The organism is Mesorhizobium sp. M0217, from assembly GCF_040321955.1.
In the GTDB taxonomy this organism is placed as follows: Bacteria; Pseudomonadota; Alphaproteobacteria; order Rhizobiales; family Rhizobiaceae; genus Mesorhizobium.
In genome coordinates this window covers 1-57,671 of sequence record NZ_JAMYSN010000021.1, presented here as the reverse complement: position 1 = coordinate 57,671, position 57,671 = coordinate 1, and the positions used below count along the sequence as shown (strand labels likewise).

The 57,671-nt window shown below is 60.2% G+C and carries 40 protein-coding genes and 5 pseudogenes (1 of these 45 running past the window's edge); 28 read left to right on the top strand and 17 right to left on the bottom strand.

Going from position 1 to position 57,671, the window contains the following annotated elements:
- The 4 genes and pseudogenes from NKJ18_RS25515 to NKJ18_RS25500 all read right to left on the bottom strand — a co-directional run.
- Positions 1 to 1,344, bottom strand: partial view of a 3-hydroxyacyl-CoA dehydrogenase NAD-binding domain-containing protein gene (locus NKJ18_RS25515; protein WP_352760241.1) — the 5' portion only. Its footprint begins 705 nt before the window's first position; only the first 1,344 of its 2,049 coding nucleotides appear in the window; its start codon is at positions 1,342 to 1,344; its stop codon lies beyond the left edge, outside the window.
- 76 nt (positions 1,345 to 1,420) lie between these two features.
- A pseudogene (locus NKJ18_RS25510) lies at positions 1,421 to 1,742 on the bottom strand (3-oxoadipyl-CoA thiolase); the annotation flags it as partial.
- 60 nt (positions 1,743 to 1,802) lie between these two features.
- Positions 1,803 to 2,918: an acyl-CoA dehydrogenase family protein gene (locus NKJ18_RS25505; RefSeq protein WP_352760239.1), complete on the bottom strand. Its 1,116-nt coding sequence runs from the start codon at positions 2,916 to 2,918 to the stop codon at positions 1,803 to 1,805.
- Between the two features lie 3 nt (positions 2,919 to 2,921).
- Positions 2,922 to 4,100 carry an acyl-CoA dehydrogenase family protein gene (locus NKJ18_RS25500; protein WP_352760236.1) on the bottom strand — a complete coding sequence of 393 codons (1,179 nt, stop codon included), beginning with the start codon at positions 4,098 to 4,100 and terminating at the stop codon, positions 2,922 to 2,924.
- Between the two features lie 355 nt (positions 4,101 to 4,455).
- Here NKJ18_RS25500 and NKJ18_RS25495 point away from each other — a divergent pair, with 355 nt between their 5' ends.
- Positions 4,456 to 5,064, top strand: a complete 609-nt coding sequence (locus NKJ18_RS25495) for a TetR/AcrR family transcriptional regulator (RefSeq protein ID WP_352760234.1) — start codon at positions 4,456 to 4,458, stop codon at positions 5,062 to 5,064.
- Positions 5,065 to 5,129: 65 nt separating this feature from the next.
- On the opposite strand, the pseudogene NKJ18_RS25490 reads toward NKJ18_RS25495, so the two are convergent.
- A pseudogene (locus NKJ18_RS25490) lies at positions 5,130 to 5,546 on the bottom strand (LacI family DNA-binding transcriptional regulator); the annotation flags it as partial.
- A gap of 235 nt (positions 5,547 to 5,781) precedes the next feature.
- Between NKJ18_RS25490 and NKJ18_RS25485 the strand changes: the two are divergent.
- From NKJ18_RS25485 to repC, 4 genes and pseudogenes are all read left to right on the top strand, one after another.
- Positions 5,782 to 6,378: pseudogene (locus NKJ18_RS25485) on the top strand (site-specific integrase); the annotation flags it as partial.
- Between the two features lie 914 nt (positions 6,379 to 7,292).
- Positions 7,293 to 8,486: a plasmid partitioning protein RepA gene (gene repA, locus NKJ18_RS25480; protein WP_352760232.1), complete on the top strand. Its 1,194-nt coding sequence runs from the start codon at positions 7,293 to 7,295 to the stop codon at positions 8,484 to 8,486.
- The gene (gene repB / locus NKJ18_RS25475) at positions 8,486 to 9,484 is read left to right on the top strand and encodes a plasmid partitioning protein RepB (RefSeq protein ID WP_352760230.1); all 999 of its coding nucleotides are present in this window, start codon (positions 8,486 to 8,488) and stop codon (positions 9,482 to 9,484) included. The genes repA and repB overlap by 1 nt, the downstream gene beginning before the upstream one ends.
- 167 nt (positions 9,485 to 9,651) lie before the next feature.
- Entirely contained in the window at positions 9,652 to 10,989 is a 1,338-nt protein-coding gene (repC, locus tag NKJ18_RS25470) for a plasmid replication protein RepC (protein ID WP_352760227.1), read from the top strand.
- 309 nt (positions 10,990 to 11,298) lie between these two features.
- On the opposite strand, the gene NKJ18_RS25465 is transcribed toward repC, so the two are convergent.
- Positions 11,299 to 12,231: a recombinase family protein gene (locus tag NKJ18_RS25465; RefSeq protein WP_352760225.1), complete on the bottom strand. Its 933-nt coding sequence runs from the start codon at positions 12,229 to 12,231 to the stop codon at positions 11,299 to 11,301.
- Between the two features lie 276 nt (positions 12,232 to 12,507).
- On the opposite strand from NKJ18_RS25465, the gene NKJ18_RS25460 reads away from it, so the two are divergent.
- The 4 genes from NKJ18_RS25460 (at position 12,508) to NKJ18_RS25445 (ending at position 20,009) form a co-directional block, all read left to right on the top strand.
- Complete coding sequence (locus tag NKJ18_RS25460) at positions 12,508 to 13,635, top strand: RHE_PE00001 family protein (protein WP_352760222.1); 1,128 nt, start codon at positions 12,508 to 12,510, stop codon at positions 13,633 to 13,635.
- Positions 13,636 to 13,796: 161 nt separating this feature from the next.
- Positions 13,797 to 14,414 (top strand): XRE family transcriptional regulator, encoded by a 618-nt coding sequence (locus NKJ18_RS25455; RefSeq protein WP_352760219.1) that lies wholly within the window; start codon positions 13,797 to 13,799, stop codon positions 14,412 to 14,414.
- Positions 14,415 to 15,023: an RES family NAD+ phosphorylase gene (locus tag NKJ18_RS25450; protein ID WP_352760217.1), complete on the top strand. Its 609-nt coding sequence runs from the start codon at positions 14,415 to 14,417 to the stop codon at positions 15,021 to 15,023.
- A 510-nt stretch (positions 15,024 to 15,533) separates the two neighbouring features.
- Positions 15,534 to 20,009 (top strand): NACHT domain-containing protein, encoded by a 4,476-nt coding sequence (locus NKJ18_RS25445; RefSeq protein WP_352760215.1) that lies wholly within the window; start codon positions 15,534 to 15,536, stop codon positions 20,007 to 20,009.
- 83 nt (positions 20,010 to 20,092) lie between these two features.
- Here NKJ18_RS25445 and NKJ18_RS25440 read toward each other — a convergent pair whose 3' ends face one another.
- Positions 20,093 to 20,818 carry a hypothetical protein gene (locus NKJ18_RS25440; protein WP_352760212.1) on the bottom strand — a complete coding sequence of 242 codons (726 nt, stop codon included), beginning with the start codon at positions 20,816 to 20,818 and terminating at the stop codon, positions 20,093 to 20,095.
- Positions 20,819 to 21,287: 469 nt separating this feature from the next.
- Here NKJ18_RS25440 and NKJ18_RS25435 point away from each other — a divergent pair, with 469 nt between their 5' ends.
- A complete protein-coding gene (locus NKJ18_RS25435) occupies positions 21,288 to 21,926 on the top strand; it encodes a hypothetical protein (protein WP_352760210.1) in 639 nt (212 codons plus the stop codon).
- Positions 21,927 to 22,100: 174 nt separating this feature from the next.
- Here the strand turns inward: NKJ18_RS25435 and NKJ18_RS25430 are convergent, their stop codons facing one another.
- From NKJ18_RS25430 to NKJ18_RS25410, 5 genes and pseudogenes are all read right to left on the bottom strand, one after another.
- Entirely contained in the window at positions 22,101 to 22,964 is an 864-nt protein-coding gene (locus NKJ18_RS25430; protein WP_352760207.1) for a hypothetical protein, read from the bottom strand.
- A 303-nt stretch (positions 22,965 to 23,267) separates the two neighbouring features.
- Positions 23,268 to 28,112 (bottom strand): NACHT domain-containing protein, encoded by a 4,845-nt coding sequence (locus NKJ18_RS25425; protein WP_352760205.1) that lies wholly within the window; start codon positions 28,110 to 28,112, stop codon positions 23,268 to 23,270.
- A gap of 211 nt (positions 28,113 to 28,323) precedes the next feature.
- A complete protein-coding gene (locus NKJ18_RS25420; protein WP_352760202.1) occupies positions 28,324 to 33,465 on the bottom strand; it encodes an NACHT domain-containing protein in 5,142 nt (1,713 codons plus the stop codon).
- A 569-nt stretch (positions 33,466 to 34,034) separates the two neighbouring features.
- Entirely contained in the window at positions 34,035 to 34,310 is a 276-nt protein-coding gene (locus NKJ18_RS25415) for a hypothetical protein (RefSeq protein WP_352760200.1), read from the bottom strand.
- 133 nt (positions 34,311 to 34,443) lie between these two features.
- Positions 34,444 to 34,860, bottom strand: a pseudogene (locus NKJ18_RS25410) (organic hydroperoxide resistance protein); the annotation flags it as partial.
- Between the two features lie 350 nt (positions 34,861 to 35,210).
- Between NKJ18_RS25410 and NKJ18_RS25405 the strand changes: the two are divergent.
- From NKJ18_RS25405 to NKJ18_RS25360, 10 genes are all read left to right on the top strand, one after another.
- Complete coding sequence (locus NKJ18_RS25405; protein ID WP_352760197.1) at positions 35,211 to 38,168, top strand: PAS domain-containing protein; 2,958 nt, start codon at positions 35,211 to 35,213, stop codon at positions 38,166 to 38,168.
- Between the two features lie 5 nt (positions 38,169 to 38,173).
- The gene (locus NKJ18_RS25400) at positions 38,174 to 38,539 is read left to right on the top strand and encodes a response regulator (protein ID WP_352760195.1); all 366 of its coding nucleotides are present in this window, start codon (positions 38,174 to 38,176) and stop codon (positions 38,537 to 38,539) included.
- 61 nt (positions 38,540 to 38,600) lie between these two features.
- Positions 38,601 to 39,230 (top strand): response regulator transcription factor, encoded by a 630-nt coding sequence (locus NKJ18_RS25395; protein ID WP_352760192.1) that lies wholly within the window; start codon positions 38,601 to 38,603, stop codon positions 39,228 to 39,230.
- 602 nt (positions 39,231 to 39,832) lie between these two features.
- On the top strand, positions 39,833 to 41,230 hold the full coding sequence (locus tag NKJ18_RS25390; protein ID WP_352760190.1) for an epoxide hydrolase family protein: 1,398 nt from the start codon (positions 39,833 to 39,835) through the stop codon (positions 41,228 to 41,230).
- Positions 41,231 to 41,367: 137 nt separating this feature from the next.
- Positions 41,368 to 42,186: an alpha/beta fold hydrolase gene (locus NKJ18_RS25385; RefSeq protein WP_352760187.1), complete on the top strand. Its 819-nt coding sequence runs from the start codon at positions 41,368 to 41,370 to the stop codon at positions 42,184 to 42,186.
- A 48-nt stretch (positions 42,187 to 42,234) separates the two neighbouring features.
- A complete protein-coding gene (locus NKJ18_RS25380; protein WP_352760184.1) occupies positions 42,235 to 42,975 on the top strand; it encodes a hypothetical protein in 741 nt (246 codons plus the stop codon).
- 25 nt (positions 42,976 to 43,000) lie between these two features.
- Positions 43,001 to 44,056 (top strand): alpha/beta fold hydrolase, encoded by a 1,056-nt coding sequence (locus tag NKJ18_RS25375; protein ID WP_352760182.1) that lies wholly within the window; start codon positions 43,001 to 43,003, stop codon positions 44,054 to 44,056.
- Between the two features lie 104 nt (positions 44,057 to 44,160).
- Positions 44,161 to 44,982: an SDR family NAD(P)-dependent oxidoreductase gene (locus NKJ18_RS25370; RefSeq protein WP_352760180.1), complete on the top strand. Its 822-nt coding sequence runs from the start codon at positions 44,161 to 44,163 to the stop codon at positions 44,980 to 44,982.
- 453 nt (positions 44,983 to 45,435) lie between these two features.
- Positions 45,436 to 46,476, top strand: a complete 1,041-nt coding sequence (locus NKJ18_RS25365; protein ID WP_023763031.1) for a LacI family DNA-binding transcriptional regulator — start codon at positions 45,436 to 45,438, stop codon at positions 46,474 to 46,476.
- A 38-nt stretch (positions 46,477 to 46,514) separates the two neighbouring features.
- On the top strand, positions 46,515 to 46,934 hold the full coding sequence (locus NKJ18_RS25360; protein WP_352760322.1) for a GlcG/HbpS family heme-binding protein: 420 nt from the start codon (positions 46,515 to 46,517) through the stop codon (positions 46,932 to 46,934).
- Positions 46,935 to 46,974: 40 nt separating this feature from the next.
- Here NKJ18_RS25360 and NKJ18_RS25355 read toward each other — a convergent pair whose 3' ends face one another.
- Positions 46,975 to 48,006, bottom strand: coding sequence for an L-idonate 5-dehydrogenase (locus NKJ18_RS25355; protein ID WP_352760178.1), 1,032 nt, complete (start codon positions 48,004 to 48,006; stop codon positions 46,975 to 46,977).
- 14 nt (positions 48,007 to 48,020) lie between these two features.
- Positions 48,021 to 48,941, bottom strand: coding sequence for a 2-hydroxyacid dehydrogenase (locus NKJ18_RS25350; RefSeq protein ID WP_352760320.1), 921 nt, complete (start codon positions 48,939 to 48,941; stop codon positions 48,021 to 48,023).
- A gap of 168 nt (positions 48,942 to 49,109) precedes the next feature.
- Here NKJ18_RS25350 and NKJ18_RS25345 point away from each other — a divergent pair, with 168 nt between their 5' ends.
- The 8 genes from NKJ18_RS25345 to NKJ18_RS25310 all read left to right on the top strand — a co-directional run bounded on the left by NKJ18_RS25345 (position 49,110) and on the right by NKJ18_RS25310 (position 56,490).
- Positions 49,110 to 49,847, top strand: coding sequence for an SDR family oxidoreductase (locus tag NKJ18_RS25345; RefSeq protein ID WP_352760317.1), 738 nt, complete (start codon positions 49,110 to 49,112; stop codon positions 49,845 to 49,847).
- A complete protein-coding gene (locus NKJ18_RS25340) occupies positions 49,816 to 50,394 on the top strand; it encodes a gluconokinase (protein WP_352760176.1) in 579 nt (192 codons plus the stop codon). The genes NKJ18_RS25345 and NKJ18_RS25340 overlap by 32 nt, the downstream gene beginning before the upstream one ends.
- A complete protein-coding gene (locus NKJ18_RS25335; protein ID WP_352760173.1) occupies positions 50,391 to 51,275 on the top strand; it encodes an NAD(P)-dependent oxidoreductase in 885 nt (294 codons plus the stop codon). The genes NKJ18_RS25340 and NKJ18_RS25335 overlap by 4 nt, the downstream gene beginning before the upstream one ends.
- 78 nt (positions 51,276 to 51,353) lie before the next feature.
- Positions 51,354 to 52,850 (top strand): sugar ABC transporter ATP-binding protein, encoded by a 1,497-nt coding sequence (locus NKJ18_RS25330; RefSeq protein ID WP_352760171.1) that lies wholly within the window; start codon positions 51,354 to 51,356, stop codon positions 52,848 to 52,850.
- A gap of 19 nt (positions 52,851 to 52,869) precedes the next feature.
- The gene (locus NKJ18_RS25325; RefSeq protein ID WP_352760168.1) at positions 52,870 to 53,925 is read left to right on the top strand and encodes an ABC transporter permease; all 1,056 of its coding nucleotides are present in this window, start codon (positions 52,870 to 52,872) and stop codon (positions 53,923 to 53,925) included.
- A 28-nt stretch (positions 53,926 to 53,953) separates the two neighbouring features.
- The gene (locus tag NKJ18_RS25320) at positions 53,954 to 54,889 is read left to right on the top strand and encodes an SMP-30/gluconolactonase/LRE family protein (protein WP_352760165.1); all 936 of its coding nucleotides are present in this window, start codon (positions 53,954 to 53,956) and stop codon (positions 54,887 to 54,889) included.
- Between the two features lie 73 nt (positions 54,890 to 54,962).
- Positions 54,963 to 56,078 carry an ABC transporter substrate-binding protein gene (locus NKJ18_RS25315; protein ID WP_352760162.1) on the top strand — a complete coding sequence of 372 codons (1,116 nt, stop codon included), beginning with the start codon at positions 54,963 to 54,965 and terminating at the stop codon, positions 56,076 to 56,078.
- 79 nt (positions 56,079 to 56,157) lie between these two features.
- A complete protein-coding gene (locus tag NKJ18_RS25310) occupies positions 56,158 to 56,490 on the top strand; it encodes a hypothetical protein (RefSeq protein WP_352760161.1) in 333 nt (110 codons plus the stop codon).
- Between the two features lie 242 nt (positions 56,491 to 56,732).
- Here NKJ18_RS25310 and NKJ18_RS25305 read toward each other — a convergent pair whose 3' ends face one another.
- The 3 genes and pseudogenes from NKJ18_RS25305 to NKJ18_RS25295 form a co-directional block, all read right to left on the bottom strand.
- The gene (locus tag NKJ18_RS25305; protein WP_352760314.1) at positions 56,733 to 57,074 is read right to left on the bottom strand and encodes a diguanylate cyclase; all 342 of its coding nucleotides are present in this window, start codon (positions 57,072 to 57,074) and stop codon (positions 56,733 to 56,735) included.
- Entirely contained in the window at positions 56,956 to 57,309 is a 354-nt protein-coding gene (locus NKJ18_RS25300) for a GGDEF domain-containing protein (RefSeq protein WP_352760158.1), read from the bottom strand. The genes NKJ18_RS25305 and NKJ18_RS25300 overlap by 119 nt, the downstream gene beginning before the upstream one ends.
- A gap of 74 nt (positions 57,310 to 57,383) precedes the next feature.
- Positions 57,384 to 57,527 (bottom strand): annotated as a pseudogene (locus NKJ18_RS25295) (oxidoreductase); the annotation flags it as partial.
- Positions 57,528 to 57,671: the final 144 nt, after the last annotated feature.

The window sequence follows — 57,671 nt, the reverse complement described above, 5'->3', positions numbered from 1 at the left end:
GTTTCCGCGGACAACCTCCAGGAGCTTCATGATGTTGGCCGGAGAGAAGAAATGCAGCCCAACGACGTCTTGGGGACGCCCAGACGCCTCCGCAATTTCATTGACGTCCAAATAGGAGGTGTTGGTAGCCAGGATCGTACCAGGCTTTGTGGACGCGCCAAGCCGCGAAAATATCTGCCGCTTCACATCCATTGCCTCGAACGCAGCCTCGATGATCAGGTCGCACTCAGCAAGCGCGCCATAGTCCGTGGTTGGTGACAGGCGCGCCAGGCGCTCGGCATGAGCCTCCGCACTGAGGGATCCCCGCGAGACCGAAGTCGCGTAGTTGCGATCGATGATGCCGAGACCGCGTGACAACGCCTCGTCGCTCATTTCGAGAATGGTCACCGGGAAGCCGGCGTTGGCAAGGGACATAGCGATGCCGCCACCCATTGTGCCCGCTCCGATGACGCCAATCCGCTTAACCGTGCGAGTCTGAATATCCTTGTGAGTCCGGTTTGCCTGACGCTCAGCGAAGAAGAGATGCCGCAACGAGTGAGACTCCGGACCGGACACCAATTGAAGAAATATCTTGCGCTCCTCACGCAATGCCTCGTCGAAGGACAGCACAAAAGTATTGCGGACCGCTTCGACGCAGGCGATTGGCGCGCTCAGGCCGCGCACCTTGGCGATGAGACCTTTTGCCAGCGCCTCAAAACGGGATGGATCTGCCCGGGTGGCGGCAAGCCTGTCGTCCCGTTCGCGAGGGGGCACAAGGTCACCGCCCTTGCTGTCGAGAAATGTCCGCAGGAAGGCCACACTGTCGGCCAAGAGGTTCGTTTCCGAGACGAGTTCGGCCAACCCGCTGGCCAAGGCGTCTTCGGCACTGATCGGGCTGCCCGATAGTATCATTTCGAGGGCTTTCTCCGGGCCGACGAGCCGTGGAAGCCTGACCGTGCCGCCGGACCCCGGGATGAGACCGAGCTTCACCTCTGGCAGTCCGAGCTTGGCGTCCGTGTCGACAATACGGAAGGAGGCAGCCAGTGCGAGTTCCAATCCGCCGCCAAGTGCCGTCCCATGAATTGCCGCTACAATCGGCTTACGAATTGCCTCGACCAGCGTGCAGAGATCCGGGAGGAGCGGGGGCTCCAGCTGTTTGGGTGTCCCAAATTCACCAATATCCGCGCCGGCTACAAAGGTGCGGCCAGAGCAGGCGATGACAATTCCCAAGACATCTTCGTCATCAGCCAAGGTTGTCAGCGCCTGGAAGAGTTCGGCGCGGAGCTGCGCGCTGAGCACGTTCACTGGCGGATTGTCGATCATGACGATCGCGATACAATCTTGATTGCTTATTTCCACGAGCATCGCGGTCTCGGATGAGTTTCAGATTGCATGCTTTCGTTGCTCATGGACTTCCTATCGGTGTGGCGTTTCCGGTGACTCAAGCTCGTTCGAGCGCGATCGAGATCCCTACCCTACGCCGATCCACATTGTGGCGAGTGCGTAGCGACCGCTGCTCTGCGGACGCGAGACATACCGAGCGGGTGGCCAAGCGCGATGGCTCCGCCATTCGGGATGACGTGCTCCGCCTCCACGGCAATGCCGAGTTGGCGGAGCACGGCAATGCCTTGGGAGGCAAAGGCTTCGTCGAGCTCGATGAGATCGAACCGTCGGATCGTCGTGCCCAGGCGGGCACGGAGCTTCTTGGTGGCCGTAGCCGGGCTGATGCCCATGATGTGCGGCGTCACGCCGGCAGCACCACCGACCGAGAAAAGCCAGGCGAACGGCAGAGACGTCATGAGGCCGCGTTTGATGCTCATCAATCAAGCCAAGATGTCTGGAGTGCTTTTCAGCAGCGACGCCAGGCAAGCATCATTGTCGCCGAAGGTGATCTGGAAGGCGGTCAGCCGACGGAACAACTTTCCGATCTTGCTTTCCAGGGTCAAGCCAATCGCGCCATGCAATTGAACCGAAGCTTCGCCAACGGCACGGGCCGCCCTATTGAGGAAGAGTTTTGCCGAAGTCAGCGAATCGTGCCGCTCTGATGCAGGACGGCCAAGTTGCATGGTCGCATAAAGCGCCATCGACTTGGCCTGTTCCACCTCCATAAATATATCAACGGCCTTGTGCTGCAGGGCCTGGAACGACCCGATCGGCACGCCGAATTGCCTGCGGGTTTTCAGATATTCGACGGTGATCGAAAGAAGCTCTTCCATGACACCAACGGCTTCGTTGATCGCGGCGACCAAGGCGTGGTCCGTTGCGTCTTCAAGCGCGTTTTCAAACTCTTCGGCTGCCTGCATCAGTCCGCCTGACGACACGCGTACGGCGTCAAAGGCGACGTCTGCGGTTTCACGCCCATCAATCGTTGGGTATTGCTCAATCGTCACGCCTGGACAATCGCGTGCAACGAGGAACAGGCCGATCGTGCCTTTGCCTAATTTTTCGTCTGCTATACGCGCGCTAACGATGAAGTGACTTGCGGTTGCGCCCCCCAGAACGCGCACCTTCTTTCCGGCAAGGACGAAGCCTCCGCCATCGTGGATTGCCATCGTTGCGACATCGCCGCCGCAATAGCCCGATCCCGGCTCGGAATGTGCAACGGCAAGCTGAATGAAACCGTCTATGAGACCTGGGATCAGGGCCGCCTGTTGTTCCTGCGAGCCCGCCGTCTGCAGGAGCCTTGTCCCATAGACGGCGCTGCCAAGGTAGGGGCTGGTGCACAAATGTTTGCCGATCGCCCGCATGACGATCATGGTTTCGACCGGGCCGGTTCCGAATCCGCCAAAGGCGTCATTGAAGGACATACCGAGCAGTCCGACGCTTGCATAATCCTGCCAAACTGACGACGCGTCTGGTCTCCTGTCGGCATGAGCTCCAAGCAGCTTGGAGACAGTTTCTTCAAAGATCTGCTGCTCTTGGGAGAGATCGAAGTTCATCTGTCACAGTCCAAGAATGGTTTTGGCTATAATGTTGCGTTGAATTTCGTTCGATCCACCGTATATTGAGACCTTGCGAAAATTGAAGTAAGCCGCCATCGCGCCCGCGCTTTCCTGACCGACACCCCTTCCCGTCTGGGCACGGATCGCGTCCGGTCCCGCCAGGTCCATGAGCAGTTCGGTGGCCGCCTGCTGCAGCTGCGATCCTCTAATCTTCAGGATAGACGAGGCCGGATCCGGAGCGCCGCTTGCGTCGCCGCGAGATTGGCGGGCCAGGACCTGCATTTGCGTTATTTCCAAGGCTTTCAGGTCGGCTTCGAGCAGGAGCACCCGCGTGCGAAATGCTTCGCTTTCCCACACTGAACCTGTTCCGGTCGGCGCTTGGTTTGCGAGGCGCCGCACGCGGGCAATTCGTTCTTTCGTAAGCCCTATGCGAGCAATGCCCGAGCGCTCGTTGGCGAGCAGGAATTTGGCATATTGCCAACCCTTGTTTTCCTTGCCGACCAAATTGTTCGCGGGAACCTCGACATTGTCGAAAAAGACTTCGTTCACCTCGTGCCGACCGTCAATTGTTATGATCGGCCGCACCGTCACGCCCGGGGAACGCATGTCGACAAGGATGAATGAAATACCGGCCTGTTTCTTGGCCTGTGGGTCTGTTCGCGCCAAGCAGAATATCCAGTCAGCATATTGGGCATATGTCGTCCAGGTTTTCTGACCGTTCAGGACATAGGTCCCGCCTGAGCGCTCAGCCCTGAGCTTGAGCGACGCAAGATCGGATCCTGCATCGGGCTCCGAAAAGCCTTGGCACCACCAATCGTCAAGGTTTGCCGCGCGGGCAAGAAACCGCTTTTTTTGAGGCTCGGAACCAAAAGTGGCAATGACCGGGCCAAGCATATAGCAATTGAACTGAAGCGGCAGTGGAACGGCAGCCCGCTGCAACTCGTCAACGAAGATGTAGCGCTGCACCGGAGACCAAGATCGCCCTCCCCACGCTACAGGCCAATGCGGCACAGCCAAGCCATGCGCATTCAAGATGCGATGCGACTCCTGGATCTCCTCTTTGGCAAGCAGTTGTCCCGCGCTCACCTTCTCGCGGATTGGCGCGGGTATCTCGCGCATGAAAAAACGTCGCAAATGATCGCGAAAATCAATTTGTTCGTGCGAGAGAGTAAGGTCCATCTTGGGGTCCTAGATGCTAGCGGGCGGATTCCGGCGTCGGCTGGGCAACACGCCATTCCTCCGCAATTGACAAAGCCGGCCCATGTGACGCCTTTTGGCCCAGGAAGCTCAACAAGGGAGAGGTATCTCGGCGCCCCGACCGGCACGTGGGCATCGCGCGTCATGGACGTTGCTGTGGCGCTTCCAGCCTGAGAACTCGCCTCCGGAGGGCCGCCCGTTGAAGGTTGACACCAAGAAGACAGACGTCTCTGTAATCAGTGCGAAAATCAATCCTTCCGAGATCAGCCTTAATTATCGACCGGCTGGCCGGTAAGTACCGATGGCAGGGTCGAATGTCAATCATGAGGAAGATGCGATGGAGTCAAAAAAGGCCGCGCCTGGCAGGCCCGCGACGATGCAGATGCCGCGCGAAACCATTCTGGCCCATGCGTCACGGCTATTTGCCGAAAATGGGTACGAGCGCACCGCGCTGCGGGACGTGGCCGCCTCGGTAGGACTCTCCAAGGCGGCGGTGTACCACTACTTTCCCACAAAGCAGGTAATCTACGATGCTATCGTCGCGGACCTGCTGGAGAACCTTCACAATCACGTCGTCGAGCAAGTGGGGCGCCATACCGACGATCCTTCGCGGCTGAAAGCCTTCATGGTTGCCCACGCGGAGTTTTTCGAACAGCACCACAGCGAGTTCATTACGCTTTTGCATGGCGTCAGCGGCATCGGTACGGCGCAGTCGTCGCGGCAAGTCGAAGTACGGGATCGCTATGAGCGGTTCCTGCGCGGGCTTTTGTCAGGGGGAACAATTTCTGGCGCGTTCATTGACTGTGACGTGACGATTCCAGCCAGAGCGATCCTGTCTATGCTGAACTGGATGTCCCGTTGGTTCGACCCCAATGGCGCGCGACGGGCAACCGCATTCGCGTCGGAGTATTTCGATTTTTTTTATCGCGGCCTCATGCCAAGATAGACTGGGTTGGTCTGAGCCAGACAATGCAGCGCACTGGCCGATACCACATGGGTGCTTCACACATCGAGGGGGATGCTCGACCCGAGTTCGGCCAGGATCCGGTGGTGGGACTGCACGCCGAGCGGTGCGATGATGGCACCGGCAATGTTCATCGACTTGAACGTCTGAATCGCCTGGTCTTCCATTTCGGCATGTCCGTCGGAAGACAGCACAAACGCCAGGAAACCGGCTTCGTTGGCGATCGTTTCAATGCGACGCGTCAGCGCCATGTAAAACGGATCCGTCGAATTCGGAATGATGACGCCGAGAATGTTGCTGCGGCGGCGATTGAGATTGACGGCGAACATGCTCGGCCGGAAGCCGGACTTCCTTTGCGCGGCCTCGATCACGTTTCGAGTGTTTTTCCTCACCGAATTGGGGTCATTGAAATATTTGGAAACCGTCGTGCGAGACAAGCCGACAAAGGCCGAGAAATCCTCCATCGTCCTGATCGCGCCAGGAGGGTCATCATTGGATCGGACATGGCACGTCGCCCGGCGATGCGATAACTGCACCCAGCCGGGTTGTCGTACGCGACCGGACGCAAATCTCGGAGCTACTGCTCAAGCACCTCGCGATGGACAAATCGGCGATCTGGTCGCACGTCGGGCTCTCAGAATCGCACCACCGCGACATTCCAAGAACAGAGAGTTCCGATGGGTAGCCCCCCGCAATTACATGACGGCCCTCGGCGCGGTCGACACCGACGACCTGCCTTGCATCGTCGACGCGTCATGGAGATGGGGCGCCCGGATGAAACTCCCTCCCCTCCCTCGCCAGTCTTCGACTTGCGACAAGCATCACTGCCTTCGCATCTCGAAAAGCTGGCCGACCGCGGTGCAATTATGTCGAGGCGGCGAGTTCGGCAAACACCCGTCGCGCTTATGCCGCGGACTGGACGCATTTTTGCGCCTGGTGCGGTGCCAGGCGTTTGATCAGCTGCCGTCAGACCACAAGTTGGGTCGGTCGCGACGTCTGTCTTCGTCGACCTGGACCTATACCCAATGCTGTCAACTGCTCTGCCGCAATGACCGCCATATCGCTACCGTGCTCGCCGGTATCCGCAACAAACACGCCTCCCCTCCCCGACAAAAGGCAGTCGTCCTGCGCGAGGATCTTGTCGCCATGCTGGAAACGCTCGATCGTGGTACGCTGCGGGGTCTGCGAGAGCGCGCCATGTTGCTTTCCGGCTTCGCTGGCGGCTTGCGCCGCTCGGAAGTCGTGAGCCTCGATGTTGCGTGTGATCAAAGCGAGGACGGCCGCGGCTGGATTGAATCTTTCCCGGACAGGGCGTGCTGCTCCGTGCGCAGAAGTTCGCCAATTTGCCTCACTCTCGAGCAGCCGGTCGGCGGATCGGCGCCTTTGTCCCAGTGTTGTTGCACGACTCCGGGGAGAGCTCCGTCGAGATCACCGACGCTGCTTTTGGGCATTGGTAGATAGTTACGATGGGCCGGATCATTCAGAGCTTCCTTGCGAGAACGGCTACTGCCTGACCGCTTGACCTGCTTCGCGTTATGTAAACGCCCCCCTGCCCGTTCCTACACGTCTCTCCCGCACGAGCGTGTCGCACCCTATCTCGTATCCTTCGACCATGGGCAGTCTCACCCGGTTGCGGTCGCGGTCGGCGACGATGGCGACAGAGGCTACTCCGGCTGCGCCGACAGCAAGATAATTTCGGCTATATCGGCAGAAGGGACTCGCCGGCGTCAGCCCACGATGTGCTGTCCGGTTGAGCGCTGCCGCCGCAGTGCGGCAATGCACTCGACGATGGCTGGGTCGGTTGGACGATACAGCCTTTTGGGAACGACCGTTGTCCGCGGACAACGTCCGTTGAGGAATGGCGCGCTTGTCGTTCGCGCCAGCGCTCGGGGGAGGGGCGCCACATCCGGCGGCACTTCCGTTCAGGTCTTGCTCACCGCCGCGCGCATAAGACGGGCAAGGTGCCGCGTGAACTGCCACGCCCTGGCGCCGAACCCGATCTAAATCCATCCCAGCCCAATCTCTCCTTTAAGACTAAGACGGCCGACACCCCTGTAAGCTTCAGGCTGCAGTTGTCCGCGGACAACTGCAGCCTGAGAGGGTCAGCTCTCCTCTTGGTTAAGCGTTTGTAAAATGTTTACGAATCGGACCATACTGTAACTGCGCAGTTTGAATGAAATCTGCATCAAATGCGTAGTTCGAGGCGAGCAATGCTACAAACGTATATGCAAACTGGCGGGCAGGAACATCTGCCGTCGATGTTGTCCGCGGATTCTCTCGAATTGTCACGGCAGCTTCAGTTGCACCAGCAGAAGATTTTCCCCCCAACCTCCCAAAAAACGATCCGGCAATTCACGCCTGCGGAGGCCGCATACTATATCGGCATCGGCGAGGGATACTTAAGACAGGTGGCCTCGGATGGGCATGGGCCTGAACCTTTGGCCAACGGTCGCCGGGTTTATTCTCCTGCCGACATAGAAAACGTCCGTCGGTCGCTCGACGAAAAAAACGGAGCACCGAAATACGTTCCGACGCGTCGGTCTGGCGAGAAACTGCAGGTCGTGGCCGTCATGAATTTCAAAGGCGGTTCGGCGAAAACAACGACTTCGGCACACCTGGCCCAGTACCTTGCTTTGCGCGGCCACCGGGTTCTGGCAATCGATCTTGACCCGCAGGCCTCATTGTCCGCGCTCTTTGGCCATCAACCCGAACTCGATGTGGGCGAAGGCGAAACTCTTTACGGAGCGATCCGCTACGACTCGCCGCGATCGATCGCCGAAATTGTCCGAGCCACCTACACCCAAAATCTGCATATCGTACCGGGAAATCTCGAACTCATGGAGTTTGAACATGAGACACCGAGAGCGATCACGTCGGGTTCGGCGGAATCCATGTTCTTCGCCCGTATCGGCGAGGTTTTGACAGACATCGAGAGCCTATACGATGTCGTGATTATCGATTGCCCCCCACAACTCGGCTTCCTAACGATGTCGGCGTTGTGTGCGGCGACGTCGGTATTGATAACGGTACATCCGCAGATGCTGGATGTGATGTCCATGAGCCAGTTCCTTGCGATGACAAGCGAGATGATGGCGGTCGTCGAAAGGGCCGGTGGTCGTACCAGCTACGATTGGATGCGCTATCTGGTTACTCGCTACGAACCGAACGATGGTCCGCAAAGCCAGATGACCGGCTTCATGCGGGCAATTTTTGGCAATCGGATGCTCCACAATCACATGCTGAAGTCGACGGCAATCTCGGATGCCGGAGTCACCAAGCAGACACTCTATGAGGTCGAGCGACAACAATTCACGCGCGGCACCTATGACAGGGCCATGGAATCCTTGAATGCGGTGAATTCCGAGATCGAAGGCCTACTAAGGACTACTTGGGGGAGAAGGTAATGGCCCGCAAGAATCTCATTGAGGTTTCAACTGCAGAAGAAGCGCCGACTCCTTTGGCGGATGTTAGACCGATCGCCGGCTTTGTGGCGCCGGCGGTTCGCAGTGCGCCCATAGGCGGCATCACAAGAACCCTTGGTAACATCACCCAGAAGTTCGAACGGGCGCAAGACATCGAGAAGCAGCTGGCAGAGGGCAAGATTATCGTCGAACTGGATCCAGCCCTGGTCGACGGGTCGTTCATCAGTGATCGTCTAGGTATCGATTCCGTAGGTCTGAGCGAACTTGTTGGCCAGATCAGAGCGCATGGGCAACAAGTGCCGATCCTAGTCCGGCCTCATCCGAAGACTAGTGGCCGGTATCAAGTCGCTTACGGGCACCGCAGGCTCGCAGCGGTGAGAGAACTTGGCATCAAGGTTCGTGCCGTTATCCGTGAGTTGTCCGATGACCAACTTGTTGTCAGTCAAGGTCAGGAAAACAATGCGCGGACCAACCTGTCATATATCGAGAGAGCGTTGTTCGCTACCCGCCTTGAAGACCGGTCTTTCTCCCGCGAAATCATCATGGCCGCGCTGAACGTCGACAAGGCTGCTTTATCTAAAATGATTACGGTTGTCCGCGCGATCCCTATCGAACTGATAGAAGCAATCGGAGCAGCTCCGGAGGTCGGACGTCGACGATGGATGGAATTCGCAGAAAAGATAGCTAAGGCGGAAATCGATCTACGGGCCCTCCTGGCAACGTTGTCCGCGGACAACTCAAGTGACCAACGATTTCAACGAGCCGCCGATGCCCTCAACACCCTTCCTAAGGCGACCAAGCAACAGCCAAAGGCCAATCTTTGGGCTGCCAAAGACAAATCAGTTAGCGTGAACGTGAAGTCGACCGCGACGAAGTCCGTTGTGACATACGAGGCAAAGGACGGTCCAACCTTCGCGGCATATGTCACGGGGCGACTGGATGACCTCTACGAGGCCTTCCGGCAGTCACAGAAAACATAAACAGGAGACTGAAACCGCAAAAGAAAAAGGCCCCCAAACGACTTTCGTCGTGGAAGCCCTTCTCCGTAGTAGCTGACTGAGAATCGCATCTCCACGAATCACTGTCAAGAGTCATTGGCGTCGTTTTGGCGAGCAGGTTTCTTTTGCCTAATCGAGGGTAAAAGAAAATGGAGACGAATATTGCTACGACGCCCTTTGGGCGGCGTCCGATGACGCTTGGCATGATTTCAAGTCAAGTCACCGCTAGGGCCGTGCCGAAGGACGCGATCGTCCACAAATGGCATGTCTTCCAAGATATCAAGGACGCCAGGATCGCCCTGGGCGCCACTGATCGCGCTTTGGCTATTCTCGACGCACTGTTGTCGTTCCATCCGGACACGGCATTTTGTGGCGACAGCGAACTGGTTGTATGGCCATCCAACGAGCAGCTGATCCGCCGCGCCAATGGCATGCCCCCAACGACGTTACGCCGACACCTGGCCGTTCTGGTCGAGTGTGGATTGATCATCCGTCGGGACAGCCCAAACGGCAAGCGCTTCGCCCGGAAAGGGCAGGGGGGCGAGATCGAGCAAGCCTATGGCTTTGACATCTCGCCGCTCGTGGCGCGCGCTGAGGAGTTCAAGGATCTTGCGGATGCGGTCAGATCTGAGAAGAAGGCATTTCGTCTCGTTAAGGAGCGGCTTACCATATGCCGACGTGACATTGTCAAAATGATCGACGCCGGGATTGAGGAAGGCGTGCCGGCGAACTGGGGCAGGATTCAGCAGGCCTACCAGGCGATTGTTGGTCAGATACCACGCACTGCACCCAGGCAGACCCTCGAGGCGATTGCCGAAGAGCTTGAAGGCCTTTGGGTTGAAGTGCGTGAAGCATTGGAATCGTTTGTAAAAACACGAAAAATGGACGCCAATGAGTCCCAAAATGGGCGCCACATACAGAATTCAAAACCAGACTCTAAATTTGAATCTGAAAGCGGCCTAGGAAATAAAGACGAAGCGGGCGCCAACCTTGCGGACACCGATAACGTACGGAGCCTGCCAAAGCGCGAGCTGCCGTTGGGGATCGTGCTGGATGCCTGCCCCAACATGCTTTGGCTGGTGAAAGGCGGTGGCGGAATCCGCAACTGGCGTGAATTTCTGGCCGCGGCCGAGATTGCCCGGCCGAGCATGGGCATCAGCCCGAGCGCCTGGGAGGGGGCGCGGACGGCAATGGGCGAGCAGCAGGCGGCGATTGCCATTGCCGCGATCTACCAGCGGCAGGACCAGATCAATAGCGCCGGCGGCTATTTGCGCAGCCTGACAGACCGGGCAAAGGCCGGAAAGTTCTCGGTCTGGTCGATGGTGATGGCCTTGTTGCGGGCCAAGCTTGACGCGTCGACGGCGACCGGAGCTGAAGCCGCGGCCGTCGATTTGGAGACGGCCGGCAAGGTCGTGCGCACCGAGTCCCGCCTGGGAATCAGCGATGCGTTGCGCCGCAGCCTCGACAAGCCGGGGCGCGGATCATGATGAGGCGGGCAGGTTTGATACGCACTATAGGGCTTGGACGGTCCTTGCAGCGCTTATCGGGACGAGCGTCTGAGAGCATCGAGGGCACGAAAAACGAACACGACCGGGAGCCGACGCCCGACGAAGCCGCCGGAATCGTGTGGTGGAACTCACTTGCCGAATCCGATCGTGCGGCTTGGTTGGCGCGGGCTGACAGCGCGGTTCCAGCTGATGCCTGGGTGGCGTACAAGCGGCTCGGCGATGTTGCGTGTCAGCGCGGACCATAAACTGAGGGCTGTCTGCAGCGAGGAAGACGTCCCTGTATTTCGGTCAGCTCGCGGGCAGTTCGGCGACGAGACCAAGCCGGCGGGCTCGATCGAGCAGGTTCTTGACTGATGAGACGGACCATTTTGCGCTCCCTCGTGGGGTTCGCTCATGCAGGCGTTCAAGCTGGCCGGCGATGTCGCGCAGCGATAGGTCTCGGTTGGATTGCGAGATCCCTGCCACGAGGGTCATCAGGCGATCTTCGGGGAGCTGCGGAGACGCCCGCTCTAGCAAGGTGGGATCGGCCAAGCGCTCGGTGACGAGCCACTTCACTGCCCGCCGCAGTCGTTCAGGCGTCCAGTCGAGGCCGCGTTGCTTCAGTACCCGAGCGACATCGTCCCAGTTGTGATCGGGGCGCATGCGGCGAACCGTCGGAAGCCACTGGTTCATTGTTGATTGTAGCCGCCGGCCATAGGCTGCCTTTTGCACCGCGGTCATCTTCGCCAGGGCTTCGGGCCTGCGCTCCCGGATACCAGGATTGCCCGGCAGCCGCCCCTTCGATCGTGCAGCGATGATGCCGGCCTTGGTCCGTTCTGAAATCAGTGCACGCTCGAGCTGAGCAACGGCGCCGAGCACCTGTAGCGAAAACATGCCCTGTGGCGTCGACGTGTCGATTGGATCACGGAGAGATCGGAAATGCGCCCCCTTCTCAGTCAAATCCTCGATCACCTGAAGAAGATGGCTGACCGAGCGCGCAAGGCGATCGAGACGCACGACGACCAGGACATCGCCTGCGCTGATGTCGCTCATCAATCGCAGTAGGGCGGGGCGAGCTCTCGACGCACCGGATCCATGTTCCTGAACGACGACGTCGCAGCCGGCCGACCGCAGCTCAATCTCCTGCGCTTCCGTCGCTTGTTCGTCCGTCGACACGCGCGCGTAGCCGATTTGCCGGCCCTGTGGTCGTCCGGAGCGTCGATCTTGCGCTTCGCGGGCCATTCGCTTCGTCTCTCGGCATAGGAAAGGGGCGTTTGTACAAACGCCGAAGATACCAACAAACGATCGTTTGTAAACGTCTCTAGTGGCCCTTTTGCGTAGCTCCTACGGGTTCGATGAGCCTGAAAATCAACGTTTTCTAGCCTCCTACCGCCCCAAGGGCGTGGTGCTGTACAGTCCCGATATGAGGTCATTATCGATAGTGTTTTTTGTCCCTGAAGAAACACGACGTAAGTCCAGTGATACCCTCACTAGCTTGACTAACGCGAATCAGCCAACATGAAAACAATGGCTTACGCGATTCGAGACTTGCCCCTAGAGACCCTGTTCGGACCAGTCGCGCGTACGACCGAAGCGCTGGCCCGGCTCGACGAGCGGCTGGCCCGCTCGCCGGTCCGCGACGGGTTTGTCGAGCGCCAGCATTTTGCCGACACTGCCGCTGCCCTCTGGCTGGAGGGCGAACTCGTCCACCTCGAGGACCTCGTGCTGCACGACGCCCACATGGACATCCGCACACCGACCCACGAGCTCACCCGGGCGCACGCGGTGCTTCGGTGCCGCCGGCGGATTTTTGCGCAGAGGCCGGACTGGGCGCTCAGCCGCGACGGTTTTTTGGCGCTGGCCGGCCGCGGCGGCGCCATGCCGGCGGCAGGAGAAAAAAACCGGGACGGGGAGGGGGCTGGAACTGCCTCTGTTGATCCCGACGTTCGGGATGACGCTGAGGCCGATCTGCTGGCCGAAGAATTTGCCGAGATCGACGCCGTCCTGGCACGCTCGTCGAAGATTCTGAGCGGCGCCGGCGTACCGGCGAAAGCGGCACGTCCGGACGACCGGCCGGACCTGATCTACGATCTCGACTGGAATGAAGAAGAACGGCTGGCCGAATGGCAGGACGTGATTGCCGGGACTCGCAATCTGCCATTGGTCATGCGCGCCGCGATCCTGCTCGAGGCCTGGTCGGACATCGAGGTGCTGCAGCATGCCGCGTGGCTCGGGCCGCTGCTTGTTGCCGCACTGCTGCGCCAGGAAGGGCTCGCCGCCAACCATCTCGCCAGCCTGCATCTCGGCGCGAAAAACATTCCGCGGGAGCGGAGGCGGGCGCACAATCGTGGCGATCGGCTGCTCGCGTTGCTCGATGCCATTCACGACGCTGCAGTGGCTGGCCTGAAGGAACACGATCGGCTGGTGCTGGCCAAAAGCCAGATGGAGCGGCGGCTCAAACAACGGCGCGCCAGCTCGAAACTGCCCGACCTGGTCGAGCTGGTACTCTCGCGGCCGCTCGTCTCGACGGGCATGATCCAGGAGCGGCTAAAAGTGACAAAGCAGGGGGCGCTCAATCTGGTCGGCGAGCTCGGGCTGCGCGAGATGACGGGGAGGGGAAGGTTTCGGGCGTGGGGGATCGTGTGATCGAACTTCCGTCCGGTAAGTCATCGCACACTTTACGAGCTTAACAAACTTGACGAACTTACATTCTTAGGCCACATTGATGCAAACAGGAGGTTGCCGTCATGGCCGTTCCAAAGCGCAGCAATCATAGCAGGACCCCATCCGATGCGGGAGTCACCACAATGGCGTTCACCACGAACCTACCAGCACAGGCCAATTTCAAGAAGGTATTGCTCGAGCGATACCAGGAGGCGATCGCACGCAGCCGCAAGATCGGTCACCGCGTATCGTTCCGGGTAGAGGTCGATCCGGCGACCGATGCGCAGACGATCACGCCAGTCGAGGAGCAACCGGTCGATACCTTTCCCGTCGAGGACACGGGCAAGCCGGATGCCGAACTCGAGGCGGCTCTTGCCGGAGCGCGCGTGCGTGGCCGCCAGCGCGTCGCCGAAATTGTCGCCGGTGAAGACATGCTGAGCGCGGATGCCTTTGCCAAGCTGCTTGGCACGTCGCGGGTGACGGTCAACGCCAAGCGGCAGAGCGGGCAGGTGCTCGGGATCGACGGCGCTAAACGCGGCTTCCGTTTTCCTGTCTGGCAACTCGACAGGGACGGTCGTCCCTTCGGCGCATTGCCGGCGTTGCATGCCATGTTGGGCAACAGTGCCTGGGCCGTCTATCGGTTTCTGGTGTCGCGCCATGGCGCCCTCCATGGCCGGACCGGCCTTCGAGGCCTTCAACAAGGCGATGACGCCTCCGTGTTGGCTGCGGCGGAAGGCATGGCCAGGGGCGATTTCGACTGAATGCCCGGCGTTCCACCTCCACCCGATTTCGGGCGTGCAAGCCTCGAAATCGAGACCATATCGCCGGGACGGACATTCGGCCGGATCTACTGGAACACCTATCCCGATCCGTTGGGGTACGGGAAGTCGCCGAGCCGGTTCAGCGATCCTCGACGCCGTCTTGACGCCAACCGGTTTGGCGTTCTTTACCTCGGTGACTCCCTGAAGGTGTGCTTCCTAGAGACAGTGCTCCGCGACCGCCGCGAAGGAATCCTTGACGATCTTCCAATAGAGCAGGTGGAGTTGACCCGACGGCGCTACGCGGAGATTGCGACCACGACAGACCTACGCCTGGTCGATCTCAGAGGCGACAATGCCGTGCGGATGGGTGTGCCGACCGATGTCGTTCGGGCACAGCGCCAGAACCTGGCACGCCGGTGGTCACTGGCGTTTCACGAGCACCCATCCGAGCCCGACGGGATCATTTATCCCTCGCGCCTCAACGAGGCGACCAATCTTGCCATTTACGATCGCGCGGTACCGAAGCTTCAAGCGAGGCGTGTTGTGACCCTTCTCGGCGCGCGAGGGCTGGCTCAGGTTCTGGAGGATTTCAGGGTGGGGTTGGTGTGAAGATGCAGTACGTATCCGTATCGCTTTGCGAAGGTCGCTGTAGCGCCAGAAGCGTCCATTAAGCCGGAGCAACGGAACGACCGGTGTGGGGCCGACTGCCGACGGTCCGCTATCGAAAGAAGCCAGCGAATAGCTGCCGTTTGGCCCACTCAAGTGCGTCGCCCACGACGCGGAGCTGACTTATTGGTGGCCGAAAGCGTTTTGGTCCCTTGGCCGGCTAACCCGAATGCAACAACCTCTTGGAATAGCCCGTCGAGGCGACCATCACAGTTGTTGTAGCCGTGGCAGCTCTGCGGGACTGCACGTCGTTGAAGATCGAAAAGCAATCCAAGTATGCCACTGAAACCCCTTGAAGGATCACCACGCGAGGTAACCCATTCCTTGTGAACTGCTCTCAGAGGTCGGCCGCTGAGCAACCTTCCTCCCCGCGCCTATGCAGGCGCCTTATTATACCGAGCATTTCGCGGCGACCGCTTTTTCCAGTATCCTCGTCACATGCCCCACACGCCTATGACGCCCGAGACCGCTTCGCCGATAGACGGCATCAGGCCTGCCGCCGCAGCACGCCGGCGCGACGACTTCAAGCCCATCGTCAAGATCCAGCTCGCCCAGCGTGTCGGCTACCTGTGTTCCAACCCAAAGTGCCAGCGGCTGACCGTCGGGCCACGCAAAGGCGAAGAAGGTGCGAACAACATAGGCGTGGCCGCCCACATCAAAGCCGCGTCACCCGGAGGGCCCCGCTACGATTCCAGCCAGAACCCGACCGAACGCGCGAGTGCGGATAACGGAATCTGGCTCTGCGCCGACCATGCCCACCTCATTGACCACAACGCCAAGGAGTTCACGGTCGAGAAACTGGAGAAGTGGAAGCAGGAGGCCGAAGAGCGCGCGTTCCAGCAACTTGCCAGTGGCAAGGGTCCAGCGACCATCGCCCAACTGTCGGACGAACTTATCCAGCAGTTGGCGCCATACATTTCACGGCTCGGTCTGCCGCAGGATGCCGATCTTGCGACGGTGAAAGCACAGGTACGCGCTGCGTCGCTGGCGGATATTGAAACCTATGAGCGGCGACGGAGCTGGCCAAAGCATTCCGTCGAACTTGAACTCGCCGTGGAGGGCGTCGAGGACGTCCGCAACCTAGACCAAGCCCGCTTCGCTCAGGTTCTCGTTACCGCGCAGCATATCGTCCTGCTGTCAGCGCCCGGCACTGGCAAGACCACGACCCTCATCCAGATCGCCCGCAAGATGATCGAGGCTGGTCCCGTGCCGGTGTTCGTGCCTCTTGGGGCATGGGCCGAATCGGTTAGAGATCTGTTCGACTGGGCGTCTCGGCGTAGAGGTTACGAGGCGCTCTCCAGTGCGCATCTCAAGTTTCTGGCAGACCATGGCGAGCTCGCCCTGATCCTGGACGGCTGGAACGAAGTCCCCGACACAGCACGCCGCCGTCTCATCAACGAGATGGAAGAACTTGAAACACAGTTCCCGCTGCTGAACGTGGTGATGAGCAGTCGCCGGACCAGCGTGGACGTCCCGCTTGCAGGGCGCCGTATCTCTGTCCTCCCCCTGTCGGACGAGCAGCAACGCGAAGTCGCGGAGGGCATGAGGGGGCAGGACGGTGTTAGCGTGCTCGATGCGGCCTGGCGGACCGTGGGTCTACGCGACCTCGTCACGATACCTCTTTATCTGCGCGCCTTAATGGAAGCGACCACCACGGGGAAGCTACCCGAGACGAAGGAAGAAGTACTTCGCCGCATGGTCGAAGCCCACGAGGCCATTCCCGCCAACAAGGAGCTATTTCACAGAGAACTGCATGACGCCCAGCATACCTACCTCACGACCATCGCGACGGCCGCCCAACTGTCGGGTACGCCGACAATTCCCGATCGCGATGCGCGTTCGGCAGTATCTAGCGCAAGCGAAAAGCTCCTGTCTGACGGGCAGATTTCCACCGCACCAAACCCGCCTCGCGTCCTCGACGTCCTTGTGGCCAGTCATTTGCTGATCAGGCATGACAGCCAGCTGTACTCCTTGCAGCACCAGCAGCTGCAGGAGTGGTTTGCGTCCCTTAACCTCGAGGCGGGGCTCGTCGTGGCAGGGGAGGACCTCAGCCTCGAGCATCCGCTTACGATAGTTGCGCTCAACGACCGCAGCTGGACCGAGGTGGTCCTGTTTGCATGCGAGCGAATGTCGCGGAAAGACGAGGCGGGCGCCAAGGTTGTGGCCAAGGTTGTGGACTTGCTGCTGGGTATCGACCCGATCTTCGCCGCACATGTTGTTGCGCGATCGGGGCCGACCGTTTGGCAAATCGTTGGAGACAGGGTCGTAAGGTTCGGGCGCGCCTGGCATACGCAAGGACGGTTAGACCGCGCAGTCGGTTTCATGATCGAGACCAAAAGGCCCGAGTTTGCGGACATCGTCTGGCCTTTCGTTTCCGGCAACAACGGTCAGAAGCAGATGAGCGCGATGAGGATCGTGCGTCGCTTCAATCCGTTCGTCCTCGGAGATCGTCTCGCGCGGGACTTCGCGGGATTGCCAGATCAGGCACGCGAGACATTAGCCACCGAATTGGCGTTTCATGGCGATCGGGACGCCCTCGATGCGGTCCTCGCATTGGCGCTGAATGAACACAGTCTGGAAATCCGGCTTCGCATCTTTGAAGGCCTCTCTTTCCGTGTCGCCACGCGGCAAATGGAGGAGCTTCTGCGAGGCTCTGGTGAGGAGTTGGCGCAAGCAGTCGCACGAAAGGGCCACTTCGACGGGGTTCGGGATCCAGAACTACTGGCTGACCTCTTGGAAAGGCGGAAAGCCCTAGTTACGGCCGATGCATCGCCAGAGGTCCGTTTGGCGAGGGCCCTCGACTCCCTTTCGGACGAAGAAGCAGCGGTGGCGGTTGAGCGCGACCTGAAAGATCCCGCGTTCTCGTTCAAGGACCGCGGACATCACATCACGCACGACGCCTGGACCCGCTTTCCGCGCCACGTCGCCGTCGCGCTAAAGTGGCGAGTGGAGAATGGTCTCGACGTACCCTATCAGCCGCAGCAGTATTTGGAGGGCATCGAGCCCACCGACGACGACCCCGTAGCCACGCTGACGCTGCAGGACGACAAGAGCGATCGACCAACCGTGGCGTGTTTTCTAGCCGGGGAGCGGACCGTCCGGGAATTGATCGTTCGCTACCTTGATACCAGACGCAAGTTCCGAGCGGACGGCGAGCGGACAGAGGCTGCCTACGGACCCTCCCAAAAGCTTGCAGACAAGCTGGAAAGCACGCGCGCAAGCGTGCTGATCGATGTTTTGCAGGAGTTCGCAGAGGGGCTAACTTCGGATGAAATCCACGACCTCGCCGATATTCTCAGCCGGCACGGTCGCGGAGGCGATATCGAACACTTGCAGATGCCCCCTGCCAGCAGACCAGCTGCCGTCAAACTTATAGAAGGATGGGGGCAGCAGCTCATCGGCAAGTCAGCTTCACGGCATCACATGGCCCAACTCACGTGGGCGATGCGCCGCGTTCCTGATGCTGGTCAGGTACCCATATTGAACAGGATGGTCGAAGCAGACCTCGCGGGTCTTGCCGCGGCAAGGGCGGCGTATGCGGCCAACAGGTCCAACGAGAATGCCTTAAACGAAATGCGATGGTCTCACGTTCACGAGTACCGCATCATGCTGACAACTATCAGCAACGACGAGGCCGAAGCGGTGCTGAAGCGTTATCTTCTCGACGCGGACTTCGGCCCGGAAGCGGCTGTCGGTCTCCAAGTCATCTGGCAGCAGCGAAACGAACCAGCGCCTGACGACAAAGATCGCAAGTTCAGCCAATGGCCCGACTTCGCTCGTGCCGCCGCAAATCGGTCAAGGGACCGCGCCCAGAGCTGCGACACAGCGGATCTGCTTTTCAAGTCCGCAGAGACCTTGGGTAAAGGCGGGTCGCTGAAAGAACTTGGACGTGCGGCGCGATTTGCCGGCCGCGCCGTGCTGCTTCCGCATGGCGATCGCACGGCATTCCTGATCGACATCTTGCAGGCCGAGTTACCACACCGGCTGCGGCTCGAATTTGCGCAATGCATGACGGTGGGCGGTCTTGTCGTGCCCGCCGGCATTATCATGAAGGGGCTGTCGGATGCGATGGCAGAGCACGGTGATCGCAAATGGATACAGGACAATGATCTATACACATTGTTCGACTGGCTGGAACTACTACCGGTCTCGGATCAGCCGTTCGCGTTGTTTGACGGACTCGATGCGATGGCCGCAAAATTCCAGTTCGGCAAATGGCGTATCCGGGATCTCTTGAACAGTGTGCGCCATCTAGAGGAAGGTCTTCGGATCGAACTTTTGCGCGGGCTCGTATACCGATACCCGGAGTTGACTAACCAGTACGAGCTGTTTCTTGCGCTCAAGAATCCGGGGCAGGCAACGCTGGACTTCCTACTGGAAATGGCGGCCGGAAAATGCGGTAACGAATCGATCGAGCGCGGTACACGCTTTGACTACCCCGACGAACTGTTTCTGACGCTCTCGCCAGAGGCGCGGGAGAGCTTACCGGCGCGATATGACGCGGTAAATGATGAGCGACAGAAGGCTCTGCTCGCCGGCATCCTTCTCGCTGGAGCAGATCACGCCATCGTCCTGAAGCTTGCACAAGACAAGAACGGACGCCGTGTCATCGGTCAATCTGGCTGGAATACGCGCTCCAAGATTCTGAATTTCCACCAGCCGACTGGCAGCGGTTCGTCGTCATACTCTCTCATTCCACGCGATCTGTCCGAACTCCGCAAAGGACTGTACGGTCTGACCCGATCTTCTGATCCCGAAACGGCCAAATTCGCTGCCGACTATCTGGTGCAGATTGATGCCGAGCGTGATGAGGAAGGTGGGATTGATGCTGGTCCCCGCCATCCGGATATCTCCTCAGGTCGGCCGTGGCCCGTCGTGAATGAGGTGGGCAACGCAGGGTTGCCAGATGCATCTCCTACTTCCGCCTAGAATGGTCTATCGGCAAGCTGAGTCGGGGGCGCCTATTTTAAATGCCAGTGGCCGTGCATCCACAGATATGACGCTGAGGGCAGCTAAGAGCCCGCCTTGCCAAACGATTTGCCGAGAAATTTAGCTAAACCGTCTTTCTCTCCCTTCTCAATACGGGCGTGTCGTTGGGCGTTCGACAGCAGTGTCATTGTTTCCGGAGACATCCTTTGAAAGAGAGAGTCTACCCACTCTATCTTGCTCAATTCCGGAAGCGGTTGGATTGGAAGGCCATAAATGTAGTGCGCGCCGTCGGCAATGAACCCAATCACCCTGCCACCGCCACGCCGATTAAGCGACACGATCTGCGGCACGCCGCCAGAAAGTGGATCGCTTTTCTTCTCCAACGCGTCACAAAACGCTGAAAAAATCGACCGGGCGGTGCCACCCTGTGGGCTCGCGTTCCAAGCGTTGATTTCGCGATCCAGCGCGTGGTCGCCGCTTCCAAGTTTAACCAACACCGCGCTTTTCAACGGAACGCCAACGTCGATCTTCTGGTCCGTCCAGGTCCGACGCCCAGCTTGATAACTGGTTTTCCAAAGGTAAAACGACCCTCTTAGCCCCTCACCATCTCGTGCACCGTGCAAGATGGTGAAGTCGTAATCTGGAGCATTATGCCGCCGTTCAAATGACCGTTTCAGATACTCAACAATCTTGTCGTGCCGCATTTCAGCGTTTGCCTGTTGGTCCCAAAGCAGGCTTTGCCCGGCTAAATCTCCGAGTTGACCGAGCACTAAGGTTGGGTACAGAACGTCGCCGCAATAGCCGAACACGTCCGCCGACCGGGACGCAAATACCTTGCGGCCGCTGTCCCACCGGTAAGATTCTGAGCCCCATGTGATCCGGCTATCTCCCACAATGTAAATGCTGCTCGGCCCTCTCGAGTCGACCGAAATCCAGGATAATAGTGTTGTCACTTGACTAAGCGCCCCGTTTATCTCCAAAGGATATACTGAATTCGCGAGGCAACTCCCAGACGTTCCACCACTTCTGCGGGGCGTGACGGTCGAGGACCTGTGTCGGCCCGGTCCCATACTGGGCCGACACGGCTGGGTAATGGAGCGAACCCAGTTTGCGAGCCTGCATGAAAATGCGAAGCCGCACGGCGATTTGACCGTGAACATCCGCGGCCGTTGCCGCCCTGATCGCGCTTGCCGTAGCTGCCTGAATCACAGCTGGGTTTTGGCCCGGACACGTTGAGCTTTCCGAGTAGACGTCGGCAAAGAGGAGAATCGGGGGGCCATGGCGGATATCGAGTTTTCGGAACGCGAGCGCCAGAACGCGCTCGTCCTCATCATACACAATGAGCGGCCGCTGGATGCAGCTGAGATTGCAAACCTCCTGCGCGATCTTAACGCTGACTACAAGCGCGTGACGGGAAGTCGGCTTGTCCTGGCGCGTTTCGAAACCGGCTCGTCCGGCTTCCTGCTTTACGATTATCTCATCCTAGCCGGTGGCGGTGCATCGGCTCTCACCGCCATCACTGTCGCGACCGGCCACATGGCCAAGTTCGTGACGTGGATGAAGGGATTCTTCAAAGGCACGCATGCGGTGCCTCAAAGTCCGCTGATCGAGCTGCCGCATATGTCGAAGGTTGCGAAGGCAGGCCTCCGTCTCGCCGACACGGCTATCAAGAACGGTATCGAATTCGATTTCAGCTATGAGGCGGATGCCAAGGCGGGCACCCAGAAAATTGCCTTCAGGGTGACGCCCGCGGAGGCGCTGGAAGCGAAGAGTCGGGAGAAGGCGCGGCAACATTTACTTACGGGCCTGGAGACGGTGCAGCGGTTAACTGCTGCCCGTTCCGCAGGTCCAAATCGAAGACTTCACCAGAAGGGTGATTGCGCACGCCCCGTCTGGCAGCTCGTTCGACCAAATTGAAAACCTGGTCGAGGCTTTCGTGAAGTTCATGAAAGATAACGGCAACGCTCACCAGTTGCCACAGCTCGCATTGTCATTTGAGAAGCAGGGCAGATCGGACATCGGGCAGGTCATACGCCGACATATTGAGGACGGACCGGGCAAAGTGAGCGTCAGCGTAGAGGACTAGGCTCATCAAGCCTTTGGGGCAGCTGCGGACTTCTCCGCTTCCTTTGCATCAGCGGCAGCTGCCCGCTCTTTGGGCGTCGGGAAAATGGTCTGAAGCTCCTCGGGTGGTATCCGCTCTTTGCCCTCCTTAAGGATGCCACTGGTAAAGATCGTGATGAACCCGACTCCGAACTGGGAGGTGGAGATCATAAAGTCCTCCTTCTCCTTGTACCCGTAACGGTAACCGAACCGCCTGCCGTAATCCTTGATGTTGCCCCGGTCGCCAACCGCTTTTTCAGGCAACATCCTATTCACGTAGTCGGTTAGCTGCGACGCGCGCGGATGGCCGCTGTGAACCGTTGCGGTCCAGATGTAGTGCTTCTTCGTAAGGAACTTGCCGCCCGTTTCCTTGTAGTAGATCGCACACGCCATCTTTCGCCCGATATTGGTGGCCGCCGCAGGAAACTCTGCAGGCACACCAGCCAGCGGCATGTTCGACAAATCGGCGTCCGCTGGCACATGAATCCCCATATCAGCCAGCGCCGCCGCCTTAGCCTGATTGCTGAGCTTGGTGTTCAGGAGCGCGGCCGGATAGTTGTTCTTGATGCCATCCTGCAGTCGCCACATCGACCACAAGTCTTTGGTGAACAGGTCGGGGTTTCCCATCTGCATGTAGTAGCCGAATATCTGGTCCTCCGTTTTGGTCGAGCCGTTGCAGGCCTCACACGCGGGGAACTCAAAACCCTCCGGGAAGAACCCACGCGGGAAGCACGCCTGAGGCGGGATGTGGTCGACCGTGGACGACTTGGTCACGCCTCCACAAAGGCAGCACAGCGGGTTGTCCTCCAGCAGTTGCTGGTAGCGGCTCTTCTTTTGTTTGGCCTGTCCCATTACTTCAGCAGCCCGTGCAGGAGGTCGTTGAGCTGGATGGTGCCATGTGCAAACCCCTCGGCGAGGGCATCGATTTCCGGAATCGAGAGCCGCGCGCGCTTTGCGCGATGAGGCGCTGTTCCGCTTGCTCGAAAGCCCCGCGTCCAACCTTTCCCAGGCCGATGCCGAACGACGGTCAGTCCGACTGAACTATACCCGTTAAAGCATCTCAGGTCTAAGCTTAGCACGGCTCGGTTTCGGATAGAGTAGCAGGCGACATCTACCAGGCTAGGGAAGCCCGGATGAAAATGTTTAGCGACCTTGCTAGAGGCCCTTCCGCTGCACAAACAGTGGGACAATCGCAAGCGCAGCGTTCGAACCAGCATCGGCTATAATGGCCAATATGCGCCGCATCTCGGATTTGTCGCTGGCCGCATGATCGGCCAACGGCTTCGCCAATGCGGCCGCGCGGTCGCCAAGATCTTCATATTGCCAGAATTTCGGATCGCGGCCATGCGTCTCGACAAGACGGGCGAGCCATCGCGTGTAGGTGGAAGCGCGTTCGTCCAACGACATCCGCTCAACCACACGCAGTGATAGCCACGCCGCTCGGCGGAGATGAAGCGTCGCTTGCTGCCAGGTGTCAATCCATTCCAGGAGATCCGAGAGATGTAGCCAACCGGGCGGAATTGGAGTCGACCAAGGGCCCACGAACCCTGCAGCCTCCACGCAATTGTCGAGTGAATCATAATTGGTTTGCCGAGATGGAACGGCCGTCGCCATGACCCATTCCGCCGCGGGCTTCCACGCGGACCAGAAGCGTGCGTCGGGCCTCCGCTCGCTGACCATTAGTTCGTGGGCGATCGCCTCCATATAGTTGCCGACGAGTTCCCGGCCGTGATCTCTTTCTTCAAACCGGGTCAGACTGTTCCAGATCGCCCCATCGCCGTGGAAGGCCGCAAAGCGCCCGACCTCGCGCGCCATCTTGTGAGCCCATTCGAAGGGATAGCGGCGGTCGTGCTGCCGCGGCTCCTCGCCTTCCGAATAGCCCCGTGTCCATTCGACGAGGCCCTTCAAATAGGCCGCGAAAGCGTCGCGCCCCGTTGCCTCGCTCGTAAGGCGACGCCAGTCGAGGCGGGTTAGAATTTCCGCCACGCGTCCCCAGTCGAGCACGACAGGCGAGATCAGCCGAATGCGGCGCGGCGGATGATACCATTTGCGACCGCGTATCCACTGAGACCGATAGGGTGCTGGCGGAAGGTCTGGAACTCGGCTCGTCGGACATGGCTTTGCAGCGCGTTTGATAATCTTCAATCGCCTCGTCGCCATGCGTCTCGCAGCCTTTTCCTGGCTGCCCTCAAACCAGAAATGACCGATGTCGATCACGCACACATCCAGCGCGGCAAAGGTCACCCGGCGAGCAAAGTCCGGATTTGCGTCCCAGAGAAGTCCATCGAGTACTGCCTTTTGAAGGCCATGCAGCCGATCGACGGCAAGTTCGAGGACACGCCGCTCGATGGTGTCGTTGCGCTGGCGGCAGGCATAGGCGGCGAGCCCCCATGCTCCGATATCCTGAGGGTCGAAGCTGAGTAGCGCCTCATCAACAGTAAAGTGTTCTTCTGCTGGCGAGCGCCGATTCTGACAACCCGCCTCAAGCCGTTCGCGAGCCCATTCGAGCCTTGCGTCGAGAAACGCCATGTCGGCCCTTGCGACGACAATTGCTGCTGCTCCAACAATGGCGAAGGAGGTCATCTTTCGGGCCAATCCGAATCCGCCATCATCGGCATCCTCGGGCGGTTCGGCCATCACTTGATCAGCTAGTTCGATAGCCTCGTCGAGGGTCAAGCCTTCCTCGACACCACCTTTCTCGCGCGAGTGGATTGCCCACATCGCCAACCGGTTTACCTGTCCCATTCTGCGGCGGTTTTCTTCTGCAGCCTCGATAATCTTGAGCTGCTCGGCCGGAGGATTGATATGGGCTTCGATACGCTGCTTGGCCTCATTGTAGCTGATCTCGACCTGATTCTGGTCGCTGTCGGAGAGGATGCGTGCGAACCGCTCACCGTTCGCCGCGACCCAGGATGAATCGGCCGGCTGTCGCTCATCTTCGGCGAGATCCTCCAAACTCCACGTGCCACGCAAGGCGTCGAACTCGGCTTGGACTGTCTCGCCCGCCTTCAGGCGAAATGGAAGCATCAACGTGTGCGACATCGGCGACTGCGCCTTATGTCGCTCGAAGATCGCCTCGACCTGATCGAAATGGTGGTCACGCTCTGAGAAACTGTAGCTTATGCGATGCGTCGGTTGTTGGTCGTCGATATGCTTGCGAATGTCGTAGTTCCAGAACCGTGGCGTCCCGAGAAATGGCGCAGCGTGATCAATCGCACCCGGCGTGTTTACATGCGCCTTGAGGAGAGAAATACACGGACCCGCCGTCGCCACCAGACCGTTGGGCTGGAGAGCGAGCCTAATAAGGTCGCCGACATCCCGTCCGTTGGATGCTTGCCGATGCATCCATTCATCGAGCGCGAGATGCATCGAACCCAGGATGTTTGATCCGAGTACGGCTCGGGACCAGCGGTAAACGGTCTCGTCACCCCAGAGAGCGATGGTATGCCCATCGATTTTGAGCGTCAGCGCAAGCGGTTGTTCCCCGTCGCGGCAGCGGGCGTACCAGCGCCAGAAGACCGAGGCTCGCCGTTCGATTCGATGGAAAAGATCCAGCGCCAATACTTCGTCGGCCTCGAACAACTCAAGGAAACCCGCGCGTGAAGGGCCAGGCGGGTAGCAACTCTGACCGTCAGGGAGCCCCGCGCTATGAGCGTCGGAAAAACTAAATAGCTCACGCCCGAGGATCGACTGATCGTTACGCGAGCGGCGTCGCGGCGGCAGATAATGGCAGGCGCAAAGCTTGGCCCACGTGGCTGGAAACTTACCTGGCAGGAAACCAGGGGATTTCAGCAACTTGCGTCGCGGGCTGCCGAGGCGCCGATCATTAGCCAGACGCGAGAGATAGGCTTCGACACCGCGTGCGTCTGACTCAGCGCAGAATATCAGAGCCTCCCGAAGTTTCTCTTCGATTAGCTTCCAAGCGTCGCGGTCCGGCAAATCGATCCCGAAAGGCTCACGTCTATCGCTCCAACCGAGCAGGTGACGGCATTCCTCGATCTCATCCAGCCAGGGGCGTATTAGCTGTCCTATGGCCTGGCTATGAGCGTTCGGGATGTTGAGCGTTGCTCGGCAGAAAACGCGCGCAGTCTCGGCAAGCTGAGGAACAAGACTCTTCGGCCAATTGGACCATTTCGGCAGCGACCAACGTAAAAATGGAACCCAGCTTCGCCACACCGGCTGCTTGCCATAGCTTGCGATCGCGTAGCGTTGGCTTTCGCTAAAATGGGCAAGGCCAGGCGAGTGTAGGAGCGTTTCGTCTAGCCTTGTCTCGGATACGAGGAGCGTGTCAAGAAGACGGCGGATCAGCCGGAAGTCGTCGGCTTCGAGTGCGGAACCGAGATCGTCAAGGATTGCGCTAGAGGCTTCGGTATAGAGCGGCGCGACGAGCCAGGCCCGAGCCCAGGCAGGATCTATTGAGGTGTCGGCTTCGAGTGCCGCATACACTTCGCGCCAACGGACATAGTGGCCTTGCTCGAGACACAATTGTCCGAGGAGCCTAACCGCTCGAAGCCACCACAACGGCTCACCGCTGTCGCGCAAACGTTCGCTAAGCCGGTCGCAATCGGGCAGCAGACCACGGGCGATGAGCCAATCCTCGTGTACGTCAAAAGCAAGCGTGATTGCGTCGGCACGAGGGTCTGAAACCAGCGTGCCTTCGCTTATGAGGCAGAGCGCTCCTTCCGGATCGAAAACGGATCTCCCAGGCGCGCGCGTCGGATTTTCGACAAGCCACCGCCCCATCTGCGACAGAGACTTGGTCCGGCAAGCGGTTAAGCGGGCATCGTTCTGATCTGCATTAGCCCATTTTCCTGCTAGATCCATTTCGGTGATACGCCCCTCGGGCGGTACGTCGAGCTTTAAAAGCTCGCGAAGAAGAAAGAGCCGCCGGTTCTGCTGGGCAAGATCATTCCGTCTGAGTAAAGATGCAAAGGCCGGAAACGCTTCCGCAACTGCTTCACAATCCTCCTTGTCTATCGCATCGACCGGAAGGCTCGCTGACTCGCTGATCCCCGCGTCATCGAGCGCGGCGAGCACCAGGTCCCGGTCTTGATATGCGCGAGCGGAAGTAATCATCCGCCAATTTCCGGCATCCAGATAACGTGCCGCGAGCGCCAGCAGGTCGGTCACGACCCCGCGCCTCTCCGAGAGCAGGAGTCGGTCGGCCCCGTCGATCAGGACCAGCAGATTGCCACCGCGCCCGAGGCGCTCGAACAGCTTTGTAGGTGTCTCGCCGACCCCGAGTTGCACCAGATATTCGGCGAGCGAGCCTGCCCGAACCCTATTGTCTTTCAGAACAAAAAGCGGACCCAAATGCTCAAGTGCCAGGCGCTTCAGGATAGCCGACTTGCCACCTCCGCCCTCACCGGTGACGCGGACGATATTATGCTCAGCAAGGTAGACCGACGCGCGCGCAACGAGATCCGACCGGGGCAGTTGGAGACTTTCACTGCCGCGGCGCAAGCGGTCCTCGATTGATCCCAAGGCGGCCTCGGCGGCCTCGGCAACACGCTCGAGATCGGCGGCGCCTGCCGCAAGTTCAGGGTAAAATTGGCGGATGACCGATGGATGCTTTGCCAGCAAGGCCTTGAGAGCACCCCAGCCAAGGATATCTACCTCGAACTTGCCGACGGCAACCCGAGCCGCGGAGACAGTGCGGGCGTGCTCCTGGAGATCCGCATCGACCTCGGCAGTCGTCGCAAAATACCATTTCCCGAGGGGTGGTGCGAACGCCTCTGCTTTGGCGAGCTCGATATCGAACTCGGCCTTAGTTGGCTTTCCGCCAAAGCCTTGGTCCTTGCCTTTGCATTGAACACCAAAGTATGTACCCGGCTTCCATTCGGGCGAGCCGTATACGTCGACGCCGTGCTGCGGTTGGCCGATCCGGCCGTTCTTCTGCGCGGTTGGATCCCTCCATACTTCCGCGAACAAGGCGCAAGACAGGTCCTCGAAGGTTTGCCACTTGCTTGGCGCATTGATCTGTGAGTCGAGAATATCCACAAGCTCAGCCTTGGCACAGCGAAAGATAGTCAGGAATTATGCGGGCGGAGTAATATCTACCCCAACGCAAGATATTTCGCTTCCATTTACACATTGGCCGGCGCGAACGCTAATCTGCAATCCGAGTCACCCTCCGCTGGCCGAGCTGTTTGAGCCGATGCTTGATGTCCCGCGATTTCGCCTTGCGCGCCGATCGCGTAGGAGGACCTACTCAGCTTCTCCCATCCAGATGCGCGACCGATGCCTGTGGGTCGCCCGCGGCCGCTTCCACCCGCAACTCCAGCTCATGCGCCTCGGCGACGCCAACCCCGATCAGATTGCCCAGCGCGCGGTCGATCCGGCCCCGTGCGGGATGCGCCGGGATCAGCAGGCTCGGTTGTTCGGCGAACACGGCATCGAACCAGCGCACGACGCGACCACCGATGCCAGCGGTGATCCACAGGCCCGCCGCGCGGGTGCGATCGAACCAGGCCTCCACGGCATCGAGGACAAAGTCGAGGTGTCGCGCCCGCGGCGCAACGAGGAGCAGCTTCATAGTGCAAAGCGCCACGAACACGGTCGGGCCGCCCCTCAGTAGGGGGCGCATTGTGGCTAGCAGCGGGTCGACGCGGTCGAAGAGAAATGGCGGGAGATAGCTATGCGTCCCGTTAAATGGATCGTGGGTATTGAGGAGCATCTTCGCGATGATGCCGCCACTTTCTATGTCGATCCGCGAGCTGGCCGGATCGCCGGCATATTCCCACCGCCTGAGCGCGATCACCCGCTCCACCAGCTTGGCGCGCAGATCGGCAGGCCGAGAAGCGGTACGTTGGAGATCATTGAAATAGAGCGCGTCGGCCGCATGCATGACCGTCTGCGCGACCTCGCAGAAGGGCTCGTCTGGCAAATCGGTCACGAGCTTCAGATCGGAATCGAACGACATAGGCGTGCCGTCGAGTAGCCGCTCGGCGAACAGCGCATAATAGTGCAGGTTCCAGTCGTGGGGATCGCGGTCGATCTCGGTATCAACCGACAGCCCCAACCCGTTCATCCGCGCGGTCCAGTCAGCATAGGCCGCGACCACCTCCTGCCGCCAGCCGATCGATCCCTTAGGCGTGGCCTGCATCATCGCCAGCCACTGCGCCGCAGCCGCGCTGTCGACGTGGACGATCTCGATCGCCTCGTCTTCGTCGAACTGTGCCGGTGGGACTGGTCCAGGAACGCGAATGCGCGAGCCGCGGCGCAGATGTGGACGCTCCTTGGGCCATGTCGGCCACGCAGATTCGGCGCCGCCATCCAGCCAGGCGACCTCGGCTGCGACCGCTGCATCGATTGCCGCGGCCCGCTCTGCTTCGAAACGCGCATGCTCGGCGTCGTCCTCCTCCTGATAGCTCTTCCAGCGCCAGGTCGTGCTTGCGAAGGCTACGCGCATCGCCGCTTTGAAGAGCCTGGGCTCGATCTCGAGGATCCGCGCAAGGCCGGCGGAAAAGGCCGGCGCGGCGCTGCGGTCCTTGCGGGTCGCGAGCCGGATCAGCGCATCTCGGTCCGCTTTGCTCCCCTTGCGCCCCCAGACATGGATCAGCGCAAGCGTCGCGATCGCCGGGCGGTTGAAGCGCAGCGTATGCTGCGAACCACCCCCGCGATCGGACTGCTCTTCCAACGCGATCGAGATGACCTGACGAACCCATTTCTCGTGCGTCACGAGCAGATCGTCATCCCCATCGCGTGCTACCAGCAGGGCAGTCGTGACCAGCCTCGTCGAGCGCGATTTGAGAGCATCGGTATCACTGTCGTCGGGAAGATCGCCCTCCGCATACTCGACCGCATCGCGTGCCGTTGAGGCGTTGGCGTGTTCGCCTTCTCCACTCATAGCCAGACTGACGCGCGCCTCGATTTCGCTCGATCGCAGGAACTCGCCCCGCGTTTTCTCCATCGCCGCAAGATGGGCGGCCTCATCCGCCGGCGGCTGATAGGCCAGCTTCCCCTCCCCGATGTCTGTCCACTTCGACCGTTGAAGCATGTTGTTGGCACAGCGGGCGATGAACCGCGTATCGCCCCAGTTCGAATAAGGCTCATAGGGCTCCAAGTTCTCGATCGCGGCGCCCAGTTGCTCACGCAGACGGTTCGCAATGGTATCGTCGCCCATATAATTGGGGACGATGTCAAGCAAGGACGCCCCCCGTGACGGGCGGGCTTTCAAGTCGGCGAGTTTGACCTTTCCATCCGGCTCTTTCCCGATAGGGAAATCAATTCCCGACCCGATTTGATCATGGGTCTGCCGCGCGCGGTCGGCAGACAGCAGCTCAGGGGCTGCGATAAACGGCGCGAGAACGTCACGACCGACACTGAAATGCGACAGCAGTACGTCGATTGCGACCAGCAGATAGGCCGCACAGCTGCCTTCGGGTCCAAGGATGTCGGTGAGCACTTCATCGACGGGTACACCGTCGTCGAGGCGCTGCTGGCTCCACGCCTCGAGGGCCTTCAGTCCGGAGGCCGCCGAATATTCGTGGCTCTGATCGCGAGACCACAAGTAGCTCGAAGCCCAGGGAAAGAAGCGCGGGCCATGGCCGAGATCGACAGTGTAGCCGTCGTCTTCCGACACAAGCCCGTTGGCGTTGAACGCAATCGCTTCCGCGACCAGCGTCCGAATCAGTCTCAACCCTTCGGTCGCACCGGACTCCAACAGATCGAGGAATGGCGGCTGCGCTGGCGAGGCCGGCAGATAGTCGCTGTCGGCGAAGGTGAAGGCTCGGCCCATCGAGCGGTCACCGCGGCCGCGCCGATCCCGCTTCTCAATGAGGCTCGACAGCACGAGGTCCGCAAGCTCGGCCGGCGCAACCGGCGCAATCATCTTGGAAAATGGCCGGATCGCCTTGACCTTGTAGCTGTCCCTCTCGGCGCCGATCTCCCTTAAATAGGTCTTCAGTTGATCGGGCGCGAATTCGCCAAGCAAGACCGCAATCAGGCGCAACTGCTCTATCGTGCTACGCGACGCGTCGCTCGCCGCCCGGCCGAGGCTTCGCTCTCCGGGGATCGTCACCTCGGCGTCGCGAACATCAAGCTGACGCAGCCAGCCGAACAGCATGATGGCCGTCTGCTCGGCGAACGGTCGAAGGTGCTTGAGGAAATAGACCTGTATTTGGACCAGTTCTACCACCGCGCCGATCGCCGACATTGGAATCTCGACAGCGTGCGCCACCACCCAGCGCAGGACCAGAACTGCCGACCCGGTAATACTTGTACGGTACGAACGCGGCAGATTGACCTTGGAGCCGTCCGGCATCGTCATCAAGTCGGCCGTCGCCACGGTCTCAGCCGCCGCGATTGCCGTGCACAATTCGATAAGGAGAGCTGCGCCGTCTGCCAATAGACTAGCGCTGCACTTTTCGAGCAGTTCGAAGCCGGCCTCCGACCGCGGCAAGGCGAGGATCGCCTGGCGCCGCCATGATCCGTGCGCCTCTTGCGGGGACAGATGCGCGAGCAGATCGGTCCAGACGCTGTAATTTGTCCCTTTCTCCAGCGCGAGGCGGCCGGCGATCTCAATACCGCGCGCAACGCGCGGAGAAACCGGCACACTCAGATCGAGCTCGGTCAGACGGCTCGGATCCTCTGCGATGTAGTTCCCGATCGCCCAGTCGCGCAGCACGTCGTGATAGAAATCGAGCCGGTCGCGACGCACTTCCTTGAGCGTCAGCGTCCCGAGCAAATGCGACCGAGCAAAAGAATCCTCGGTCAGATCGATGCCATGTTCTCCCTTCAAGGCACTGGCAGCGAGTGCGGCCAGCAACCGCTGCGCTGCGCGCACCTCGGGAGCAGGCGTGCCATCCGCTCTCTTCCACCACAGGTCAGCCATTGCCGCTTCAGTGCGAACCTCCGTCGCGCTCGGCACCGTCAGCAGCCGGGACAGCCGATAAAGATTTCGTGCAAGACCAGCGGCGGGATGCTCGGGGTCGAGCAGCAACCTGAGATTCGGAGCCTGATCGACTAGTATCGCAACTTCATCTTCCGACAGGGGTCCGACGCTTACGCGGTGCGCGCCGCCCAGGAGGGCAACTATCCCTTCGTCGAGCCAAGGGTCGACATCGCCATGTCCGACCGTGCGCATGGTTGCGATTACAGTGAAGCCAGGGATCGCGCTCGCCGCCCGCATGAGCTCGATGATCGTGCGCTGGCGCCCGCGATCGTCGAACATGTCGATGCCGTCGATGAAGAGCGTCGGGCCGCCGCTCGCGGCCAGATCGGTCAGGAACTCGACCGCCGAACCCGGGATGGCGAGAGTATGGGAAAACGGCAGCCAGCCGCCTGCCGGCGTCGCGTCGCGATCAAGCACGATGATCGGTGCCTGGCGCGCCACGCGTTCGGCGACATGCCGAAGAACCCAGGATTTGCCGACACCGGAATCTCCACGGATTTCGATGAATCGATGCGCTTCGGATGCATCGTCCACGGCAGCGACAGCTTCCAATCGCGGCAAGCTCACACCCGCCACGCTTGTCCCGATATGGGCAAGCGTATTCTGCGCGAGTTCGGCGAGCCTAGCGCGTGCCGGCCCATAATCCCGGTCCCCGGCAAGCCGAAACCCTGCCTCGGCGAGATCCGCCCTGAGACTATCTCGATCAATTTTACCGCCAGTGGTCCCGGTCTTGATCGACAGGTCGGTCAGTCGGCTCCATAGCGCCTCGGCACGGGCGACATCCTCGTCTGCCAGCGCCACCCGCGCGAGCGCCAGACCATGGGTCCGGGCAATCGGCGCCGTCGCTTCGAAATCGAACTCGAGGATGAGCATTCGCCGCAAAAGCGACCAGATCGCCTGGTCATCGTCAGCGATGCCGCCGGCGATCAAATGCTTTCGCGTCGTCGCGACGAAGTCGCGCATGTCCTTGCTCGCGACGCCTTTGGCGTCGATGCGGCTGAAGAACGCTATCGCGCTGTCCGCCGTTCGCGCCCACCTGAGCACATCCTGATAGGCGCCTGAAATCTTGCGGCTGGTCCGCTGAGTCGCGATGCCGAGAAGATGCCGGTCTTCCGGTACAGAACCCACCACGCTCCGCGCGATTTGCGACGCGACATCCTGATAGACGCTATCGCCAGGCGAGAAGGTGATATCCCGCTTCGACTGGATTTCGAGGATGAAGTCGCCCGCCGATCCCACGCCCGAAACTATCAGGTCATCGAGCTTGAATCCCTGCTCCGTGCCCTGGAACCGAACGCTGACGACCCGGGCGTCAGGCAAGCCAGGTGACCGATTGCCCGTCAGCAGCGCAAGCAGATAGAGCGCGCCGAGTTCACCTTCGATATAGGCACCGGCCGGCCCCCGCGATGCTGGACTCGAACCGCGCGCGATTTCGGGGCTGGGCTCCTTTTCCACCATTGAGATGATTTGCAGGGAGTCGTCCTTGCGATCAAGTGGGCACAACACTTTGTTCTAGCTCGCCTGAACGGACGGCAGGTTCTGGGTTCGTTGAGAACAGCTGGGAACGGCAGGGATGGGCGCATTGCGGCCGGCAGCCTTTGGACCGAAAGCTGACTGGCCGCTCCTGGCGCCCGAAAAACGATAGTGGACGTTTTGACCTAGTCCGAGCCCAGCAGCCAATGTTAGTCCAAATCGTGTGACCCCGCCAACGCTACTCCAATAGTATTGACGCTCCACCATCACCAGCTTGCGCTGCCTTTTTGTCGCGGAACCATGGCATTCGCTCTGCACGAAGCCAACGGCGGGTTTCGAATGTTCGTCAAGGATGTCGCGCACCTACGGAACCCTCTTTATGATCGACCGATGCCGGCCTGCTCGCCTGGAGGCAGGGGGAGGAGCGGCCCGGGGAGTCTGGGCCGGCATCGGTCACCGCTGGCATTACGCTGTTGCCGGCGGAAGCTGAGAGCCATTGTGATGAGGGCAATTTGCCCACCATCGTCGTCAAACTGCGCGGCGCCGGGAATGACCTACTGCATTCCGCGGAGGGAATTCACGTCGGCGCAGAACTCGGCGTAGGGCTTGCTCATTGCCGCGTCGTTGCATTCGCGCATGATCATTTCGCGCATGGGCTTTGGCTTGGCCATGAAGATCGCCTTGAACTCGGGCATGGGCTTCAGGGTCTTCATCGAGGCATCGGTGTAGAATGGCGCGATGTTGTCGACGACATCAAGCGCGCCGGCAACTGCCATGCTCCCGAGACTGCAGACGGCAAAAACACCGAGACAGATCGCTTTGATATTCATGGTGTAGTCCTTCTCCTGGGTTGCGCAGCTATCCCATCGATAGCTGCTGTAATGTTCAGACTGAGCGAAAGTCGCCTGCAGCCGAGCCGGCCGAAGGCTGCGTCGCTGCGTGAGTGTTCGTGAGACCAGGCTCAACCACGGTGATGATGACGTCGATGTTTCCGCGGGTGGCTTTGGAGTATGGGCATGTCTGATGAGCCGCATCCGCCAAGGCTTGGGCGACGTCGCGCTCCAAACCGGGCAGGCTCACATTGAGCCGGGCTTGAAGGGAATAGGAGCCGTTCTCCAGGCAAAGATCCACCTCAGCATCGATGGCCAGGTCAGCCGGAAGGTCGACCTTCATCTTGCGGGCAGCAATTCCCATTGCACCCTCGAAGCATGCCGACCAGCCGGCTGCGAACAGCTGCTCCGGGTTAGTACCCGAACCGGGGCCGCCGGGGGTCGAAAGCTTGATGTCCAAGCGACCATCGGAGCTGCGAGCAGAGCCGCGTTCACGACCCCCCTCAGTGTGGGTCTTGGCGGTGTACATAGCTTTTCCTGGTTGTGTCATGATCAAATCCTCGCTGAAACAGACGTTTTTCCATTTGTCCGGTCAAAGCCAAATGTGTTTTCCAGATGCGGTGGATTGTGATCGAGAATCTATTGGACTAACGTGTCGCCGATACTTTGGCATCGGCGTATCCGACGCCCCCAGCTGACGCCTGCAACGGATTTGACGTCACGTCACTGAGACGACCTGGCGACTGCCTCGTGAGGCAATGGCGACCAAATTGTCACAGGGAGGAAGCGCGTCGGTTCGGGAAACAGCTCCCAAACCAACACCTAAGCATCATCGACTCCACAGGTCATGTGGCGCATCTTCGCGCTGGCGACTTTCACGGATGGTCGCGAAAGGACGATATGGAGAACGAACTCGGCCGCTTCGTCGATGCTCTTCCCGGATTGGTTTGGAGCGCGCTCCCGAACGGATCCACCGACTTTGTCAATCAACGCTGGTGCGAGTACACCGGTCTTTCACCTGACGAAGCACGCGGCCAGGGTTGGCAAGTTGCCATACACCCGGATGACCGGCGAGGCCTGACCGACCGCTGGGCAACTATCCTCGCTTCTGGTGCGCCAGGAGATTTGGAGGCTCGGTTGCGGCGCTTCGACGGCGCGTTCCGCTGGTTCCATTTTCGAACTTGCCCGCTGGTCAATGACAATGGCGAGGTCGTCAAATGGTGCGGAATAAACACAGATGTCGAGGATCGAAAGGCCGCAGAGGAAGCACTGCGCGTACAAGAGACCCAATTTCGTGTGATCGTCGACGGTCTGCCGGCGATCGTTACGCTCATGTCCGCGGACGGCCAATTCGAGCACGCCAACCAGTACATGCTCGATTACATCGGCGTTACGCTCGAAGAGATGAAGATGAAGGACCGGCCCCTCGGCAAAGCCTTCCATCCTGACGATCGGCCGGCTGTGCTTGTCAAATGGATGGAGTGCGTCCGGACTGGCGAGCCCTACGATCATGAAGCACGGCTACGCCGTGCAGATGGGAAGTACCGCTGGTTTCATTCACGGGGTTTCCCCTTGCGAGACGCTGAAGGGCGAATTGTCCTTTGGTATCTCCTCCAGACCGACATCGACGACCGCAGATGTGCGGAGGCGTTGCTCTCCGGCGAAAAGCGCTTGCTCGAGATGGTCGCATCCGCAAACCCACTTCCGGTCGTTCTGGATGAATTGTGCCTACTGCTCGACAAGATGGCCAACGGTTGCGTCAGCGGCGTTCTGCTCCTCGATCGCGCAGGCGTGAAAGTTGAGCGCTCGATCGGTCCTGGACTGCCAATCACGTATAGCAGTGCCCTTGAAGGCAAGACTGTCAGTTCGAAAGCCGGTCCGTGTGGGATGGCAGTCTGTGAAAATATCCAGGTTATTGTTTCGGATGTCGCGACGGACGCTAGATGGAACGGAACAGACTGGCAGGCACTCGCCCTGGCCCATGGTTTGAAATCCTGCTGGTCGACGCCGATTATCGCCGCAACGGGTGAGGCACTCGGAACCTTTGCAATCTATAGACCTGATGGCGGTCTACCCACCGCCTTCCATCAGTCGCTCATGCAGAAGCTGACCCACATCGCCAGCATCGCTGTGGCCCGAACGCGCAGTGAGAACGATCAGCACAGGGCAGAAACTCTCCTGGCACATGAAAAGCGGCTGCTCGAAATGGTGGCTTGGGGTTACGCACTCCCTGTCGTCCTCGACGCTTTATGCGGTCTGGTCGAAGAGATGGCCAGTGGCTGCCATTGCGGCATCCTTTTCTACAGCCCGGACGAAGCAACGTGGCAGCACGGCGCCGGCCCTGCCCTTCCATCCGGCTACAACGAAACTATGCATGGCAGGCCAGCGCATAGAGCAGCGGGGCCCTGTGGTTTGGCGGCTTCCGAGAAGAAGCAGGTAATCGTGTCGGATATTGCAACCGATATGCAATGGGACAAACACGGATGGCGTGAGCTAGCCCTGTCCTACGGTATCAAGGCGTGCTGGTCGTCGCCGATCCTTTCGCATGACCAAAAGGCCTTGGGTGCCTTGGCCTTCTACCAATACGAGCCAGGTCTGCCTACCGCCTTTCAACAGGAACTCATTGCCCAGTTGTCGCAAATCGCAAGCATCGCGGTCGAACGAGCCCGAAGCGAAAGCGCGCTGAAGCGGAGCGAGGCCTTCTTGTCCAAGGCCCAGCAACTCAGCTCGACCGGGAGCTTCTCGTGGCGTGTCGGGACAAGCGAGATCACCTGGTCAGAGCAGGCTCATCGAATTTTCGAGTTTGAACACCGTGTGCCCGTAACGATTCAACTCCTCGGTTCCCGCATCCACCCGGATGACCTCGACCTTCTCAACGAAATGATTGATCGGGTTCGGGGCGCCGGTAGCGACTTTGAGTATGAGTGCCGACTGTTGATGCCCGACCACTCGGTCAAGTTTCTGCATGTTGTCGCTCATGGCACCCGCGATGAAGATGGACGGCTCGAGTACATCGGTGCGGTCCAGGATGTGACCGAGCGCCGGCTCTCAGAGGAAGCACTCGGCAGGGTTCGGTCAGAGCTGGCGCATGTAGCCAGGGCTACGACACTCGGGGCCCTGACTGCATCGATTGCTCACGAAGTTAATCAGCCTCTTTCAGGCATCATGACCAACGCAAGCACTTGTCTCAGGATGCTTGCCGCGGATCCTCCCAATGTAGATGGGGCTCGCGAGACGGCGCGGCGGACACTTCGCGATAGCAAACGAGCATCGGATGTGATCGTACGGTTGCGCGCGCTCTTTGCCAGGAAGAACGCTCTGACGGAATCGGTCGATCTGAACGAAGCCGCCCGAGAGATGATCGCGCTGTCGTCGAACGACCTTCAAAGAAACCGGGTCAATCTCCGTGCGGAATTTCAAGATGACATTCCGCCGATCGCGGGCGACCGCGTTCAACTCCAACAAGTCATTTTGAATCTTTTACTGAACGCTTCGGATGCAATGAAGAGCGTTGATGACCGTCCGAGGCAATTGCTGATCAGAACAGACCGCGACGAAAGCGAGCATGTTAGTCTTACGGTGCAGGACACAGGCATGGGTTTCGAGCCTCAAGCGGTCGAGAGACTTTTCGACGCCTTCTACACGACGAAGGCGAATGGCATGGGGATCGGCCTGTCAGTCAGCCGTCACATCATCGAAAGCCACCAAGGCCGTCTCTGGGCCTCGCCGAATGAAGGACCCGGCGCGACCTTTTCATTTTCTATCCCTCGAAAGTCCGAGCGTCTGAGAGATAGTCGCTTGGGCGACATCCAGACCTCCGCCGATGCTGAGGTTGGGCAAGCCATGAGGAACAATTGATGGTAATGAAGTCACTCGTGTCGGTCGTCGATGATGACGAGTCCGTTCGCGAGTCGCTGCCCGACTTGCTCAGGGAGTTTGGTTTTGCGGTTCAGGCGTTCTCATCGGCAGAAGAATTCCTAGCGTCTGATTGGATTGACCGTACTGACTGTCTGGTTCTCGACGTAGTTATGCCAGGAATGACAGGCCTTGGGCTCCAACAGGAACTGAAACGCCGCCAGCGGCATATTCCGATCGTATTCATGACTGCGCATGAAAATCAGGCAATTCGTTCGCGCGCGCTCGAAGACGGCGCGGTAGATTGCCTGTCAAAGCCTTTTACACAGACGGCACTTCTCGAGGCCCTGAACGTAGCGCTTCCACCGAGCTGACAGCCGCGACGAGCCAATTTTGAAAATGAATTCGAGGCATACCTAGGAATGGAGGCGAACCATGCCGCATGCCGCACCAATTGTGTTCATTGTTGATGATGATGTCTCGGTGCGGGAATCGCTGGAGGCCCTGATCAATCTGACAGGCTCGACGGCGGAGACATTCGCGTCGGCAGAAGAATTTCTTGCACGGCCACGAGTATCGGTTCCGAATTGTCTGATACTGGACGTCAGCCTGCCTGACCTAAATGGTCTCGAACTGCAGAAGCAAATTACGGCCGATCGGGCCGATATGCCCATCATCTTCATAACGGGCTACGGCGATGTACCGATGACCGTCCAGGCGATGAAGGCGGGGGCGGCTGAATTTCTAACGAAGCCTTTCAGCGACGACGTGCTGTTGGACGCTATAAGCCAAGCTATCGAGCGCAGCCGCGAAACGATGGATCGGGATGCCGAATTGCAAGCTCTCAGGGATGATCAATCAACACTAAGCCGTCGCGAATGGGAGGTCATGACGTTGGTGGTCTCCGGCCTGATGAACAAACAGGTGGGTTTCGAGCTTGGGATCAGCGAGATCACCGTGAAGGCCCATAGAGGCCGGATGATGCAGAAGATGAAAGCCCGTTCGCTTGCCGAACTGGTGAACATGAACGCCAAGCTTCGCCCCGCGCTTCCGGCGAAGGCGTGACAACCGCCAGTCGGTCATGCTCTTCATATGGATGCAGCTAGCCTCGGCGTATCTTTAACAACGAACGGCGTCTGCCTTCAGGAGACCAAGATGACTCCGTCGGCAGATGAATCAATCATTGAGAGTTGTCTCGGCGCCTCTGAGCGGCAGGGAATGAGGGCCGGACGCCACTTCGCATTCTCAATTCCCCGGTCGTTGGAAATAGTGACACATGCTCCCACACCCCGTGCCTCCGGGATAGTGCCAGCAGCGAGATCCGTATACTCAGCATAGGCTCCAGTGCCGCGCCCAATGCGGCTGTGCGCTCTGTCGCGACTGAAGGCCGCTCTATCCAACGAGCGGCAGACGATCAGGCGTATCTGTCATTCCTTCGTGCGGGTTCGCGCGATGGTCAACAGTGCTGCCGACTCAACTTGGCAAAGTTGAGTCGAGGCGGGACCCGCTCAAAGTCGCATCTGCCGCACCGCCAATGCCAAAGTATCGGCGACACGTTGGTACAATATATTTGAAGGACCCCTTCTGGCGTTATTGACCTTGCGGCGACCGCATCAATCTTTCGATTTTTGCGGATGCGCAACGGACAAACCCAGAAGGAGAAGAACATGAACCCGCACGAAGGTGCACAGAATACTGGCGCTGGCAGCGTCCGCGCAGGTCAGGATCGCGACGTTGATCTATCCTTGCCGAGAACCGGCACTGCGATTGCATTGTCATCCCCCTCCCGGCGCGGTTTTCTCTCCCTGTCCGCAGCGGCGTCCATTGCAACGCTGGGCGCGACAAGCACGTTCAGTCTGCTTCCGGCGCAGCCGGCAGCGGCTTCACAAGAAGGCGCAGTCTATCCATTTCAGGTCAATGTCCCCGAAGAAGCACTTGTCGACCTTCGCCGGCGCGTGCGGGCAACGAGGTGGCCTGCCAAGGAAACCGTGCAGGACGAATCCCAAGGCGTGCAGCTGGCCAATCTGCAGAAGCTCGTACGGTACTGGGGGACCGACTACAACTGGCGCAAGGTGGAGAAGACGCTCAACGCACTGCCGATGTTCCTCACCGAGATCGACGGCCTGCGCATCCAGTTCATCCACGTCAAGTCCAAGCATCCGAATGCGCTGCCGCTGATCATCACGCACGGCTGGCCGGGCTCGATTCTGGAGCTTCTGAAGGTGATCGGCCCACTCACCGACCCGACCTCACACGGCGGGGCCGCCGAGGATGCGTTCGACCTGGTTCTGCCTTCGATGCCCGGCTATGGGTTCTCGGATCAACCGACTGAACCTGGCTGGGATGCCGATCGAATCGGCCTGGCCTGGGACGTTTTGATGCGGCGCCTGGGATACGAACATTACGTCGCCGCGGGCGGCGATTGGGGCTCTGTCGTCTGCGATAAGATGGCCCATCAGGCACCGGCGGGTCTTCTCGGCATTCATGTCAACATGCCGGCGACCGTTCCACCCGAAGTTGCTAAATTCATGCGCGCCGGCGATCCGGCACCGGATGGTTTGGCTGCCGATGAAAAGGCAGCATACGACCAGCTCAACACGTTCTTTGCGAAGAATGGCGCCTACGGCAGCATGATGACCACCCGTCCACAAACGGTGGGCTATGGGCTGTCAGATTCGCCGGCAGGCCTGGCCGCCTGGATGTACGACAAGTTCGCTCAGTGGACCTACAGCGGTGGCGAGCCTGAGCGTTCGCTCACCAAGGATGAGATGCTCGACGACATCACGCTCTACTGGCTCACCAACAGCGCGATCTCCTCGGCACAACTCTACTGGGAGAACAACGCGAACAACTTCAACGCCGTGGATATCTCGATCCCTGCGGCCGTCACCATCTTCCCCGGCGAGATCTATCGTGCACCGCGAAGCTGGACCGAGCGGAGCTATCACAAGCTGATCTACTTCAACGTCGTCGACAAGGGCGGCCACTTTGCCCAGTGGGAAGAACCGCAACTGTTCTCCGCCGAAATGCGAGCAGCGTTCCGATCCCTGCGTCAACTGACGTGAGAAAGCCGGCGCGCAGTGCGCGCCGGCCCCCGCCGCGAGGCCGAGGCCATTCGGCAAAAGCCATGTGCCGAAAACCAACCGTCGCAGCCCAATCGGCCCGGCCATCATTGCCGCGCCTTCACATGGAGAACATTGCCGTGACCAAAACCCGCTTCGCCCAGATCTCGCTCGCAACGCTGATCGCCATCGGCCCCGCCGGTGCCAGCAGTGTTGGGACTCCGCCAAGCAATCCGGTTGCGGCGACTGAAACCCTTGTCGCTCTCGATCCGGCGAAACCGACGATCGTGCTCGTCCATGGCGCCTTTGCTGATGGCACCGGTTGGCAGCACATCATTCCGATCCTGCAGCGCGACGGCTACACCGTCATCGCTGTGCAGAACGCGCTGACCTCGCTTGCCGAGGACGTCGCGACGACCAAGCGGGTGATCGGAGCTCAGAAGGGCCCCGTGGTCGCTGTTGGTCACTCCTATGGGGGCGCCGTGATCACCGGTGCCGCGGCCGGAAACCCAAATGTGAAGGCACTCGTCTACATTGCGGCGTTCGCGCCTGAAGCCGGCGAGGCAATAGGCGCCTACACAGAGAAGTATCCATCCGCCCTCGGCCACGCGCTCAGAACCGATGCGGCGGGCTTCGTTACCATCGACCAGGCGCAGTTTCGCGATCTTTTCGCCAAGGATGTTGCCGCAGAGGAAGCCAGTGTGATGGCAGCGGCGCAGAAACCCATCATCGGCAGCGCGTTCGCTTCGTCGGTAACGGGGGCGGCTTGGAAGACCATCCCGTCGTGGTACCTGGTCGCCCAACAGGACAGAGCTATCAATCCAGACCTGGAGCGGTTCTACGCCAAGCGCATGGGCGCAACCACGGCTGAGATCAAATCCAGCCACGTACCTTTTGTGTCCCACCCAAAGGTGGTGGCTCACCTGATTGAACAGGCGGCAAGCGCTCCTGCGAACTAGCCCGGCCAGCTGCGTGTCACCCGAAAAACGAAAACAAAGGAACATCCAATGGACAAGCTATTGACGGCAGTACTCGATGCGCATGGTGGATTGGAGAACTGGGCCAAAATCACCAAGATCACCGCACAGATGTCGCTGGGTGGCCCCTTCTGGGGAGCTAGGGGATGGCCGGACGTCTATTCGGACCAGACAGTCACAATTGATCCTCACCGTGAGCACATTACGTTCGCGCCTTTCACCGGGCCCGACCGTATGTCGCTGCTGGAACTCAACCCTGAGCGTGTTGCGATCACAACACTCGAAGGTGGGTTGGTCGAGCAGCGCATCAACCCCCGCAAATCATTTCCGACTGGCTTCATCGACGCCAGCACGCCGTGGGATGCGGTCCAGGTGGCCTATTTTACGAGTGCGGCCGTGTGGAACTATTTCACCGGGCCGTTCGCCTTCACCTATCCCGGCGTGGAGGCGGCAGAAATCGCTCCGTGGGCCGAAGACGAGCGGAACACCTGGCGCCGGCTTGCCGTCAAGTTCCCGGAAAGCATCGCGAATCACAACGCCGACCAGGTCTTCTACTACGACCAAAAGTTCATGCTTCGGAGGATGGACTACTCGCCCGATGTGACCGGCAGCCCGCCTGTTGCCCACTACACGTATGACCCGAAGAGATTTGGTGGATTCGTATTTCCTACGCGAAGGCGCGTTCTTCTGCATGATGCCAACGGCGTTGCAAACCAGGAATTCGTGCCAATCACCATCGACGTCACCGATGTGACGATCGACCGGGCATGATCCGGTGAACGGCGAGAATTGAGCAATGGACATGACCAGGGCCTCCGAAACAATCGACCACCGTCGCCGCAATTTCTTCGGCACGGCAGCGGCCACGGTAGCTGCCGTGCAATTGATCTCGATGGGTACGACAGACGCCTGCAGCAAGGCCGCCCCGTCTGGGACAATGCCTACGGGGAAATCTTCATTCGGCGCACTGAAACAGATCGATGCCGGCCTGCTGAACATCGGTTATGCCGAGGACGGGCCTGCCGACGGTCCGGCCGTCTTGCTGCTCCATGGCTGGCCGTATGACATCCACACTTACGTCGATGTCGCTCCATTGTTGGCGTCGGCCGGTTACCGCGTGATCGTCCCCTACTTTCGCGGCTATGGTACCACGCGCTTTCTGTCATCTGCGACACTTCGGAATGGCCAGCAAGCGGCTCTCGCCGCCGACGTCATAGCTCTGATGGATTCATTAAAGATTCCGACGGCGATTTTCGGTGGATGTGATTGGGGAGCGCGGACGGCCAACATCGTTGCGGCGCTCTGGCCGGAACGTTGCAAGGCACTCGTGTCCGTCAGCGGCTATTTGATCGGTAGCCGTGAATCCAACAGGATGCCGTTGCCACCCAAAGCTGAACTTGCCTGGTGGTACCAATATTACTTTGCCACCGAACGTGGGCAGGCAGGATACGAAAAATATCGGCACGATTTTGCAAAACAGATCTGGCAGATCGCATCGCCGCGGTGGGACTTCGACGAAGCCACATTCAATCGCACGGCGGCAGCCTTCGATAATCCGGACCATGTCGCGATTGTGATCCACAACTATCGCTGGCGTCTTGGCATCGCTGAGGGCGAGCCGGAATATGACGAACTGGAAAACCGGCTCGCTGCGGGTCCGGTCATCACTGTGCCCGCCATCACTCTCGAAGGTGATGCCAATGGCGCCCCACACCCGGAGCCTGGTTCCTACTCCAAGAAATTCTCGGGCAGATATGAGCACCGGACCATCAACTATGGCATCGGACACAATCTGCCCCAGGAAGCCCCAACGATCTTCGCCAAGGCGGTCATCGACGTCGACGCCTTCTGAACGACCGACCGGCCTGGTCAGGCGTTGGTGACAAGTCTCTCGTAACTGCTTCGCTTCAAAAACAGGCGCCATTGCTGGCGCAAGGAACAAGAGGACAAACGACCATGAGCATTTCTGCGAACGGGACAGCTGTCGTGACAGGCGCGTCTTCAGGTATCGGCGCCATTTACGCCGATCGGCTGGCACGCCGAGGCTATGATCTGATCCTTATCGCTCGTAGCCGTGAGCGTCTCGACGAACTGGCAAACCGCCTTATCGGTCAGACCGGTAGGACGATCGAAGTCCTGCCTGCGGATCTCAATGACCGAAATGATCTCGGCCGCATCGAAACGCTGCTCAGAACGGACACCAGGATCACGATGCTGGTGAACAATGCAGGTATCGGCGCCACAGAGCCACTGCTCGCGTCCGATGTCGACCGAATGGACGACATCATCGCCCTGAACGTTACTGCACTGATGCGGTTGACGTACGCTGTTGCCCCGGCACTTGTGAGCAGAGGTGGCGGGGCGATTATCAACCTCGCATCCGTTCTGGCCATTACCCCCGAGATCCTGAACGGTGTCTACGGCGCCTCAAAGGCATTCGTCCTCGCCCTCGGGCTCTCGCTTCACAAGGAGCTCGGGGAAAGGAACATCCGGGTCCAAACCGTGCTTCCCGGGGCTACGGCAACCGAGTTCTGGGAAACGGCCGGCATGTCACTGGACCATCTTCCCGGCGAAGTCGTCATGAAGGCCGAGGCAATGGTTGACGCTGCACTCGCAGGTTTCGACCAAGGTGAATGGATTACCATCCCGTCGCTTCCCAATGTCGCCGACTGGGACGCATACGAGAGCGCCCGGAGAACAATGATGCCGAACCTTTCGCTCAAAGTACCCGCCGCCCGCTACGGGATCGAGCCCGGCATCAACGCCAATGCGGCGTGACGCGGTGTTGCCGGCTCTTCGGAGAGCCGGCCGATAGTCGGGAGCAAAACTCCATGGTCGGATCGCGGCCTCTACCCGCTCAAGGCCTATGAATACCGCGCCATCTCAGAACCAGGCGACACTCCCGCGAAGCGGGTTCGTGCATGAGGCGCGAAGCTGACGCCAGCGGCGAATTTGAACCGAATACCCCGTCATCCCATGTTCATGATTTGTGCTTCGAAAGTCGCATAAATGGCAGTCTGGAATTGCGAGGGAAATCTCCAGAGACCCGAAACCCCAAGGGGACATGACGACCCGGTTGTTGCCAGCTCTCGGTGATATCGATAACATATCGAGTCGATCCGATTCTGAGAGGTGGTGCATGAACGCGGCCGGACGCCAGACAAATCCAGTGACTGAGTGTCTGGCGCTTACCTCTGTCAGGCCGGCGCGGCCGGCCGGCAGAGAGCGCTGATGGCCAAGGCAGCCTCATCGAAACCGAGCGAGAGCTACGCTCCGACGATGGTCGACGTGGCGCTGCGGGCGGGTGTGTCGACCATGACGGTTTCGCGGGCCCTGAAGGAAGGCGGTCGCGTTTCCAAGGCGACGCGGGAAAAGATCATGGTCGCGGTCAACGACCTCGGCTATGTGCTTGACCAGTCGGCCGGCAGCCTTTCCTCGCGCAAGACTGGATTTGTTGCCGCGATGGTTCCGTCACTCAACAACTCCAACTTCGCCGACACGGCGCGCGGCATTACGGATGAACTGGAGAGCACGGGGCTCCAGCTTCTGCTCGGCTACACCGACTATACGGTCGAGAAGGAGGAAAAGCTAATCGAAGCGATGCTCCGTCGGCGGCCGGAAGGCATCATCCTGACCGGCGGCGCTCACACGGATCGCGCCCGCCGCCTTTTGAAAAGCGCCGGCATCCCAGTAGTCGAAACCTGGGAGTTGCCGGTAAAGCCGATCGATCAAGTGGTTGGTTTCTCCAACGAGGAGGCGATGGGGCTTCTCGTCAAGACGCTCGCCAGGAAGGGTTACCGAAAATTCGGTTACATCGGTGGCACGACCTCGCGCGACACGCGCGGCAGCCAGCGGCGCGAAGGCTTTGTCAGAGCCATTGAGGAGCTCGGCCTGCCGACTGGGCGCCTCGTTTCCTTTGGCGTGCCGCCGATATCCATCGAGCAGGGCGGCCAGGCCGTCGTCAGCATGCTGGAGCGTTGGCCGGACACGCAAGCCGTACTCTGCGTTTCGGATCTTTCGGCCTTCGGCGCACTGATGGAATGCAAGCGCCGGGGCATGCGGATCCCGCAGGACATCGCCATTGCCGGCTTCGGCGACTACGAGGTAGCCGCCTTTTGCCATCCCGGCATCACCACCGTGAATGTCGACTGCTACGGGATCGGGCAACAGGCCGCCCGCAGATTGATCCAGGTGATCCGAGGCGACGAGAAACGACACGGCCAAGAAATCGTGCTCACTGGCTATCGCGTCGTCGAGCGCGAAAGCACCTGAGTTCCTGCATCGATTCGAACGCAGCGAAGGGCAGCCCAATAGAGATGTTTCGCGAGACCATCACCCTCACGCATGACGGTGCTTTGAAAGCCGTTGCAGCCGGAGCAGCGCGCGCCGTCACGATGGGCGTGCCGCAATGTCTCGTGGTCGTCGATGCGAGCGGCGAAGTCCTCGCCAGCCTGCGCATGGATGGCGCGCGGTTCCTCAGCATGCGTACCGCGCAGGCGAAGGCGCGCACCGCAGCGTCAATAAACGCCGCTACCGGCGGCATGGCGTTCGAAGCGGCGCTCTCAGCCGGTATCGCTTCGCAGGGCGGCGTGACCAATTTGCCCGGGGGCTTGCCGATCCGCTTCGGCGGACGCCTTGCGGGCGGCATCGGCGTCGGTTCGGGAACCGGCGAGCAGGATTTCGATGTGGCACACGCCGCGCTGGCGGCGGTTGGCGCCGACGTGATTTAAGGCGATGTGCCGATGCGCCTCCAGCGCAACCGAAGCATATTCAGAACGCGATCTGAACCTTCATGGATTTGTTTCGGTCACCGGCGATGTCGAAAGCCGCGACCGCCTCGTCGAGAGGATAGATGCCCGTCAGTAGCGGTTTGACATCCACCCGGCGGCGATTGATCAGGTCGACGGCGAGCGCAAATTCCTCGTGAAAACGGAAAGTGCCCCGCATCTCGATCTCTTTCGCGACGATGAGGTTCTGCGGGATCGACAGATCGCCGCCTAGACCGAGCTGCACGAGCACGCCGCGCGGCTTCAGGACATCGAGCCCTGCACGCACCGCGCCTTCATTGCCGGAGGCCTCGAACATGATGTCGAAACTACCCTTGTCGAGATTGTAGGCGGCGAGCTTTTCGCTGTTTATCGCGACGTTGATGGTGCGATCGGCGCCGATCTCCAGGGCCTTCGCCAGCACGCCCTCCATGACATCGGTGGCGACGATTTCGCGCGCACCGTGGGCTCGTGCGGCGAGGATGCAAAGCGCGCCGATCGGCCCGCAGCCGGTGACCAGAACCCGCTTGCCGAGCAGCGAGCCGGCGCGGTTCATGGCATGCAGCGTAACCGCGAAGGGCTCCGCAAACGCGGCTTCGTTGATGGAGATGTGGTCGGCTATTCTGTGGCACTGCCACGCCTCGGCGACCAGGCGCTGGCGGAAGGCGCCCTGGATGTGCGGCATCGGCATGGCGCTGCCGTAGAAGCGCATGTTGAGACACTGGTTCTGCATGCCTTGCAGACAGTAGCGACAGGCATTGCAGGGTCGGCTAGGCGAGATCGCGACGCGGTCACCGATGGCCAGCGCGGAAACGTCACCGCCGATGGCCCTCACCGTGCCGGCGACCTCGTGGCCGAGGATCATCGGTTCGCGCAGGCGGATCGCGCCAAAACCGCCGTGATTGTAGTAATGCAGGTCCGAGCCGCAGATGCCGCCAGCTTCGATCGCAATCTCGACCTGGCCAGCGCCAGGGGAGCCCGGATCGGTCTCCTCGATCCGCAGGTCTTTTGCGGCGTGGATGACGATCGACTTCATGATGTGATCCTCTCTCAGACGACCGGTGTCAGCAAGGTCTGTCCGCCGAAATGGGCGGCGAGATTGTCGCGAACGAGCTGACCCATGGCCTTGCGGGTCTCCACCGTGCCGCTGGCGTGGTGCGGTTGCAGCACAACGTTGGCAAGCTTCAGGAAGCGCTCGTCGATGGTTGGTTCGTTCCAGAACACGTCGAGCCCGGCACCCTTTATGGCACTGGATTCCAGGGCCGCGAGCAACGCCGTCTCGTCGATCGTGCTGCCGCGCGAAATGTTTATGACGATACCGTCTGCTCCGAGCGCTGCCAGGATCGACGCATTAATCATGTGTTTCGTGCTTTCGCCGCCGGCGAGCGTTACGATCAGAAATTCGCTATCGCTCGCCAGTTCGAGCAGATCGCTGACGAACGTATAAGGAAGATCGTCGCGCTTGCGGTTGTCGAAATAAGAAATCGTGCAGTCGAATGCAGCGGCGCGCTTCGCCACCGCCGCACCGACGCGGCCCATGCCGACAATGCCCAGCCTTTTTCCACAGACCCGCGTGACCAGCCTCATATTGCCCTTGCGCCAGCTTCCATCGCGTACGTAGGCGTCGGCCTGCGGGATTTTTCGCGCCACGGCTAGCAGCAGCCCGATGCCGATATCGGCTACGTCCTCGGTTAGAACATCAGGTGTATTGGTGACACGAATGCCGTTCGCCCTGGCATAGGCAAGGTCGATGGCGTCGGTGCCCACGCCGTAGCAGGAAACTATCTCGAGCTGCGGCAGCTTCGCCATCAGCGCAGCACTTGCGCCAAGCTCGCCGCGCGTGGCGATGGCGCGGATGGCGCCGGCGTGGCTTGAGAGCAGCGCGTCCTTGTCCTCGGACTGCCAAAGTTTATGGACGCGATATTTCGCTTCAAGATCTCCCATGTCCCAATCCGGATAGGGACCTGTCATCAAAATGTCGGTCACGGCGTCATCTCCTGTGCATTTTCCAATTGACTATGTTATCGATAACATTCATGTCAATAGGGACTGGCGGCAGGTACGTTGGAAATCGCGGCCGCTTCAGGAAACATTGCTCAGGAGGAGCGTTTGGGCAGTTCGTTGTTTGATTTGACCGGCATGCGGGCGCTGGTCACCGGCTCGGGACAGGGGATCGGCTTAGCGCTGGCCGAGGGGTTGGCGCAGTACGGCGCCGAAATCGTGCTCAACGGACGCGGCGCCGAAAAAATGAAAACGGCTGCGGATGCACTGACAGCGAAGGGACACAAGGTCCATAGCGCCGTCTTCGACGTCACCGATCATGCTGCGGTGGCGAACGGCGTCGCGGAGATCGAGGCGACGATCGGCGCCATCGATATCCTTATCAACAATGCCGGCATGCAGTTCCGAATGCCGCTCGAGGATTTCCCCGCTGACAAATGGGAGGAACTCTTGCGCACCAACATCTCCAGCGTGTTCTTCGTGGGACAAGCGGTGGCCCGGCACATGATCCCGCGGCGGCGCGGCAAGATCATCAACATCGCCTCGGTGCAGAGCGAACTCGCACGGACGAACATCGCGCCCTATACGGCCACGAAAGGCGCTGTGCGCAACCTGACGCGCGGCATGTGTGCCGATTGGGCGAAGCATGGCTTGCAGATCAATTCCATCGCGCCGGGTTACTTCAAGACGCCGCTCAACCAGGCGCTGGTCGACAATCCCGAATTTTCGGCGTGGCTGACCAACCGCACACCGGCGGGTCGTTGGGGCGATGTCGGCGAACTGGTCGGCGCGGCGATCTTTCTGGCCGGACCGGCCTCATCCTTTGTCAATGGACACACGCTCTATGTCGATGGCGGCATCACAACCTGCCTTTGAACCCGTGCTCATCGTCGTGATGGGTGTCAGCGGCTGCGGCAAGACCAAAGTTGGCGTCGAGATCGCCGCACGGCTTGGCCGTGCCTTCGTTGAAGGCGATACGCTGCATCCGCGCAGCAATGTCGAAAAGATGTCGGCGGGCATACCGCTTGCAGACGGCGATCGCTGGCCTTGGCTGGATCTGGTTGGCGCAGCCTTGCGCCAGGCTCGTGAGGAGGGTCGCGGGCTAGTCGTCAGCTGTTCCGCGTTGAAGAAATCCTATCGCGATAGGCTTCGCGATGCGGCGGGCGAGTCGCTGTTTTTCGTATTCCTGGAGGGGTCGCGCTCGCTGCTGCAAGCCAGGCTCGCCGAGCGCCGCGGCCACTTCTTTCCACCGGCGTTGCTCGACAGCCAGTTCGCCACACTGGAGCATCCAGGCGACGAACCGCTGGTGGTCACAGTGGACATCGACGCGCCTGTCTACACGATTGCCGATAGAGTGTTGCAGGGTCTGGGTGCACTTGGGGTCGACCCTGCCAGGATCAAGGAAAAAGGCACGTTGAAATGACGCAACCAACAAAAGTCGCCGTTGTCGGCGCTGGCATCATGGGATCGGCGATCGCCACCCGCCTGATCGAGACTGGGCTAGCCGTGACGGTGTTCGATCTGGACAAGGTCAAGGTTGCAGCGCTGACTGCAAAGGGTGCGGCTGCCGCTGCGTCGGTCGCCGAGGCAACGCGAGCGAACGACTTCGTCATTCTCAGTCTCAACCATGCCGATATCGTGCGTTCGGTGGTGTTTGGCGACGGTGGTGCGGCGGCTGCGGGGTCGTCGGAAAAGCTGCTGATCGACATGTCTTCGATCGATCCTGTCGACACCGCGCAGATGGCCGGGAAGCTGTCTGCCGAGACCGGCATGAAATGGCTCGACTGCCCGCTTTCGGGCGGCGTTCCCGGCGCGCTGGCCGGCAGGCTGACCGTCATGGCGGGTGGCGAGACTGAAGACTTCGAACAGGCGCGCACGGTGATGCGGCATCTCTGCACCAACTACACTCTCATGGGCCCAAGTGGGGCAGGGCAGACGACCAAGCTGATCAACCAGCTGTTCTGCGCAGTACTGCTCCAGGCTGTCGCCGAAGCCGTGAAGCTTGCCGAAGCCGGCGGCGTAGACCCGAAGGCAATTCCCGCGGCACTCAAGGGCGGGCGGGCTGATTCCAGCATCATGCAGGAGTTCATGGCAAAATTCGCTGCCCGCGATTTTTCGCCGACCGGTCGCATCGATAATATGCTGAAGGATCTGGATTCGCTGCAGTCCTTCGCGCTGAAAACCAAGACGCCGATGCCGATGACCGGGCAGGTGGTCGAGATCCATCGCCTGCTCTGCGCGGCTGGGCTGGGGCCAAGGGATTCAGCTGAGATGATGCGCCTGCTCGACGGCAAGACCAGCTAAGCGCTGAGCCCTGATTTGTCGCTTGACGCTCAGAAATGTTATCGATAACATCATTTGGCGATCTCGGGAGGAACGCTTTTGACTGAGGAAAAACTGATCGAGTTCAAGTCGATCACCAAGGAGTTCGGCGGCACCCGCGCGCTCTCCGACGTGTCGCTCGATCTGCACAAGGGCGAGATCCTGGCGCTGCTCGGCGAGAATGGCGCCGGCAAGTCGACGCTGATCAAGACGCTCGCCGGCATCTACCGGCCGGATGGCGGCCAAATCCTGTTTCGCGGCGAGCCCTACCACCATCGCCCGCCGCGACCGAACCAGCGCCAGTCCGTCGCGTTCATTCACCAGGATCTCGGTCTGATCGAATGGATGACGGTCGGCGAAAATGTCGGCCTCGCGCAGGGATTTTCGCTGCGCTCGGGCCTCATCGACTGGCGTTCCACCGAAAAGCGGGCGCATGAGGCCCTAAAGCTGGTCGGCTGCGATTTCGATCCGACGACCCGCGTTCAGGATCTAACCCGTACAGAAAAGTCGCTGGTTGCCATTGCCAGGGCGCTGGCCACCGAGGCCGATGTTCTGGTGCTCGATGAGCCGACAGCCAGCCTTCCCGCCGACGAAGTCGAGCGGCTGTTCGACGCCATCCGTCCGCTCAAGCAGCGCGGCGTCGGCATGATCTATGTCTCGCATCGCCTCGATGAAATTTTCCGCATCGCCGATCGCGTTGCCGTGCTGCGCGACGGCAGGCTGGTCGGCGAGAAAAAGGTCGCCGACACAAAACCGGACGAACTGGTCGAGATGATCGTCGGCCGTCCGGTCAGCCAGGTTTTCAGCAAGGCTCAAACGCAGGCCGGCGAGACGGTGTGCTCTATCCGTGACCTGGTCTGTGCCGGCGCCGGCCCGGTGTCGTTCGACGTGCGCAAGGGCGAGCTGCTTGGCCTGATCGGCCTGCGCGGCGCCGGGCAGGAACTGGTTGGCCGGGCGCTGTTTGGCTGCCAGGCTTTTTCCGGCACGGTGACGATCCGCGGGGCTGTTCCGGACCTGTCCAGCCCGATCGCGGCGATGTCGTCCGGCATCGGCCTGATCGCGCGCGATAGGACCGAAGAATCAATCGCTGGATCCTTGTCGATCCGTGAGAACAGTTTCCTCAATCCCGGCGCCGGCAAGCGCGGCCTGTTTTCTTTCCTCGCGCCTCATAAAGAGGCTGCGCTGGCGCAGGCGATTGGCGGGTCGGTCGGGCTGCGCCCTAACGACCCGAATCTGCCGATCGAGGCGCTGTCAGGCGGCAACCAGCAAAAGGTGGTCGTCGGGCGCTGGCTCCACACCAGTCGTACGTTGCTGATCGCCGAGGATCCGACGGCCGGCGTCGATGTCGGCGCGAAGGCTGAGATTTACCGGCTGATCGGCCGCGCGCTTGAAGCCGGCCTCGCCGTCGTCGTGGTGTCGACCGATTTCGAGGAGATTGCCCACATCTGCCACCGCGCCTTGGTGTTTTCGCGAGGACAGATCGTTCGCGAACTCACTGGCAAGGACCTCACCACATCCGCCGTGATCACCGCGGCATCGGCTTCCGAAGCCGCCTGATCTTTCTGGGAGCGAACTCATGCAATCGATCGAATCCAGCGCACTCGAGCCGACCCGCGGCGAAATGGCTGATTTGTCCATGGGGCAGAAGGTCATCCGGCTGCTGCCGGTCTACGGGCTGGTCATCCTGACGGTGTTGCTGATCCTGTTGTTTTCAATCCTGCTGCCGAACACGTTCCCGACGCTGCTTAACCTGCGCTCGATCATCTCCGACAAGGCGATCATCGCGCTTTTGTCGCTGGCGGCGATGATCCCGATGGCATCGGGCCGAATTGACCTTACCGTCGGCTACGGAATTGTGCTGTGGCACATCCTGGCCATCAGCTTGCAGACCATGTTCGGCTTTCCGTGGCCGCTGGCAGTGATGATCGTGCTGCTTCTCGGCGCCGCGACCGGCTTCCTCAACGGCCTGCTGGTCGAAGTCGCCCGCATCGACTCTTTCATCGCCACGCTCGGCACCGGCACCGTTCTTTATGCGCTGGCGCTCTGGCACACTGGCGGGCGGCAAGTGGTTGGCGTGCTGCCGAATGGATTCTATGCGCTCAATGGCACGATGGTGTTCGGGCTGCCGATCACGGGCCTCTATGTGCTGGGCATTGCCGTCGCACTGTGGATCATCCTCGAATATCTGCCGATCGGCCGCTACGTGTATGCCATCGGCGCCAATCCGAAGGCCGCGGCGCTGAACGGCATTCCGGTGCGCCGCTTCGTCATCGGCGCCTTCATCTCGTCGGGGTTCCTGACGGCGCTGACGGGCGTGCTTCTCGCCTCCAAGCTGCGTATTGGCCAGGCCAGCGTCGGATTGGAATATTTGCTGCCGGCTCTCGTCGGCGCCTTTCTCGGCTCGACCACGATCAAGCCCGGGCGTGTCAATGTCTGGGGTACGATGACCGGCGTCGTCATCCTGGCCGTCGGCATTTCCGGCATCCAGCAGTTCGGCGGCTCGTTCTTCGTCGAGCCGCTGTTCAACGGCGTGACGCTGCTCGTTGCCATCGGCATTGCCGGCTACGCCCAGCGCAAGCGCGGCGCCGCTCACAGGGCCAGGACCAAGACAGTAGTGCAGGCCTCGAAGTGACCAGCCGAACCCATCCGGGAATAATGGCATGAGCGACTACGAGATTCTGGACGATCGCTTCCGAAAACTGACGATCGGGCATGCCAAGCTCGAACGGCTGTGGACCGGCGGCCGCTGGGCCGAGGGGCCGGTCTATGTTCCCGCGGCAAGGCATTTGCTGTGGTCGGACATCCCCAACGACCGGTTATTACGCTACGACGAAGGCGACGGCTCGGTCAGTGTCTTCGAAACCCCTTGCAACTACCAGAACGGCCATACACTCGACCGCGAAGGCCGCGTCGTTGCTTGCGAGCATGGCGGGCGCCGTGTCTCCCGGCTCGAGCATGACGGGCGTTGGCAGACGCTTGTCGAAACCGTTGCAGGCAAGCGGTTCAATTCGCCCAATGACGTGGTGGTCAAATCCGACGGGACGATCTGGTTCACAGATCCGGTCTACGGCATCGAAAGCCACTACGAGGGCAAGATTGCCAGGGCGGAGATCGGCGGCTGCCATGTCTACCGGTTCGACGAGCTTTCGGGTGAGGTGGGCGCCGTTGTCACCGATATGGTGCAGCCGAACGGCTTGGCTTTCTCGCCCGACGAGACGATCCTCTACGTCTCGGACAGCGGCGCCAGCCACGTGCCCGGCCTCCCGCGCGCAATCAAGGCCTATGACCTTGCCGCCGATGGCCGGTCGGCACGTGCAGGCGACACCTTCGCCGAATGCGGAGCAGGCCTCTTCGATGGTTTTCGCGTCGATCGCGACGGCAACATCTGGGCCTCCAGCGCCGACTCGGTGCGTGTCCATGCACCGGACGGAACCCTGATCGGCCGTATCCTGGTTCCCGAGCTCGTTTCCAATGTCTGTTTCGGCGGTCCCAAGCGCAACCGCCTCTACATCACCGCGCAGACATCCCTCTACGCCATCTACGTCAATGCACATCCGGCCGGCGTTGGTCCGGTGGCGGGCGACATCAGCCGGTGACATGTCGCCAACTCCAATCGAAAGCCGAGCTTTGAAAGACCATGCAATTCTTGAAACCAAGGGAGGTACCAACATGCAACGCAGAACATTCCTGAAATCATCCGTCGCCTTGATGGCCATGACAATCGCTGCTCCTGTCCTTTTCGCCGGCCAGGCTCGGGCGGACGCGATGGCCGACGCCATGGCGGTCGTCCAGAAATATGCGCAGAAGGTCACGGCTTGGGATGGCCCGACCACCGGTCCGAAGGCGCAGCAAGGCAAGACGATCGTCGTGCTCGCCGGCGACCTCAAGAACGGCGGCATCCTGGGCGTCACCAACGGCGTCGAGGAAGCGGCCAAGGCGATCGGCTGGGAGGTCAAGGTGATTGACGGCGCCGGCTCGATCGGCGGCCGTACCGCTGCCTTCGGCCAGGCCATGGCGTTGAAGCCGAATGGCATCGTCATCAACGGTTTTGACGCGGTCGAGCAGGCGCCGGCGCTGGAACAGGCTAAGGCCGCAGGTATCCCGTTGGTCTCCTGGCATGCCGGACCGGTGATCGGGCCCGACGAGAAAAGCGGCGTGTTCGCCAACGTGTCGACGGATGCCATGCAAGTCTCCACGGCCGCGGCCGACTGGGCCTACGCCGATGCCAAGGGCAAGCCTGGCGTGGTTATCTTCACCGATTCGACCTACGCCATCGCCATCGCCAAAGCCGACAAGATGAAGGCGGAGATCGAGCGGTTGGGCGGCAAGGTGCTCGAATATGTCGACACGCCGATCGCCGAAACCTCCCAGCGCATGCCGCAGCTGACCACTTCGCTGCTGCAGAAATACGGCGATGCCTGGACGCATTCGCTGGCGATCAACGACCTTTATTTCGACTTCATGGGACCCTCGCTTGCCGCCGCCGGCAAAGCCGGCACCGACGCTCCGATCAATGTTGCCGCCGGCGATGGTTCGGAATCAGCCTATCAGCGCATTCGCGCCGGCCAGTTCCAGAAGGTGACGGTCGCCGAACCGCTCAACTTGCAGGGCTGGCAGTTGGTCGACGAATTGAACCGCGCCATCGCCGGCGAAAAATGGTCGGGCTACCTGTCGCCGCTGCATGTGGTGACGGCCGACAATGTAGAGTTCGACGGCGGCCCGACAAATGCGTTCGACCCCGGCAATGGCTACCGCGACGCATACAAGACGATCTGGGGCAAGTAGTCTTCCACCAGAGCAGGCGCATCACGCGACGCGCCCGCTCTGCCGGCCCTTCACACGCAGAACATCAGGACCTATCGCCATGATCATCCGCTATGCCCTCTTCGAAGGTGAGATTCACGCTGGACGCGAGAGCGAGTTCCGGCGCTTCGTCAGGGAGCGGCTGGTGCCGCTGTGGACGCAGTTTCCCGGAGCCGAGGAGGTGCGCGTTCTCGACGGCACGACGCGCGACGACGGTGCGCCCATCTACGCGATGGCGCTCGCCATTCGCTATCCCGACATGGACACCTGCAACCGCGCGCTTCAATCCGACGTAAGATTTCAAAGTCGGGAGGTCACTGGTGAACTGCTGAAGATGTTCACCGGCCGTGTGCATCATCATGTTTTCAAGGCAAATGAGTATGTAGCGGTCTGATTGGAATCTTGTTTGGCAGCGCTCCCCTTCCTGCAATCGCTGAATGCCGGTATCGAGGGTTGCGTAGATGATTTGAACCTGCGGACAAGACGTCGCCCATTGGCCGCGGGACCGTACGTAACCATACCGGAAACGTCTCCGCCCTGAAGCTGACCGCGCGGAGCTGTTCTCGTGCTTGTGCCATGAGTAGATCTTGTTGTCGACGCACGGAAAGGCCGCGATGATCTTAAGCAACGGCCTACTCACACACCATCCACCACGACGCGATCTCGTCCCTCCGACTTTGCACGGAATAGTGCCAGATCGGCGGCTTTGACGAGATCATTCGGGCTCTCGTTCTCATTGGGTACCGTTGTAGCGACGCCAACGCTGACGGTCACTCTGCCGGAATCGTGCGGAATGTTCAGATCTCGCACGCTTTGGACGAGCCGGGAGGCGATTGCCTTCGCATGTTCCAATGAAGCGTCAACCAACACGATCACAAACTCTTCGCCCCCATATCGTGCAGCCAAGTCGCTGGAGCGGCCGGCGCCAGTTTGGATTGCGTTGGCAATTTGTTTGAGCGACCTCGTCGCGAGCCATATGTCCATAGGCATCATTGTATCTTTTGAAGTTGTCAGCATCGATCATTAATACCGACAAAGGACTCTGTGTACGGAAAGCGCGCTTCCACTCAGCCGCGAGATATTCATCAAAATATCGTCTATTACCGAGACCGGTTAGACCATCGATCCGTGTCAGACGCTCAAGCTTGAGATTTGCACTGATCAGCTGCCGCTGGCTTTCCCGCAGTGCCCGATAAGCTGCGTCTCGTTGCACGTGATCAAGAAAGGCCGGGTGTGGTATCGAATACGTGCACTCGCCCGGTCGAATTCACCCAAGCTCATAGTCGTGCGCGCCACCGCCGCATCGACCTTTTGCTGAGTGCGGCCGTTGATAATTACTGCTGCGCCCGCCTCATAGAGGCCGCAGGCAATGGCAAAGCCCTCGGTGGATCCTGTAACGAGGGCGATTTTACCCGATAGATCGATGTTCAACTTGCGTCTCGTGAAAGATTGGCCGGGGGGGGGGGGGGGGGGGGGCCCCCCCGCCGGGTTTGGAGGGGCGGGGGGGGGGGCGGCGGGGGGCCGCAGGTCTGGAGGGGCGCGCCGCGGCGGCGGGGGCCCCCGCGGCGGTGTAAA

Excerpts from the sequence above, each read along its gene's own strand:
- NKJ18_RS25505 (WP_352760239.1), bottom strand. The coding sequence starts at position 2,918 with ATGAACTTCGATCTCTCCCAAGAGCAGCAGATCTTTGAAGAAACTGTC.
- NKJ18_RS25500 (WP_352760236.1), bottom strand. The coding sequence starts at position 4,100 with ATGGACCTTACTCTCTCGCACGAACAAATTGATTTTCGCGATCATTTG.
- NKJ18_RS25495 (WP_352760234.1), top strand. The coding sequence starts at position 4,456 with ATGGAGTCAAAAAAGGCCGCGCCTGGCAGGCCCGCGACGATGCAGATG.
- repA (WP_352760232.1), top strand. The coding sequence starts at position 7,293 with ATGCTACAAACGTATATGCAAACTGGCGGGCAGGAACATCTGCCGTCG.
- repB (WP_352760230.1), top strand. The coding sequence starts at position 8,486 with ATGGCCCGCAAGAATCTCATTGAGGTTTCAACTGCAGAAGAAGCGCCG.
- repC (WP_352760227.1), top strand. The coding sequence starts at position 9,652 with ATGGAGACGAATATTGCTACGACGCCCTTTGGGCGGCGTCCGATGACG.
- NKJ18_RS25465 (WP_352760225.1), bottom strand. The coding sequence starts at position 12,231 with ATGGCCCGCGAAGCGCAAGATCGACGCTCCGGACGACCACAGGGCCGG.
- NKJ18_RS25460 (WP_352760222.1), top strand. The coding sequence starts at position 12,508 with ATGAAAACAATGGCTTACGCGATTCGAGACTTGCCCCTAGAGACCCTG.
- NKJ18_RS25455 (WP_352760219.1), top strand. The coding sequence starts at position 13,797 with ATGGCGTTCACCACGAACCTACCAGCACAGGCCAATTTCAAGAAGGTA.
- NKJ18_RS25450 (WP_352760217.1), top strand. The coding sequence starts at position 14,415 with ATGCCCGGCGTTCCACCTCCACCCGATTTCGGGCGTGCAAGCCTCGAA.
- NKJ18_RS25445 (WP_352760215.1), top strand. The coding sequence starts at position 15,534 with ATGACGCCCGAGACCGCTTCGCCGATAGACGGCATCAGGCCTGCCGCC.
- NKJ18_RS25435 (WP_352760210.1), top strand. The coding sequence starts at position 21,288 with ATGGCGGATATCGAGTTTTCGGAACGCGAGCGCCAGAACGCGCTCGTC.
- NKJ18_RS25430 (WP_352760207.1), bottom strand. The coding sequence starts at position 22,964 with ATGGGACAGGCCAAACAAAAGAAGAGCCGCTACCAGCAACTGCTGGAG.
- NKJ18_RS25420 (WP_352760202.1), bottom strand. The coding sequence starts at position 33,465 with ATGGTGGAAAAGGAGCCCAGCCCCGAAATCGCGCGCGGTTCGAGTCCA.
- NKJ18_RS25415 (WP_352760200.1), bottom strand. The coding sequence starts at position 34,310 with ATGAATATCAAAGCGATCTGTCTCGGTGTTTTTGCCGTCTGCAGTCTC.
- NKJ18_RS25405 (WP_352760197.1), top strand. The coding sequence starts at position 35,211 with ATGGAGAACGAACTCGGCCGCTTCGTCGATGCTCTTCCCGGATTGGTT.
- NKJ18_RS25400 (WP_352760195.1), top strand. The coding sequence starts at position 38,174 with ATGAAGTCACTCGTGTCGGTCGTCGATGATGACGAGTCCGTTCGCGAG.
- NKJ18_RS25395 (WP_352760192.1), top strand. The coding sequence starts at position 38,601 with ATGCCGCATGCCGCACCAATTGTGTTCATTGTTGATGATGATGTCTCG.
- NKJ18_RS25390 (WP_352760190.1), top strand. The coding sequence starts at position 39,833 with ATGAACCCGCACGAAGGTGCACAGAATACTGGCGCTGGCAGCGTCCGC.
- NKJ18_RS25380 (WP_352760184.1), top strand. The coding sequence starts at position 42,235 with ATGGACAAGCTATTGACGGCAGTACTCGATGCGCATGGTGGATTGGAG.
- NKJ18_RS25375 (WP_352760182.1), top strand. The coding sequence starts at position 43,001 with ATGGACATGACCAGGGCCTCCGAAACAATCGACCACCGTCGCCGCAAT.
- NKJ18_RS25370 (WP_352760180.1), top strand. The coding sequence starts at position 44,161 with ATGAGCATTTCTGCGAACGGGACAGCTGTCGTGACAGGCGCGTCTTCA.
- NKJ18_RS25365 (WP_023763031.1), top strand. The coding sequence starts at position 45,436 with ATGGCCAAGGCAGCCTCATCGAAACCGAGCGAGAGCTACGCTCCGACG.
- NKJ18_RS25355 (WP_352760178.1), bottom strand. The coding sequence starts at position 48,006 with ATGAAGTCGATCGTCATCCACGCCGCAAAAGACCTGCGGATCGAGGAG.
- NKJ18_RS25350 (WP_352760320.1), bottom strand. The coding sequence starts at position 48,941 with ATGACAGGTCCCTATCCGGATTGGGACATGGGAGATCTTGAAGCGAAA.
- NKJ18_RS25345 (WP_352760317.1), top strand. The coding sequence starts at position 49,110 with ATGCGGGCGCTGGTCACCGGCTCGGGACAGGGGATCGGCTTAGCGCTG.
- NKJ18_RS25340 (WP_352760176.1), top strand. The coding sequence starts at position 49,816 with ATGTCGATGGCGGCATCACAACCTGCCTTTGAACCCGTGCTCATCGTC.
- NKJ18_RS25335 (WP_352760173.1), top strand. The coding sequence starts at position 50,391 with ATGACGCAACCAACAAAAGTCGCCGTTGTCGGCGCTGGCATCATGGGA.
- NKJ18_RS25325 (WP_352760168.1), top strand. The coding sequence starts at position 52,870 with ATGCAATCGATCGAATCCAGCGCACTCGAGCCGACCCGCGGCGAAATG.
- NKJ18_RS25320 (WP_352760165.1), top strand. The coding sequence starts at position 53,954 with ATGAGCGACTACGAGATTCTGGACGATCGCTTCCGAAAACTGACGATC.
- NKJ18_RS25315 (WP_352760162.1), top strand. The coding sequence starts at position 54,963 with ATGCAACGCAGAACATTCCTGAAATCATCCGTCGCCTTGATGGCCATG.
- NKJ18_RS25310 (WP_352760161.1), top strand. The coding sequence starts at position 56,158 with ATGATCATCCGCTATGCCCTCTTCGAAGGTGAGATTCACGCTGGACGC.